Origin of the sequence: Luteimonas huabeiensis HB2 (assembly GCF_000559025.1) — a bacterium.
GTDB classification, from domain to species: Bacteria; Pseudomonadota; Gammaproteobacteria; order Xanthomonadales; family Xanthomonadaceae; genus Luteimonas; species Luteimonas huabeiensis.
The window spans coordinates 110,606-164,465 of record NZ_JAAN01000014.1; the positions used below are offsets into that span (position 1 = coordinate 110,606).

Annotated in this window: 59 protein-coding genes (2 of these 59 cut by a window edge); 18 read left to right on the forward strand and 41 right to left on the reverse strand. The window is 66.0% G+C overall.

Translation table 11 applies throughout. The annotated features are described in order from the left end of the window. Positions 1 to 976, forward strand: the 3' portion of a protein-coding gene (locus Z164_RS0104535) for a tyrosine-type recombinase/integrase (RefSeq protein WP_024889553.1). Its footprint begins 950 nt before the window's first position; 976 of the gene's 1,926 nt are visible here — the last part of the coding sequence; its start codon lies beyond the left edge, outside the window; its stop codon occupies positions 974 to 976. Positions 977 to 1,003: 27 nt separating this feature from the next. Here the strand turns inward: Z164_RS0104535 and Z164_RS0104540 are convergent, their stop codons facing one another. After that, positions 1,004 to 1,627, reverse strand: a complete 624-nt coding sequence (locus Z164_RS0104540) for a LysR family substrate-binding domain-containing protein (RefSeq protein WP_024889554.1) — start codon at positions 1,625 to 1,627, stop codon at positions 1,004 to 1,006. Between the two features lie 104 nt (positions 1,628 to 1,731). Here Z164_RS0104540 and Z164_RS0104545 point away from each other — a divergent pair, with 104 nt between their 5' ends. Then, a complete protein-coding gene (locus tag Z164_RS0104545; protein WP_024889555.1) occupies positions 1,732 to 2,031 on the forward strand; it encodes a helix-turn-helix domain-containing protein in 300 nt (99 codons plus the stop codon). A gap of 66 nt (positions 2,032 to 2,097) precedes the next feature. Here the strand turns inward: Z164_RS0104545 and glyA are convergent, their stop codons facing one another. The 3 genes from glyA to Z164_RS0104560 are packed head-to-tail and all read right to left on the reverse strand — an operon-like array spanning position 2,098 to position 5,951. Next, positions 2,098 to 3,369, reverse strand: a complete 1,272-nt coding sequence (gene glyA, locus Z164_RS0104550; protein WP_024889556.1) for a serine hydroxymethyltransferase — start codon at positions 3,367 to 3,369, stop codon at positions 2,098 to 2,100. A gap of 42 nt (positions 3,370 to 3,411) precedes the next feature. Further along, the gene (locus tag Z164_RS0104555; protein WP_201769566.1) at positions 3,412 to 4,710 is read right to left on the reverse strand and encodes an aspartate aminotransferase family protein; all 1,299 of its coding nucleotides are present in this window, start codon (positions 4,708 to 4,710) and stop codon (positions 3,412 to 3,414) included. Further along, positions 4,710 to 5,951 (reverse strand): benzoate/H(+) symporter BenE family transporter, encoded by a 1,242-nt coding sequence (locus Z164_RS0104560; RefSeq protein WP_024889558.1) that lies wholly within the window; start codon positions 5,949 to 5,951, stop codon positions 4,710 to 4,712. Before Z164_RS0104560 ends, Z164_RS0104555 begins: the two co-directional genes overlap by 1 nt. 102 nt (positions 5,952 to 6,053) lie before the next feature. On the opposite strand from Z164_RS0104560, the gene pdxR reads away from it, so the two are divergent. Continuing rightward, complete coding sequence (gene pdxR / locus Z164_RS0104565) at positions 6,054 to 7,577, forward strand: MocR-like pyridoxine biosynthesis transcription factor PdxR (RefSeq protein ID WP_024889559.1); 1,524 nt, start codon at positions 6,054 to 6,056, stop codon at positions 7,575 to 7,577. Between the two features lie 24 nt (positions 7,578 to 7,601). Here the strand turns inward: pdxR and mobH are convergent, their stop codons facing one another. Further along, on the reverse strand, positions 7,602 to 9,395 hold the full coding sequence (gene mobH / locus Z164_RS0104570; RefSeq protein WP_024889560.1) for a MobH family relaxase: 1,794 nt from the start codon (positions 9,393 to 9,395) through the stop codon (positions 7,602 to 7,604). Between the two features lie 331 nt (positions 9,396 to 9,726). Here mobH and Z164_RS0104575 point away from each other — a divergent pair, with 331 nt between their 5' ends. From Z164_RS0104575 to Z164_RS0104585, 3 genes are read left to right on the forward strand one after another with little or no spacing between them, the layout of a single operon-like run. Then, positions 9,727 to 9,945, forward strand: coding sequence for an AbrB/MazE/SpoVT family DNA-binding domain-containing protein (locus Z164_RS0104575; protein ID WP_021205410.1), 219 nt, complete (start codon positions 9,727 to 9,729; stop codon positions 9,943 to 9,945). Further along, a complete protein-coding gene (locus Z164_RS0104580; RefSeq protein ID WP_020649368.1) occupies positions 9,945 to 10,358 on the forward strand; it encodes a putative toxin-antitoxin system toxin component, PIN family in 414 nt (137 codons plus the stop codon). The genes Z164_RS0104575 and Z164_RS0104580 overlap by 1 nt, the downstream gene beginning before the upstream one ends. A gap of 56 nt (positions 10,359 to 10,414) precedes the next feature. Next, positions 10,415 to 10,786 carry a DUF3742 family protein gene (locus Z164_RS0104585; RefSeq protein ID WP_024889561.1) on the forward strand — a complete coding sequence of 124 codons (372 nt, stop codon included), beginning with the start codon at positions 10,415 to 10,417 and terminating at the stop codon, positions 10,784 to 10,786. A 14-nt stretch (positions 10,787 to 10,800) separates the two neighbouring features. Here Z164_RS0104585 and Z164_RS0104590 read toward each other — a convergent pair whose 3' ends face one another. From Z164_RS0104590 to Z164_RS0104645, 12 genes are all read right to left on the reverse strand, one after another. Further along, a complete protein-coding gene (locus Z164_RS0104590) occupies positions 10,801 to 12,324 on the reverse strand; it encodes a conjugal transfer protein TraG N-terminal domain-containing protein (RefSeq protein ID WP_024889562.1) in 1,524 nt (507 codons plus the stop codon). A gap of 13 nt (positions 12,325 to 12,337) precedes the next feature. Next, a complete protein-coding gene (locus Z164_RS0104595; RefSeq protein ID WP_009618109.1) occupies positions 12,338 to 12,688 on the reverse strand; it encodes a hypothetical protein in 351 nt (116 codons plus the stop codon). Beyond that, a complete protein-coding gene (locus Z164_RS0104600) occupies positions 12,685 to 14,082 on the reverse strand; it encodes an integrating conjugative element protein (protein ID WP_009618111.1) in 1,398 nt (465 codons plus the stop codon). Before Z164_RS0104600 ends, Z164_RS0104595 begins: the two co-directional genes overlap by 4 nt. Positions 14,083 to 14,093: 11 nt before the next feature. Beyond that, positions 14,094 to 15,044 (reverse strand): TIGR03756 family integrating conjugative element protein, encoded by a 951-nt coding sequence (locus Z164_RS0104605; protein ID WP_024889563.1) that lies wholly within the window; start codon positions 15,042 to 15,044, stop codon positions 14,094 to 14,096. After that, on the reverse strand, positions 15,041 to 15,478 hold the full coding sequence (locus tag Z164_RS0104610; protein WP_024889564.1) for a TIGR03757 family integrating conjugative element protein: 438 nt from the start codon (positions 15,476 to 15,478) through the stop codon (positions 15,041 to 15,043). Before Z164_RS0104610 ends, Z164_RS0104605 begins: the two co-directional genes overlap by 4 nt. 204 nt (positions 15,479 to 15,682) lie before the next feature. Then, positions 15,683 to 16,276 (reverse strand): AAA family ATPase, encoded by a 594-nt coding sequence (locus Z164_RS0104615; protein ID WP_236621746.1) that lies wholly within the window; start codon positions 16,274 to 16,276, stop codon positions 15,683 to 15,685. Continuing rightward, positions 16,263 to 17,483: an MFS transporter gene (locus Z164_RS0104620; RefSeq protein WP_081770068.1), complete on the reverse strand. Its 1,221-nt coding sequence runs from the start codon at positions 17,481 to 17,483 to the stop codon at positions 16,263 to 16,265. Before Z164_RS0104620 ends, Z164_RS0104615 begins: the two co-directional genes overlap by 14 nt. A gap of 44 nt (positions 17,484 to 17,527) precedes the next feature. Then, positions 17,528 to 18,904, reverse strand: coding sequence for a CoA transferase (locus tag Z164_RS0104625; RefSeq protein WP_024889567.1), 1,377 nt, complete (start codon positions 18,902 to 18,904; stop codon positions 17,528 to 17,530). Between the two features lie 214 nt (positions 18,905 to 19,118). Then, a complete protein-coding gene (locus Z164_RS0104630) occupies positions 19,119 to 19,877 on the reverse strand; it encodes a sulfite exporter TauE/SafE family protein (RefSeq protein WP_024889568.1) in 759 nt (252 codons plus the stop codon). Positions 19,878 to 19,889: 12 nt separating this feature from the next. Then, on the reverse strand, positions 19,890 to 20,525 hold the full coding sequence (locus Z164_RS0104635) for a LysE family translocator (RefSeq protein ID WP_024889569.1): 636 nt from the start codon (positions 20,523 to 20,525) through the stop codon (positions 19,890 to 19,892). Positions 20,526 to 20,538: 13 nt separating this feature from the next. Further along, positions 20,539 to 20,751 carry a DUF1737 domain-containing protein gene (locus tag Z164_RS0104640; RefSeq protein ID WP_221886791.1) on the reverse strand — a complete coding sequence of 71 codons (213 nt, stop codon included), beginning with the start codon at positions 20,749 to 20,751 and terminating at the stop codon, positions 20,539 to 20,541. Then, the gene (locus tag Z164_RS0104645; protein ID WP_024889571.1) at positions 20,748 to 21,359 is read right to left on the reverse strand and encodes an RBBP9/YdeN family alpha/beta hydrolase; all 612 of its coding nucleotides are present in this window, start codon (positions 21,357 to 21,359) and stop codon (positions 20,748 to 20,750) included. Before Z164_RS0104645 ends, Z164_RS0104640 begins: the two co-directional genes overlap by 4 nt. A 185-nt stretch (positions 21,360 to 21,544) precedes the next feature. Here Z164_RS0104645 and Z164_RS0104650 point away from each other — a divergent pair, with 185 nt between their 5' ends. Then, the gene (locus Z164_RS0104650; protein WP_024889572.1) at positions 21,545 to 22,204 is read left to right on the forward strand and encodes a LysE family translocator; all 660 of its coding nucleotides are present in this window, start codon (positions 21,545 to 21,547) and stop codon (positions 22,202 to 22,204) included. Positions 22,205 to 22,265: 61 nt separating this feature from the next. Continuing rightward, positions 22,266 to 23,153: a PhzF family phenazine biosynthesis protein gene (locus Z164_RS0104655; RefSeq protein ID WP_024889573.1), complete on the forward strand. Its 888-nt coding sequence runs from the start codon at positions 22,266 to 22,268 to the stop codon at positions 23,151 to 23,153. A 103-nt stretch (positions 23,154 to 23,256) separates the two neighbouring features. On the opposite strand, the gene Z164_RS0104660 is transcribed toward Z164_RS0104655, so the two are convergent. The 5 genes from Z164_RS0104660 to Z164_RS0104680 are packed head-to-tail and all read right to left on the reverse strand — an operon-like array spanning position 23,257 to position 26,830. After that, positions 23,257 to 24,165 (reverse strand): LysR family transcriptional regulator, encoded by a 909-nt coding sequence (locus tag Z164_RS0104660; protein ID WP_024889574.1) that lies wholly within the window; start codon positions 24,163 to 24,165, stop codon positions 23,257 to 23,259. A 37-nt stretch (positions 24,166 to 24,202) separates the two neighbouring features. Next, entirely contained in the window at positions 24,203 to 24,478 is a 276-nt protein-coding gene (locus Z164_RS0104665) for a hypothetical protein (RefSeq protein WP_024889575.1), read from the reverse strand. Then, complete coding sequence (locus tag Z164_RS0104670; protein ID WP_024889576.1) at positions 24,475 to 25,317, reverse strand: PfkB family carbohydrate kinase; 843 nt, start codon at positions 25,315 to 25,317, stop codon at positions 24,475 to 24,477. Before Z164_RS0104670 ends, Z164_RS0104665 begins: the two co-directional genes overlap by 4 nt. Further along, on the reverse strand, positions 25,314 to 26,030 hold the full coding sequence (locus tag Z164_RS0104675) for a glutamine amidotransferase (protein ID WP_024889577.1): 717 nt from the start codon (positions 26,028 to 26,030) through the stop codon (positions 25,314 to 25,316). Before Z164_RS0104675 ends, Z164_RS0104670 begins: the two co-directional genes overlap by 4 nt. Continuing rightward, on the reverse strand, positions 26,027 to 26,830 hold the full coding sequence (locus tag Z164_RS0104680; protein WP_021205431.1) for a YggS family pyridoxal phosphate-dependent enzyme: 804 nt from the start codon (positions 26,828 to 26,830) through the stop codon (positions 26,027 to 26,029). The genes Z164_RS0104675 and Z164_RS0104680 overlap by 4 nt, the downstream gene beginning before the upstream one ends. Positions 26,831 to 26,900: 70 nt before the next feature. Between Z164_RS0104680 and ptsJ the strand changes: the two genes are divergently transcribed. After that, the gene (ptsJ, locus tag Z164_RS0104685; protein WP_024889579.1) at positions 26,901 to 28,202 is read left to right on the forward strand and encodes a MocR-like B6 salvage transcription factor PtsJ; all 1,302 of its coding nucleotides are present in this window, start codon (positions 26,901 to 26,903) and stop codon (positions 28,200 to 28,202) included. Between the two features lie 65 nt (positions 28,203 to 28,267). On the opposite strand, the gene ilvE is transcribed toward ptsJ, so the two are convergent. Beyond that, positions 28,268 to 29,245: a branched-chain-amino-acid transaminase gene (ilvE, locus tag Z164_RS0104690; protein ID WP_009463302.1), complete on the reverse strand. Its 978-nt coding sequence runs from the start codon at positions 29,243 to 29,245 to the stop codon at positions 28,268 to 28,270. Positions 29,246 to 29,426: 181 nt separating this feature from the next. On the opposite strand from ilvE, the gene Z164_RS0104695 reads away from it, so the two are divergent. The 4 genes from Z164_RS0104695 to Z164_RS21745 are packed head-to-tail and all read left to right on the forward strand — an operon-like array spanning position 29,427 to position 32,144. Beyond that, on the forward strand, positions 29,427 to 30,341 hold the full coding sequence (locus Z164_RS0104695; RefSeq protein ID WP_024889580.1) for a LysR substrate-binding domain-containing protein: 915 nt from the start codon (positions 29,427 to 29,429) through the stop codon (positions 30,339 to 30,341). A gap of 6 nt (positions 30,342 to 30,347) precedes the next feature. Further along, complete coding sequence (locus Z164_RS0104700) at positions 30,348 to 30,851, forward strand: GNAT family N-acetyltransferase (RefSeq protein ID WP_052151668.1); 504 nt, start codon at positions 30,348 to 30,350, stop codon at positions 30,849 to 30,851. Between the two features lie 4 nt (positions 30,852 to 30,855). Then, a complete protein-coding gene (locus Z164_RS0104705; RefSeq protein WP_024889582.1) occupies positions 30,856 to 31,440 on the forward strand; it encodes a peroxiredoxin in 585 nt (194 codons plus the stop codon). Beyond that, positions 31,437 to 32,144, forward strand: coding sequence for an AraC family transcriptional regulator (locus Z164_RS21745; protein WP_023008466.1), 708 nt, complete (start codon positions 31,437 to 31,439; stop codon positions 32,142 to 32,144). Before Z164_RS0104705 ends, Z164_RS21745 begins: the two co-directional genes overlap by 4 nt. Here the strand turns inward: Z164_RS21745 and Z164_RS0104710 are convergent. From Z164_RS0104710 to Z164_RS0104735, 6 genes are all read right to left on the reverse strand, one after another. Then, positions 32,096 to 32,491 carry a VOC family protein gene (locus Z164_RS0104710; protein WP_024889583.1) on the reverse strand — a complete coding sequence of 132 codons (396 nt, stop codon included), beginning with the start codon at positions 32,489 to 32,491 and terminating at the stop codon, positions 32,096 to 32,098. The two genes, Z164_RS21745 and Z164_RS0104710, sit on opposite strands and share 49 nt — an antisense overlap. Positions 32,492 to 32,682: 191 nt before the next feature. After that, positions 32,683 to 33,645, reverse strand: a complete 963-nt coding sequence (locus Z164_RS0104715; RefSeq protein WP_024889584.1) for an alpha/beta hydrolase family protein — start codon at positions 33,643 to 33,645, stop codon at positions 32,683 to 32,685. Next, positions 33,638 to 33,937, reverse strand: a complete 300-nt coding sequence (locus Z164_RS0104720) for a DUF1330 domain-containing protein (RefSeq protein WP_024889585.1) — start codon at positions 33,935 to 33,937, stop codon at positions 33,638 to 33,640. Before Z164_RS0104720 ends, Z164_RS0104715 begins: the two co-directional genes overlap by 8 nt. Beyond that, positions 33,934 to 34,335: a cupin domain-containing protein gene (locus Z164_RS0104725; RefSeq protein WP_043689299.1), complete on the reverse strand. Its 402-nt coding sequence runs from the start codon at positions 34,333 to 34,335 to the stop codon at positions 33,934 to 33,936. The genes Z164_RS0104720 and Z164_RS0104725 overlap by 4 nt, the downstream gene beginning before the upstream one ends. Further along, a complete protein-coding gene (locus Z164_RS0104730; RefSeq protein WP_024889587.1) occupies positions 34,332 to 34,724 on the reverse strand; it encodes a nuclear transport factor 2 family protein in 393 nt (130 codons plus the stop codon). The genes Z164_RS0104725 and Z164_RS0104730 overlap by 4 nt, the downstream gene beginning before the upstream one ends. Before the next feature lie 4 nt (positions 34,725 to 34,728). Next, entirely contained in the window at positions 34,729 to 35,322 is a 594-nt protein-coding gene (locus Z164_RS0104735) for a LysE family translocator (protein ID WP_024889588.1), read from the reverse strand. Between the two features lie 129 nt (positions 35,323 to 35,451). On the opposite strand from Z164_RS0104735, the gene Z164_RS0104740 reads away from it, so the two are divergent. The 5 genes from Z164_RS0104740 to Z164_RS0104760 all read left to right on the forward strand — a co-directional run bounded on the left by Z164_RS0104740 (position 35,452) and on the right by Z164_RS0104760 (position 38,717). Further along, positions 35,452 to 36,348, forward strand: coding sequence for an enoyl-CoA hydratase/isomerase family protein (locus Z164_RS0104740; RefSeq protein ID WP_201769568.1), 897 nt, complete (start codon positions 35,452 to 35,454; stop codon positions 36,346 to 36,348). A 4-nt stretch (positions 36,349 to 36,352) separates the two neighbouring features. After that, positions 36,353 to 36,811, forward strand: coding sequence for a PaaI family thioesterase (locus Z164_RS0104745; RefSeq protein ID WP_024889590.1), 459 nt, complete (start codon positions 36,353 to 36,355; stop codon positions 36,809 to 36,811). Between the two features lie 64 nt (positions 36,812 to 36,875). Next, complete coding sequence (locus Z164_RS0104750) at positions 36,876 to 37,469, forward strand: biotin transporter BioY (protein WP_024889591.1); 594 nt, start codon at positions 36,876 to 36,878, stop codon at positions 37,467 to 37,469. 31 nt (positions 37,470 to 37,500) lie between these two features. Beyond that, entirely contained in the window at positions 37,501 to 37,923 is a 423-nt protein-coding gene (locus Z164_RS0104755; protein ID WP_024889592.1) for a nuclear transport factor 2 family protein, read from the forward strand. Continuing rightward, positions 37,920 to 38,717 (forward strand): hypothetical protein, encoded by a 798-nt coding sequence (locus Z164_RS0104760; protein ID WP_024889593.1) that lies wholly within the window; start codon positions 37,920 to 37,922, stop codon positions 38,715 to 38,717. The genes Z164_RS0104755 and Z164_RS0104760 overlap by 4 nt, the downstream gene beginning before the upstream one ends. On the opposite strand, the gene Z164_RS0104765 is transcribed toward Z164_RS0104760, so the two are convergent. From Z164_RS0104765 to mads7, 12 genes are all read right to left on the reverse strand, one after another. Further along, complete coding sequence (locus Z164_RS0104765; protein ID WP_024889594.1) at positions 38,693 to 39,487, reverse strand: DsbA family protein; 795 nt, start codon at positions 39,485 to 39,487, stop codon at positions 38,693 to 38,695. The genes Z164_RS0104760 and Z164_RS0104765 overlap by 25 nt on opposite strands. A 12-nt stretch (positions 39,488 to 39,499) precedes the next feature. Continuing rightward, positions 39,500 to 42,379: a conjugative transfer ATPase gene (locus Z164_RS0104770; protein ID WP_024889595.1), complete on the reverse strand. Its 2,880-nt coding sequence runs from the start codon at positions 42,377 to 42,379 to the stop codon at positions 39,500 to 39,502. Beyond that, positions 42,379 to 42,810 carry a TIGR03751 family conjugal transfer lipoprotein gene (locus Z164_RS0104775; RefSeq protein WP_024889596.1) on the reverse strand — a complete coding sequence of 144 codons (432 nt, stop codon included), beginning with the start codon at positions 42,808 to 42,810 and terminating at the stop codon, positions 42,379 to 42,381. Before Z164_RS0104775 ends, Z164_RS0104770 begins: the two co-directional genes overlap by 1 nt. Then, the gene (locus Z164_RS0104780) at positions 42,791 to 44,209 is read right to left on the reverse strand and encodes a TIGR03752 family integrating conjugative element protein (protein ID WP_024889597.1); all 1,419 of its coding nucleotides are present in this window, start codon (positions 44,207 to 44,209) and stop codon (positions 42,791 to 42,793) included. Before Z164_RS0104780 ends, Z164_RS0104775 begins: the two co-directional genes overlap by 20 nt. Further along, positions 44,199 to 45,086, reverse strand: a complete 888-nt coding sequence (locus Z164_RS0104785) for a TIGR03749 family integrating conjugative element protein (protein WP_024889598.1) — start codon at positions 45,084 to 45,086, stop codon at positions 44,199 to 44,201. Before Z164_RS0104785 ends, Z164_RS0104780 begins: the two co-directional genes overlap by 11 nt. After that, positions 45,083 to 45,772: a PFL_4703 family integrating conjugative element protein gene (locus Z164_RS0104790; RefSeq protein ID WP_024889599.1), complete on the reverse strand. Its 690-nt coding sequence runs from the start codon at positions 45,770 to 45,772 to the stop codon at positions 45,083 to 45,085. The genes Z164_RS0104785 and Z164_RS0104790 overlap by 4 nt, the downstream gene beginning before the upstream one ends. Then, on the reverse strand, positions 45,769 to 46,179 hold the full coding sequence (locus tag Z164_RS0104795) for a TIGR03750 family conjugal transfer protein (RefSeq protein WP_024889600.1): 411 nt from the start codon (positions 46,177 to 46,179) through the stop codon (positions 45,769 to 45,771). The genes Z164_RS0104790 and Z164_RS0104795 overlap by 4 nt, the downstream gene beginning before the upstream one ends. Before the next feature lie 6 nt (positions 46,180 to 46,185). After that, positions 46,186 to 46,545 carry a TIGR03745 family integrating conjugative element membrane protein gene (locus Z164_RS0104800; RefSeq protein WP_024889601.1) on the reverse strand — a complete coding sequence of 120 codons (360 nt, stop codon included), beginning with the start codon at positions 46,543 to 46,545 and terminating at the stop codon, positions 46,186 to 46,188. 23 nt (positions 46,546 to 46,568) lie between these two features. Next, positions 46,569 to 46,802 (reverse strand): TIGR03758 family integrating conjugative element protein, encoded by a 234-nt coding sequence (locus Z164_RS0104805; RefSeq protein WP_009463356.1) that lies wholly within the window; start codon positions 46,800 to 46,802, stop codon positions 46,569 to 46,571. Continuing rightward, positions 46,799 to 47,170 (reverse strand): integrative conjugative element protein, RAQPRD family, encoded by a 372-nt coding sequence (locus tag Z164_RS0104810; protein WP_024889602.1) that lies wholly within the window; start codon positions 47,168 to 47,170, stop codon positions 46,799 to 46,801. Before Z164_RS0104810 ends, Z164_RS0104805 begins: the two co-directional genes overlap by 4 nt. 266 nt (positions 47,171 to 47,436) lie before the next feature. Continuing rightward, a complete protein-coding gene (mads8, locus tag Z164_RS0104815) occupies positions 47,437 to 52,896 on the reverse strand; it encodes a methylation-associated defense system ATP-binding protein MAD8 (protein WP_024889603.1) in 5,460 nt (1,819 codons plus the stop codon). Next, positions 52,893 to 53,860 carry the 3' portion of a methylation-associated defense system protein MAD7 gene (gene mads7 / locus Z164_RS0104820; RefSeq protein WP_201769569.1) on the reverse strand. 721 nt of this gene lie beyond the right edge of the window, so only the last 968 of its 1,689 coding nucleotides appear in the window; its start codon lies beyond the right edge, outside the window; it ends in the stop codon at positions 52,893 to 52,895. The genes mads8 and mads7 overlap by 4 nt, the downstream gene beginning before the upstream one ends.

Genomic DNA, 53,860 nt, shown 5'->3' on the forward strand with positions numbered 1-53,860 from the left:
CATCCCAGGCGACTGGTGCCTGAAGAACCCGATCAGCGAGAACACGCTCAACGCCGCGCTCAAGCGCATGGGCTACGAGGACCAGCTCACGGGGCATGGCATCCGGGCGACGATCTCGACGGCGCTGAACGAACTCGGCTACCCGAAGAAATGGGTGGATGCCCAGCTATCGCATGCCGATCCAGACAAGATCAGCGCGACCTACAACCATGCCGAATACGTCGAGCAACGCCGCGTCATGATGCAGGACTGGGCTGATCGCCTGGACCTGTTCGAGCAGAACCAGGTCGAGGTTGCCAGCCGGCATCTGACCATCACGCTCCAGGGCCTGCCGACCATCGCCGGCCAGGCGGCCGTGCAGCCGCCGGTGGTCGACCTCACCGCGCCGCAGCTGATCGTGACCGCGCCGACGTCCAACCAACCCGAAGCGCCGGCATCGGTGCAGCGGCTGTCGGCCGTGCGCATGCCCGAGTACGCGCGGCCGCGCCTGTCGGAGGTGCAGCGCGGACGCCTGCAGGTGCTGGAGACCTTCGAGGCGCCGCACAACCTCTCGGTGGCGGACTACGCCAAGCTCGCGGGCAAGTCGCGCCGCTGGATCACCTACGAGATCCAGGCCGGCAACCTGCTGTCGATCCACATGGGGCACCGCGGGCAGCGCGTGCCAGACTGGCAGCTCGATCCGCTCAAGCGCAGGCTGGTCCAGTCTGTCCTGAAGCAACTGCCACGGGGCGTCGACACCTGGGACATCTACCACGCACTCCTGCGCTCGTACGAGGCTCTCGGGACACGGCCGGCCATCGAAGCCGTCAACCCAACGAACCTGCACCTTGCCGCGCGGCTGGTGGCCGCACAGTGCATGCAGGCGAGCGAGCCAGTCGTGACGACAGAGTTCCCTGAGCAGGTCCGGCAAAGCGTGCAGCGGCTGGTGCGCGAAGCCGTCGCTGCCGATGCCGCCGAAGTGGCGCCCGGAGACTGATCAAGCCAGGGGCGCGCCGAAGTTCGGTCAGGCGCTTGCCAGGAGCGCTTGGAAGAACGGCTCCAGGCGGGTGCTGTCCGTATTTCGACGGCTCAGGAAGTACGTGGTGAGCGTCAGCGCGCCCTCTTGCAAGGGACGCTGGACAACGCCAAGGGAACGATGACCCTCGATGCGGGCGGCGGGTGCCAGGCAGACGCCGTAGCCGGCGGCCACCAAGGTCATCATCAACCCGAACGACGTGGCCGTCGTGACGGCCGAGGGGACGACGCTGGCTGCCGTCAGCAGTGAGTCGATTTGCCTGCAGTAGCCCACACAGCCACGGCCATCCAGGGCGATCCAAGGGTAGTCGGCCGCCTGATCTAGGGACACTGACGCGAAGGCCAGCAAGGGGTGATGGGCCGACACGGCCAGCGCCAGCGCATCGCGCCAGACGGGGCGGACATCGATGCCTTCAGGGGCTGTGGGCGACTGGCAGAGGCCCGCCTCGAAAGCCCCCGCGAGCAGTCCTCGATGCTGATCCTCCAAGCGCTCTTCGTGAAGACGAATCGGGTTGTCCGGATAGCGCCGACGGTGTACCGCCATCGGTACCGACAACCTGGGATAGGCCAGGCAGTCCGACAGGGCAATGTTCAAAGGATCGGAAGCGATCATCGTGTCACCCGCACAACGCCGACACTGGAAAAAACCGCGTGCCATCGGTCAATGAGATAAGTTTAACGTGGTTTAAATTCGAGTGAAACGTGACGCTTCTGTTGATGCAGAAGCGATCAGTGCAACGCGGGAGACCTGCGGGAACAAGAACCTATGAAAGCGAGCCAGCGCGCGCTTTCGGCGTTGCCGTGCGCGAGGCACGGTCCGCGAAGGCGCTGGCGCAGGAGGTGCTGGCGGAACAGGCGGGTATCGCGCGATCGCACATGGGCAAGATCGAGCGCGGCGAGCACATGCCCACGCTAGTGTTGATCCTGCGGATCGCGAAGGGGCTGGGTTGCTCGGCCGCGGCACTGATGGCTGCGACCGAGGCGCAACTGTCCGAAAAACAGGAAGACGCTGTCTAGGTCGGCGTTGCGTCTCTCACCTACAACGAGGTAGTACGCAGGCGCCGCATTGCCGTCAGTGATTACCTATCGATAGACGGGATGGCGACGGCACAGATCCGCCACCTGCTGTCTTACTCGATCCCGCACGGCAATTAATCCAACACCACCGGTTTCCAATGCATCCAGCACGTCGCACAACCAGCCGGCCAGTTCCTCGCACTCGGCCACGCCGAAGCCGCGCGTGGTCACGGCGGGCGTGCCGATGCGCACGCCAGAGGTCACAAACGGCGAACGCGGGTCGCCCGGCACGCTGTTCTTGTTGGTGGTGATCCAGGCATCGGCCAGCGCCGCGTCCGCATCCTTACCGGTGTAGGGCCTGGCGGACAGGTCGATCAGCATCAGGTGATTGTCGGTACCGCCCGAAACGATTTTGTGGCCGCGCTGCTGGATCACGGCGGCCATGGCGCGAGCGTTCGCCACCACCTGGCGCTGGTAGGCCTTGAATGCAGGTTGCAGCGCCTCCTTGAACGCCACCGCCTTGGCGGCGATAACATGCATCAGCGGCCCGCCCTGGACGCCGGGGAATACGGCGGAGTCGAGCTTTCTGTAAAGGCCCTCGTCCTGCCCTTTCGAGAGAATGATACCGCCACGCGGGCCGCGCAGGGTCTTATGGGTGGTGCTGGTGACCACGTGAGCGTGGGGCAACGGGTCAGGATACTCGCCTGTCGCCACCAGGCCGGCGACATGGGCCATGTCCACCCAGAAGATGGCACCCGCCCTGTCGGCGATGGCGCGCATGCGTGCCCAGTCCTTGTGCCGCGAATAGGCGGAGAAGCCGCCGATCAGCAGTTTCGGCCGTGCCTGCATCGCGATGCGCTCCATCTCGTCGTAGTCAATCAGCCCGGTTAGGGGGTCGAGTCCATAAGGCACGATCTTGTAATGGCGGCCGGAGAAGTTGGATGGGTTACCGTGGGTCAGGTGGCCACCCTGAGCCAAGTTCATGCCCATCACGGTATCGCCGGGGTTGGCCAGCGCCAGAAACACGGCTGCGTTGGCCTGGGCGCCGGCATGGGGCTGGACGTTGGCCCAATCACAGTCGAATAGCACCTTGAGCCGCTCGATGGCTAAGCGTTCGGCCACGTCCACATGCTCGCAGCCGCTGTAGTAGCGCTTGCCTGGGTAACCCTCGGCGTACTTGTTGGTGAACACCGAATTCTGGATGGCCATCACCAAAGGGCTCGCGTAGTTCTCGGAGGCGATCAGTTCGACATGATCCTCCTGACGGCGCGCTTCGTGGTGGACTGCCAGGGCAAGTTCCGGGTCGAAATCGGCGAGGGCAACAGAAGTGTCATACATGGTGTGCGTCCTGGTCGGGCGGATAGCGGTTGGGGTTGGACGTCATACGGTGATGTCCATCGGCTGAGCCGGAACAGACCAAACCTCGCAATCAACCAGGTCCGATGAAAGCAGGCGCGTTACACGCACCACGATGTCGTCAATCTGACGCTCGTCGCAAACGAATGGTGGCAATAGCCTGATCACGGTGTCTCGGGTCACGGTGATGAGCAGGCGCTGCTCAGCCAGCGCGCGCCCAACTAGTTCCTTGCAGGGCCGGTCCAGTTCGATACCCACCATCAGTCCCAGGCCGCGAATGGCGAGGACGTGCGGGTGACCTGCCAGCGCCTTGCGCAGGCCCACCAGCAAGCGAGCGCCCAGCACCATGGCGCGCTCGGGCATCCTGTCACGGGCCATGATGTCGAGGACGGTGCAGGCCACCCGGCAAGCCAGCGGATTGCCGCCGAAGGTCGAGCCGTGCTGGCCCGGCGAGAACAGGTCTGCCGCAATACCGCGCGCCAGGCACGCGCCGATGGGAAAGCCATTGCCCAGCGCTTTCGCCAGGGTCACCACATCCGGTGAGATGCCCGCGTGCGCGTATCCGAACCACGCGCCGGTGCGCCCCATGCCGGCCTGGATCTCGTCGAGCATCAGCAACCAGTCCCTCTGGTCGCATAAAGCGCGCAGTTCGCGCAAGTATTCGGCACTGGCCACCCGAATGCCGCCCTCGCCCTGTACAGATTCGATCAACACCGCCACGATGTCCGGGGATTGTTCTGCCGCCTGGCGTACCGCGCTGATATCACCGTAGGGAGCACGCAGAAAGCCAGGCAGCAACGGCCCGAAACCCTGCTGGTTGGCCGCGTTGTCTGTGGCGGCGAGCGTGGCCAGCGTGCGGCCATGGAAGGCGTTGCCCATGACTAGGATCTGCGGTCGTGCCACCTGCCTGCGATGGGCATGCAGCCTGGCCAACTTGAGGGCGGTTTCGTTGGCTTCCGCACCCGAGTTGCAGAAGAAGGCGCTTTCCATCCCGGTCAGCGCACACAGGCGTTCCCCCAACTGCTCCTGCCAGTCGATGCGGAACACGTTGGAAGTGTGCAGCAGCGCCCCGGCCTGTTCGGCGATGACGGCCGCGATTTCCGGGTGGGCATGACCCAGGCTGGTAACCGCGACACCGGCAATGGCATCTAGGTACTCCACACCCTGATCGTCCCAGAGCCGCGCGCCGTTACCGCGCACGAAAGAGACAGGTTGGCGGGCGTAGGCGCGCATCAGGTGAGGGCCGGTCGTCTGCATGGGAGATTCCTCGAATTCGGCACGGTTGGCGCAACCGTCAGTCCGTGTGTTGAAAGCCTCGGTCATCACTTCACCCTCTCGTTTGCAGGCGTAGGCGTAATGACCGATGTACGTACCCGCAGCAGCACCCGCCCGTTGAGCACAGCATGCGCCGCCAGCCCTAGCACCAACCCCCAGAACGCCCCGCCAATGCCCAGCAGGGTGATGTTGGCGGCGGCCGCCAGAAACGTGATCAGTGAGGCTTCCCGGGTCCTGGCATCGGACATGGCGGTGGCTAGGCTGCCGCCGATCGTCCCCAGCAGGGCCAGGCCCGCCAGCGTGGTGATGAAGGTCGCCGGGAAGGCCATGAAGACCGCGGCCAACGTCACCCCGAACACGCCGATCAGAACGTAGAACACCCCAGCGGCCATCCCCGCGATCCAACGCCTGGACGGGTCTTCGTGTGCCTCCCGGCCCGTGCAGATGGCGGCGGTGATCGCCGCGATGTTGAAGGCGTGCGAACCGAACGGCGCCATCAGCAGCGAACCCAGGCCCGTGATGGTCACGATGGGGTTGGCGCTGGTCTTGAAGCCGTCATTGCGCAATACCAGCATGCCCGGCATGTACTGCCCGGTCAGGGTAATGAGGAACAGCGGCAACGCCACGCTCAACAAGGCGTTGAGCGAGAACGCGGGCATGGTGAACACCGGCGCGGCCAGTTTCAGGCTCAGTCCCGACAGATCGACGCGGCCCTGCGCCAGCAGGAATACCAATCCCAGCACCAGGATGCCCACCACCGCATAGCGCGCGGAAAAGCGCTTGAACACCAGATAGGCGGCGATCAGCAGTCCCGCCAGCAGCGGATCGACGCTCAAGCCGCCGAAGGCGCCAGTGCCGAATTGCAGCAGGATGCCGGCCAGCAGCCCGGCAGCCACGCCTGGCGGTATCAAACGGATAACGCGCTCGAACCAACCCGACAGGCCCAGCAGCACAAAGGCGGCAGCCGAGATCAGGTATGCCCCGACGGCCTCGGCATAAGGTGTGGTTGCCAGTGCTGTGACCAGAAACGCCGCTGCCGGCGTGGACCAGGCGGTGATGATCGGTTCGCGGGATACCCAGCTCAAAATGATGCCTGTCACGCCCACGCCAATGGAAATCGACCACACCCACGAGGCCGTCAGCTCCGGGCTCAGGCCCGCGACCTTGGCTGCCTGGAACACCAGGATGAAAGTGCCGCCATAGTTGACGATGACCGAAATCAGTCCGGCCACGACGGGATGGGTGAGATCGTTCCAACGAACGGGCGAAGCTGAAGGATCCGACGGCATGATCTGAATTGGGCTCCTGGCATGGGGATGAAATGACCATGAGACGATAGACTTGTAATGGCATGATGTTCCCTACCAATTTCCAGATGAAGTACCTACCAATTGTTCAAGCATGCCCAACTTGAATCCGTCAAAGCCTGGCTCGGCGACCCCGCGCACGGCGCCTTGCCCCTGCATGCACGGGTACAGCGGGCCATTCGCCAGTTGATCCTGGATGGCGCGCTCGATGTAGGCCGCCCCCTGCCCGCGTCGCGCGCGTTGGCGAAGTCGCTGGGGGTGTCCCGCGACACGGTGGAGTCGGCCTATGGCCAGTTGCACGCCGAAGGTTTCATTGAGCGGCGGGTCGGCAGTGGCAGCTTCGTGTCCGAGCAGGCCCGGTGGCTGCCCGGGCGCGGCAGACCACGGCGCACGAGCGTGGATCGCAACGCACCCCTGCGCCTGAGCCGGCGCGGCGATGCCATGCTCCAGGGCGGCGGCGTGCGCGACTTCCTGATGTCGCGCCCCTTCGCGCCCGGCGTGCCGGAGACGCGCAGCTTTCCGCTGCCAACCTGGGAGCGCTTGCAGCGGCAGGTGTTGAAGGAGTACGGCACCCTGGCGCTGCTGCACAGCCCACCGCAGGGCATGGAGCCGTTGCGACGCGCCATTGCCGCCTACGTCAACCTCGAACGAGGCGCGCAGGCCACACCCGAGCGCGTGCTGGTGCTGACCAGTTCCCAACAGGCCATGACCCTGTGCGCCACCGTGCTGCTCGATGCTGGCGAGCGCATCTTCATCGAAGACCCCGTGTACCACGGGGCGCGCAAGGCATTTGACGCCGCCGGGTTGGATTGCGTGCCCGTGCCGATGGATGACCAAGGCATGCAGATAGCGCACCTGCTGGCAAAGGCGCAGACCCCTTGCAATGCCGCCCGGGTGGTGTTCCTGACGCCCTCGCACCAGTTCCCAACCGGGGCTACGCTGGCGTTGGACCGGCGCCTGGCCGTCATCGAATGGGCCCGCCAGCACCAGGCTTGGATCATCGAGGACGACTACGACAGCGAATTCCACTACGAAGGCAAGCCCACCGCATGCGTACAGGGGCTCGACCCCCACGGCCGCACGATCTACATCGGCACCTTCACCAAGTCGCTGTTCCCCGGCCTGCGCATCGGCTACATGGTGCTGCCGGAGGCTCTGGTGTCGCCCATGACCGTGGCCCGCACCCTGCTGGATGGGCACAGCGCACCGATCCCGCAGCTCACCCTGGCTCGCTTCATCGAGGGTGGGCATTTCGGAGCCCATGTGCGAACCATGCGGGCCGTCTATGCGGAACGCCGCGATGTGCTGGCGCAGCTGGTGCGCCAGCACCTGGCCGACTTCGTGGAGCCCAGGGTGCCCGCTGGCGGGATGCAGATGCCTTGCGTGTTCATCCGCGACATTCCCGAGCGCGAGGCGGTGGAATCGGCACGGCGGGTCGGCATCGACCTGCTGGGGCTGACCGCGCTGCATGCATCGCGCCGCCATGCATCGGGCAGGGATGGGGCCGGTTTCCTCATGGGATTTGCTGCCCATGCACCCCATGAACTGGAGATCGCTGTCAAGAAGCTGGCAAGCGTGCTGCGTGCGCTGTGTCGCCGATCACCATGAGGCGCGCTGGCGCCTTTCGTGCTGCTAGCTCCGCGTCAGGGACAGGTAGGGGTTGTCCGGCGGGACTTCCGCGAACAATGTCGAAGGCGTCGCCAACAGATAGCCGTGCAACCGCCGCGACTTGCGCGGCCCGGTGACTTCGCAGGTCCAGATGTTCAGGCCGCTGTCCTGTTTGCGGTGCAGTCCCAGCTTCTCGAAGCGCTTCTGCACCCATTGCCAGTCGTGCAGATTGTCCTGCCGGGCCAGCACCTGGATCTCCGGATGTTCCTGCACGTAGCGCTGGAAAACGCCGGGGCTGACCAGGTACGCCGTGCCATCGACGGTATGCACCAGTGCGTTCGCATCGTTGATGATGAGCTTGCGCGATTCGATGCCTTGCTTGAGCCAGGCAATGAAGTCTTCCCCGGACGGCGTGGCCTTGGTGGGAGCCGGCATGGTGGCAGGACTGGTCGGCGACAAATGAGTCACCGCAGTTGCGGCGGCGGATGGTGATGGCGGTTCCGCGCTGGCGGACGATGCACTGGTGGTGGCTGCGTCGGACGCATCAAGCATCGACAGCAGATCGGAGACCGGGTCCGCGATCCCGGCCGGGGAATCCGCCACCCCAGGGGACGGTGAGGTGGCCGGGATGCCGGCGGAGGCCGGCGCTGCCTCATCGCCAGGGAGGGCCTCTTCCGTCGTGACCGTGCCGGCGAACGGTGCGGGACGCTCGCCGGACTCCCAGATCAAGGCCGGCGACAGGCGCAGGAAGGTAAAGCTGTGCGACCAGCCGGTGCCGCTCGTGACGGTGGCCCGCCAGATCGCCTTCCCATCCGGGGCGGGCTGCACGATCCCATGGTCCTGGAGCACCGTGAAGACGGCGGTGTTGTTCGATGGAATGCCTTCGATGCCCTGCGACAGGAGGTGCGCGCGCAGCTTGTCGCTGACCGTCTTGCTGACGAGCCAGAGTGCCTCCGGGGTCAGCCATCCATCCGACGGGCCGCCGGGCTGGTTCAGCTTGAATTCCTCGCGCAGCAGGTAGCGCAGGCCATCCAGCAGCTTGCGCTGCAACGCATGCTTCGGCGCCGCCATCGCCCTGGCCGGATCACCGCCGAGCGCCAGGGCCACCGATGCCTGGTCAGCCTTGACGACCAGCTCTCCAAGCGTGCCGGCATGCTCGTACTGGCCCGCCAGCACGTACAGCAGCGCCGACCACAGGTCCTGGTAGTCGCTCAGCCAGTCGAGGATGCCGGCATCGAGCACACGGGTGTAGAGCAGTCCCGTGGCGGCGCCATGCAGCCGGTACTCGCGATCCGTCCGGTAACGAAAGCGGTACGGCTGCCGCAGCGGCCCGTGCCAGGGGTGCCAGACCAGGCCATCGGCCTGCTCGACGTGCAGGTCGACCGCGATCTTGCCAATGTCGTGCAGCAACGCGGCGTAGGCGGTCCCGGCGGTCCAGGCCTCGGCTTGCGCGGCCTGGGCCTCGGGCGAGGCGCCGGCCGGAAGCAAGTGGGACTGCCTCAGTTTGAGCGCGTAGGCCACGATCTCCAGGCCGTGGTCCAGCATGCCGCCCGGCCATGCATGGTGATACGCCTCCGAGGCCGGGAACTGCTGGACCAGCTCGGCGTAGCGCTCCAGCGGCGCGAGGTACAGCGAGCGGAACTGCCGACGCGACAGCGAGGTGCGCTGCCAGATGTGTTCCAGCAGCCGCTGCCGGCGCGGCTCCGCCAGCAGCGCTGCGGCCGACTGCGGTGGCGTCAGCCCTTTGGCAGGCTCGGCAGGAGGTGGCGCGGCGGCGGTGGCCAGCGGCACCCGTTTGCGCTGGAACAGCGAAAGCATGGCGACATCCTGGTGATGGGCTGGCCGGAGGAGCCTTTTGGCCTTTTCGGGTAGGGCCTTTCCCCTTGAGGCCACTCCCTTGCTCCATCCCCAGCCCTTTGGCCTTCGACAAGCCCTTTGATATAGGGGCAGTCGGCTTCGTGTGCCGCAATCAATGCGGAGCCGGTGCGCTCCAGGATCGAGCGGAACAGGCACTGTGTTTTCACCAGATCAGTCCGTTTCAACCGGCGCTGAAAGCGCAGCAGGCCCTGAAACCCCTGCGCCCGAAGGCATGCTTGTCGAGAATGAAGTAAGGAAGTAAGATTTCCTTTGAAACTTATGGAGGCCTCCCATGCTTGCCAAGCTCACATCGAAAAATCAGATCACGCTGCCCAAGGCGGCCGTGTCCGGCGTGGATGCGGCGGAGTACTTCGACGTCACCGTCGAGGGCGGTCGGATCGTCCTGACCCCCGTGCGCGTCCAGAAGGCACAGGCTGTGCGCGAGAAGCTGGAGCAACTCGGGATCACCGAGCAGGACGTTGAGGATGCCGTGGCCTGGGCACGGCAGTGATGCGCAGGGTCGTCCTCGACACCAACATCGTGCTGTCGGCGCTGATCTTCAGTGCCGGACGCCTGGCCTGGATACGCCACGCCTGGCAGCACCAGCAGTTGCAGCCGCTGGTCTGCCGGGAGACGGCCAGTGAACTCCTGCGCGTCCTGGCCTATCCCAAGTTCAAGCTGTCGACCTCGGAACAGCAGGAGTTGCTGGCGGACTTTCTGCCCTACGCCGATGTGGTGGAACTGCCTGCGCCATGGCCAGACCTGCCGGTCTGCCGCGACAAGAAGGACCAGGTGTTCCTGGTGCTCGCGCATGTCGGCAAGGCGGATGCGTTGATCACGGGGGATGCGGACATTCTCGCCATGCGAGAGGACTTTCCCGGCTTGATCATGACCGCCGAAGCATTCGCGGCGCGGCAGGCATGAAGGAAACCGGCACGGCCTTGCCCAACGACCGTGGAACGACCATGAGGTAGCCAACCATGAAGCACACCGCACGCATGACCACCGCAGCGCGACTCGGCCGCTGGCTGGGCGGTGTATGGGGCGGTTGCCTGCGCGCGGAGCGTCGGGTGCATCAATGGCTGATGGCGCAAGGACTGCCGGCGGGCGGTGCAGCGGTGCTGATCTGGGGGGTCAAGCTGGCGACCCTCGGCGTGTTGCTGTATGTCTCGGTCTGGGCGGCGCTGTTGCTGGTCGCTCTCGCTGTGGCAGCCAGGATGGCGGAGCAAGCGCCGCAAGGTGACGATGATTTCCTCGGACGCAAGGCCGAAGAGCTGGATCATCGCGAAAGCCTTGCCTACGACCCCATCAACTACAGCGATGACCCAGATCCACGATTCGAAGACGATTGAACCGGCGGTTGGAGCTATTTCTGCTTGGCCGCACCGATCATCAAGCCGCCGCCCCTGCCACCGGCTTGTCCGGCATCCCGCGTGCCAGTACTCAATCCTTGAAGCACGTTGCCTGCACGGATACCAGCCCAGGCCAATGCCGCCACCCAGAACGTGGGCAAGATCAAAAACATCGTGGCCATCACGAAGTTCAGCAGCATGTCTCCGAAGGTGTTGTTGAGGCCCACCAGCGGATCGAAGTTCGTGTGCGGCCGGTTCCAGCCCCACCCCCAGCCGTAGAGTGCATCGAGGATCGTCGAGTCGATCCAGCGGGCGAGCTGAAACCAGAATTCGGTGAAGAACAGCGCGAACTGCACCACGCTCACCGTGACCACGGTCTTGAGGTCATAGGTGCCGGTCAGCATCACCAGCGGGATGCAGATGACCAGCGCCATCTTGAGCAGGGACAGCACCATCGGCAGCGCCTGCCGCACCACGTCCATCGCCGGGAAATAGCCCAGTGATCCGACGGTCAGCCCCACGTCGCTGGCGGCGCGGGTGACGATATTGGGCAGCGTCATGTCGATCTGGCCACCGTAGTCCGTGTAGACCGCCCCCTGGTTGAGCTTCTGCTGGCGAGGGCTTGCGACGGCGCGGATCACCGAGTCGTTGACCTCGGACTGGCTCAGGAAGCCCGCCCAGCCGACCAGTCGCGTCAGCAGGCTGGGATCGACCTGGGCCAGCAGTCGTGCCCGCAGGCCGTGGTCGCCGTCGGACCACCACTGCCGGCAGGTCGGGTAGCCGCCCCCGCCGGGCACCTGGGCTAGGCCGGCGTCGCGCGTGGCGTCGAACGGCCAGGCATCGCGCGGAGTCCTGGAGCGGTAGCTGTCGTAGAAGCCGGCGGTGCCGACGAAGTAGCTGGAGCCGATCCAGGTGACGTCGTGCATCTGCTCCTCGCTCAGGCTGGGCCGGGTCATGAACAGCTTGGCGCGGGCGGGGCCGTAGCAGTCGCGGGTGAAGTCGCTGATCTCCTGGGCCAGCACCGGGTCGTCGATGCGGGTCGCGTCGATGTCCATGCGGATCTGCCGCAGGTCGGTGCCGCAAGGAATGGCCGCGACCGAAGCGCCGGTGATCGCGCGCGAGATCGCGTGCATGGCGAACCACCACACCGGCACCTTGGCCGACTGGTTGTTGATCGTGCTAAACGATTGCGACCAGCCCGTATCGGTCGGCTCTGGGACATTTACTTGGCATTGGGTCGAACGCGAACGGTCGTACTTGATGGTGTTGAAATCGACGTCGATGAAGGGAATGCCCGCGAACATGATCACCACGATGGCGACGAAGACGCGGTTCTCGATGCGAGCCGAGGACAGCACGCCCTTGTTGCCTTCGTCCGCGCCTTCCGCGCGGGCCTTCAACCATTCCTGGATGACGATCGCCAGGAACGGGACGGCGAACACGCCGCTGGCGACCAGCACCGACCAGATGCCGTTGTGGACCACCCAGGACACCAGCGTCAGGTAGTACTCCAGGTAGTCGGTGGTGTACAGCGTCATGGCGAACCTCGCGCTACCGTGCCTGCATCAGCAGGCTGGCTTCCAGCACGATCACGGCGACGATGGCCGCAACCTCCGCGCGCAGCAGCCGTTGCCCGGCAGCGCGCTCCGGTTCCCGCGCGCGCAGGCGACGTCGCATCCAGAGCCAACCCCAGGCGGTGGCGGCGTAGAGCAACAACCGCCAGGCCAGGAAGGCCCCGGATTGCGCCGCCATCCAGCGCTGCCAGCCCTCGATGCCGCCCGCGATGCGGATGCCGACCACATTGACGGCGGTCGCGGCGATCAGCAGCGACACCGCCCACACCAGCACCAGGATGGCACGCCGGCTGGACAGCCAGCGCAGGCACCGCCCCACGGTATTCATGGATGGCTTCCGCCAGACGGCGGCCGCTGCAGTTCATCGACCCGATTGCGCACTGGGTCACCCTCGTAGATGCCACGCGCACCGGCGGCGCGGGTGCTGTGGCGCTGGATGATCGCCATCGGCGAATTGCTGGCCAGTTCGCGGCGCAGCTCCAGCTCTGCTTTCAGGTTGTGAATCTCGCGATCGAGGATGTCGCTTTCGTGGGTGACGGCCTTCTGGGCCAGTTCGTTGGCGGCCACGTTGGGCTCCTTGCGCCCGGTCAGCAGCGTGCGTTGCAGCAGCAGCGCCTTCTCCAGCACGCTGGCCAGCGCAACCTCCGAGGCCAGGCGCCGAGCCAGGATGTCCTGGTCCGTCTCGTCGCGCAGCGCCTCGATCACGCCACGGGTGATGGGCAGCGACGCGCTACTCGCAGCCTGCAGGTTCTGCGCCGTGGTCGGACGGCTGCCGGCGACCAGCTCCTGCAGGGCCTGCAGCTTGTCCTCGTATTCCTCCTGAATCAGCGGGGTCAGGCCAACGCCCGGCGTGGTGACGGTCTTGGTGCATGCATCGCAGGTGCGCTGCTCCTGCTCGCCCAGCACGCGAATGGCCCAGGCTGCGGCGGCATCGGGCGAACTCCAGGTCTGGCATGCCAGGTTGCCGCTGCAACTGGCTTGCGGAATCGAACTGGCATCGCCGACGCCACGGCCATTGAGCAGGTTGTAGCCGGCGCGGGTCACGTCGCCGACCACACGCACCGGACGTTGGCCCGCGCCGCCAGCGTTGTCTCCGCCGACCCACGGCACGCCATTGTTGCCACGGTTCGCCTCGGCGTCGTCGATCGCTGAGACCGCATCGGTGCTCGCGACGGCCTGCTTCAGCGCCATACCTTCGGCGAGCTGGTCCCAGCCGAGCTGCCCACCCGCCATGTCGGCCATGCGATTGGCGATGGCACGGCAGGTCAGCTTGCTGCGATCGAAATCCAGCCTGGCTTGCAGCACCCCATTGGTCAACAGGTTGTACAGCCCTGGATCGGCGCGCTGGATGATCAAGGCGGGCAGCGACGCCACGGCAGCGGTGGCGTTCTGGATCACCGAGGACATGATGGCCTGGAAGCCATTGGTGATGCCGTTCAACTGGTTCTGCAGCGTGGTGGTGATGCTCATGTCGCCACAGATCAGGTTGCTGTTCCAGCCGACGCCAACGCCGATGGAGTGCATGTTGGCCGCACCGCTCATGGACACCGCGCGGCCGCCCCCAATGCTGTAGAGCACGTCGTCGCCTATCACGCTGCCTTGATGCTGGACGCCGTACTCGTTGACGCTGGTCTGCGCCCCGGCGCTGGAGTAGCACAACGCTGCGACAACGGCCAATGCGACGTACAGAAATCGACGGGCGCTCGGAAATGAAGTCGTCATGGCATCGGGTCTCACAGGAAATCGACGCTGCCGAGGAACACCTGGCCGCGGCGCTGGCAGCAGCTATAAGGACGCCACAATGCCCAGGCGTAGTCGCCTTGCCGGGCCTGCACCTTGGCATTGCCGTGGGGGAATACCGCGCAACTGCTGGACAGCGTGGGGGTCAGCTCCTGCCACTTGCCCGTGGCGGCATCGGTTTCCATCAGGGCGCCGGCCGGCCAATAGCCATCGCGCGAACTGGCGAGCAGCGGTTGGTAGACGTGGATCTGGTTGCGGCGCGTCACGATGTCACCCGCGCGCTGGGCGACCACGGCTGCGGCCTTGTGGTCATCCACCTGGTGCAGGAAGCCGCCACGCGGATAGACGTTGCCCCAGAGATTCATGGCCGTGCGCGTGCCGATCTCGCGCCGGCCGGGAATCAGTGCTTCCGGATACAGCGCCTCGGGGATGTTGTAGCGCCATGCCAGCGTGTCGAGCGTGCTCAGCAGATAGGGCATGAAGGCGGTGCCTGCGCCCTCGCAGGTGTAGCCGGACGCGCTGGCGAACTGGCTGAACACATGGCCACCGGGATGGCCGATGACGTCGGCGTTCTTGAACTTCGCCAGGTTGTTCTCGTGATCCTCGTTGGTGGTGCCGTCGCCGCCGGCCTTCGCGGTCGGGTTCGGCAGGCTCATCGCCCGCACCTCGACCCAAGGGTTCTCGCCGGTGTTCGAGTAGCTCGACACCACGGCATCCGGGATGTAGTGGCGCACCTTGACCGAGGTGCGCACGGTGCATCCCGTCCAGGTGCAATAGAGCCAGTAGCAGATGCCGGTGACGCGGTACTCCAGGCAATCCGGCGACAGGGTGGAGGTCACGATGGTGGCGGTGTTCAGTGCAAAGGACGATGCGGAACACCCCAGCAACAGCGCTGCGATGGCCAACCGCTGGCGCCGGGATGGTGCGAACGGACGCCTCGTCATGGCTGCGTCCTCCGGTATTGGTCGATGCGGGAAACCGCACGGGCCACGTCCGTCTCGCCATAGACCACGTATCGGCGATCCACCACGATGGCCGGAACCTTGGCGACGCCAAGGCTCCAGGCATCGGCAACGCCCTGGTAGGCGGTGCCGATCCTTCGCTGCAGGTCTGTACCGCCCAGCTTCAGGCGTTGCTGGACGATGGCGCTGGCGCGCTCAGGATCGGTGGGCAGGTTGTCGGCCAGCTCCGCTTCGAGCACCGCGGCCGCGTCCAAGATGAGGTGTCGGTCAGCCTGGCCAAGGACCGGATGATGCGAGTCGGTAACGACCCATACTTCCGCTGCGGCGGCGCGGGTGGCCAACGTCAGGATGGCAATGCCCGGAGCAAGCCATGCTGGGCGGGTGCGAGTGGCATGAGGAATAGCGCAAGAGTCCATGAGACAACACCGGAGGGAAGCCAATCCGGTGACAGTCGAACCGAAATCCGGCTTCGACACGACAAACAATCCGGAGACCGCCTCATCCCGTTTTCGCCATCCCTGTCATCGCGTGATCACCCCAAACGGTGCCTGCGAGTGCGCCTGCGACAAGGCCGCGTTCGGATCGACAGCCAAGGCGGCCGCCACAAGTCGGTCTCGCCTTCAGCGGCGATGAATCGCCTGGAGAACGAAGTCGGCCCGTTCGGCCACACTGGCGCGCGGAAGCAACCTGACTTCGTAGCCGAGTGCCCGGTAGGTTGCATCCAGGTGGGCGTATTCCGCCTCAGCCTCGGGAAAGCCGTGCCGCCGCGCCTCGTCGGCGCAATAGATGTCCGGCCAGGGCGGAGCGAGGAACACGAGCCGCCCATAGGGGCGGGATTCGCCCAGGCTTTCCGACAGAGGTACACCGAACAGTCGCTGAAGCGCTGCGGCTGCGTCGATTAGCCCTCGGTCGAAGAAAACCGGACCAGCGTCCCGTGCCGCGCCTTCGAGATCCATGGCGGCGACGCTCAGCGCCTCGCGCAGAAAGGCCGCCATGTCGGTCCATGGCAGGGCGTTGCCGCCCTGTCGAATCTGCTCGGCGATGATCCTCCGCCCGGGTTCGGCGACGGTCGCATGACCACGCCGCCGCAGTTCCCCGAGCAGGGTCGACTTGCCGCCGCCGGAGCACCCCGATATGACCACCTGAGGTGGCATCGGCGTCATGTCAGGGTTTTCTTCGACCAGCAGACGGTTTGTCAATTCACTTGTCATCATTGGTTAGCCGAAGAGACAGGCCCCACGCAATGGTGGTGCTGAGCATGCCAAAGGCGCAGACCCCGGCCCATCCATGGGCAGTGAAGGCCCACCCGCATGCAGCAGCGCCGAAGGCCCCGCCGAGCAGCATCGTGCCCATGAACACGGTGTTCAGCCGGCTGCGCGCACCCGCATCCAATGCATAGACCATGGTCTGGTTCGCCACCTGGGCCGACTGCACGGCCACGTCGAGCAAGAAGATGCCGAGGACGAGTGCGGGGATCGATGAGCCACCCAGGTACAGCACGGCAAATGCCGTTGCGGTTCCCACCGCGCCTGCACGAACGACTGCGTCATGTCCGCGTCGGTCGGCAAACCGGCCAGCCGCCGGTGCAGCCAACGCGCCGCACACGCCGACCAGCGCGAACAGGCCGGCGGATACCGCGCCGAGCTGCAGTGGCGGCCGCTCCAGCCAGAGCGCGAACGTTGCCCAGAAGCCGATCATGCTGGCAAACAGCAGGAACTGGACGGCCACAGCCTGGCGCAAGGAAGCGTGCTTGCGCACCAAATGCCACATCGACAGCAGCAATCGTCCATAGCCGAGATCGGAGGACGGTGGTACCACCGGCAGCGTCCATGCCAGCCGAAAGCCCAGTACCAGCATCAGTGCCGCAGAAAAGCCGAAGACGGACCGCCAGCCCCAAAGCTCGGTCATCCAGCCGCTCACCACACGGGCCGCCAGGATGCCGATCAGGATGCCGCCCGTCACCACGCCGAGCACCTGCCCCTTGCGGTGGGAGGGTGCCAGGTGGATGGCCAAGGGAACCAGTTGTTGCGCCACGGTGGCGCACAAACCCACGGCGAGGCTCGCCAGTGCCAATTGAACGAAGCCGGAGGACGCGGCTGCCAGCACCAGGGAGAGCACCAGCGCCGCCAGCGTTCGCAGGATGAGCGACTTGCGCTCCAGGCGGTCACCCAGTGGTGCCAGGAACAGCACGCCCAGGGCATTGCCCGCCTGGGTGAGCACGGGCAGCCAGGTCACGGTCCCCGCAGAGAGCGCGAACTCCCGGCTCAATTCGCCGAGAAGCGGCTGGTTGTAGTAGCTGTTGGCCACGGATGCGCCCGCCGCCAGGGCAATGGTCCACAGCAGATGGGAGGGCAAGGCTGACGTGGCAGGCATCGGTGCGGCACGCGATGCATCGCCGGGGTGACCTGGGATATTGCTCATTCAAGGGGTCCGGCCGTATCAACTCTCGGCTTGCGGACAAGCTCTCACCAGTTCGGGCGATCCGTTCCCGGCGGCACTGACGGTCGCGCATAGCCGGCCGGTGTTCGCGCCATTTGCGCGCTGGGGCGCACGGCGCGCAGCAGGCCGAAGCCGGAGACTTCGTCGGCGAGCCAGGGGCTGAGGTCCGGCCTGCCGGCCCGCAGACCCTCTTCGATGCGCCCCAGCCCGCGCAGCCAGTGCCCGGTCTGCGCCAGCGACACCTGCACGTGCCAGCTTCCCCCTTCGCGCGACTGTCGCCACAGCGCGGCGGCGGCGCCGAAAGCCATCAGGAAGCCGCTGGCCTGGTCGAGGATCTGCATCGGCAGCGCGCGCGGCTTGCCGTCGCCCGCCGCCTCGCCCTCGGCGTGGTTGAAGCCCATTGCCGTCTGCACCAGCGAATCGAAACCGCGCCGGTCGGCCCAGGGCCCTTGCGTGCCGTAGGCGGTCAGCGACACGGCGACGATGCCGGGCCGGCGCGCGGCCAGGGCCTCGGGCGAGAAGCCGAGCGCGGCCAGGCCGCCGGGCCGGTACCCCTGCGAGAACACGTGGGCGTCTTCCAGGAGCTGCCACAGCGCTTCGCGCCCGGCATCGCTGCGCAGGTCGATGTGCGCCGAGCGCTTGCCGCGGCTGGTTTCGGCAATAGCGGCGATGTTGGGCAGGTTCGGTGAGTTGACCAGCATCACGTCCGCGCCGAACGACGCCATCGCCCGCCCACCGACGGGGCCGGCCAGGATGCGCGTGAGGTCGAGCACGCGCAGGCCGGCGAGCGGCCGCTCATCGGCCGCCAGGGGCGGCAGTGCGCGCGGTGGCGCATCGGCGATTCGGGTGATGGTCATCAAGGGTTGCGAGGCCACCGCCTGACCCTGGGGCGTGGCATCCCACTCGGCGAAGCTGCGCAACGCCGTGGCCACCAGCGCGTGGTCGGCCGCGGCCTGCTCGAAGTCCAGCGCCTTCCAACCCCGCAGGGCCTGCTCTGCGTCGGCGCGTGTGGCAGTTGCGGGGTCCAGGCCCAGCAGGCGCAGCGCGCCATCGCGGTGGTGCGGGAAGTTGGTGTGTACACGCACGTAGCCATCGGCGCAGCGGTACAGGCCGGCGAACGGGTCCCACAGCTCGGGCTCCTGGCCGTCGAGCGTGAACCAGCCGGTGCATTCGGCGGCGGCGTGAGCCATGTCCACGGCGACACGCTGGCGCGGAGCACCCCGCTCATGGCCGAGTTCGCAGGCGGCGAGCGCAGCCGCGGCAATGCTGGTCTGCGCGGCGGTGCCGACGGCGAAGGACGAGGGGAACACCGGGTCGCTGCCCGTCAGCGCGATCCCGGCCAGCGCCTGCGGCGGCAGCCCGCCCAGCGACCAGAGCGCAGTCAGTGCATCGAGTGGATTCATCGAATGGACTCCTCACAGAAAGTTCGCCAACTAAATCGACACGCTACCCCGTCGGCCGAGTCGGGTTGGCAGATCCAGGCGGGAGGCAGGGTCGGCGCCGCGTTGTCCGCAAACGCAGCGGACCGCGGAAAGCAGCATCGCGCGCCATTGGCGATGCCGGGGAGCGCCGTATTCGCACAGGCGTGGGCGTCGCGCGCCCGCTGCAAGCGATCCATCATGCGCCCGCCTTCAGCCCGAAGTACGCAGAGAGCGCCAGGCCGGTCGCCACGATCGTCCAACGCAGCGCCAGCGGCGGAATCCAGCGCGCCAACCGCGCGCCGGTATAGCCCCCCACGATCGCGCCCAGCAGGACCGCACTGCCTTGCGTCCAGGCGATGGACCCGGTGGCGACGAAGAGCATCACCGCGGCACTGGTCACGACGGTAGCCATCGCATTTTTGACGGCGTTGGCCTCCTGGACATCGCGCACACCCAGCAAGGTCAGGATCGCCATCAGGATGATGCCCAGGCCGGCGCCGAAGTAGCCGCCATAGAGTGCGGTCAGGAACTCCGCCCCCGCCGCCACCAGGTGCGGCACCTGACCGCGAGCATGCCGCTCGATGGCCTGGCGCAGCCAGGGCCCCAGGGCGAACAGAACGTTCGCGACGAGGATCAGCCACGGCACCAGACGGCTGAACTGTGCATCTCCGGTGAACACCAACAGTGCGGCGCCCACCAGCGAACCGGCACCGACCACGGGCAGGCTGCGCCGCAACGCGGCGCGGTGGCGCCCGAGTTCGCTGCGATAGCCGAGCAGACTGCTCGCATGCCCCGGCCAGATCGACACCGCGCTGGTGGCGTTGGCCGCCACGGGTGGTACGCCGGCAGCCAGCAGCGCGGGAAAGGTGAAGAATGTGCCGCCGCCGGCCACCGCATTGCAGATGCCGCCGATCATGCCGGCACCGGCCAGCAGCAGGAAGGTTCCGATGTCCATGCCGCTCGCACCTCAGCTCGTCGGCCTGGACAGGGCCAGACGCAGGCCAAACCCCATCAGTGCCAGGCCGGTGAGCGCATCGAGCGAGCGCATCACCGTGGGCCGGCGCAGCCAGCGTGCCAGGGGCCGCGTGGCCAGCACCAGTGCGGCGAACCAGAGCAGTCCCATCGCGGCGTGGATGCCGGCCAACAGCACGCTGAACGCGACCACCGGCACATCGGCGGGAACGAACTGTGGCAGGAGGCTCACGTAGAACACCCCGACCTTGGGATTGAGCAGATTCGTCAGCAGACCGCGCAGGAACCAGCGCTCGCCACGCACGAGCGGCGGATCGTCTGCGGGCAGCGTCGGCCGGCTCTTGAGCGCGCCAGAGATCAGCTTCCAGCCGAGCCAGAGCAGATAGGCCGCGCCCGCGATCTGCAGCAGGGTGTAGGCGAGTCGGGAGACCGCGAGCACCGCGCCGAGCCCGAGGGCCGCGATCAGCCCCCAGATCAGCACGCCGGTCACGATGCCGCCGCCCGCCCTCATCGCCTTGCGCCCCCCTTCCACAGCGGCCGTGCGAAGTACCAGCGCCGTGTCCAGGCCGGGGGTCAAGGTGAGCAGCAGCGCCGTCAGCGTGAAGCCCAGGATCGCAGTCGATGCATCCATTGGGGGATCTCCGTCAGAGCACAGACAAGTCCAGTGACTCGCTGTACGTCGTCGATTCGATGGTCTTGACGATGGCCTGGCCGCAGATCACTGCGCCACGCGCCGCGTCGTAGGTCAGGCTCGGCGCGCCATACAGCTCCCAGCCGCTGTTCAGGGCCGCGGTGACGCGGTGGCAGAACGCCGCGTCGTCGATGCCGGTCAGGTAGCGGTACGCGCGCATGCTCATGCTCCCGGTCGATTCGATGCCGGCATCTGGACGCGCAGCCCCGCTCCGAATGCCTGCAGCAGATGCCAGCCGGTGTCCCAGTCGCCCACGCCGCTGGCGGCATTGATATGCCCGAGGGCGCCGACTTCCAAGCATCCCGCTGCCCAACCCATGGCCATGCGCCGGGCGTGCTCCGGCGAGCCATAGGGGTCGTCGCTGCTGGCGACCACCAGTGCGGGAAACGGCAGGGGTTCGGTCGGTGGCGGGCCGAACTCGCTCGCCTCGCCTGGAAACGCCGGTGCGCCGGGGTCAGGGACGGCAACCAGGAAGGCGCCCCGGACCTGGGCGATCCGATGCTGGATGTCTTCTCCGATTCCCGGCCGCGATGCCCAGTGCGCGACGAGCAGGCACGAAAGGCTGTGTGCGACCAAGACGACGGGCGCACCGCACTCGTCGATAGCCGCATCGAGTGCCTGCAGCCAGTCGGCCAGGTCCGGCCTGTCCCAGTCGGCAGGCTGGAATCGCCGGCCATGCTCCTGGCGCGACGCCCAGCGCGTCTGCCAATGCTCCGGCCCGGAATTGCCGATACCGGGAAGCATCAAGAGGCGAACGGTCTGAAGGTGGCTCATGGTGGCGTGCGCGGAAATCCGGGGTGAGGTTGTCTGGCTGGAAACCTTAGGACCGATGCGTCGAATTGCCGAGTGAGAAGGTCTCAGCAAGCGTCGAGAAAAGCTCAATGGTCAGCTCGAATGGCCTTGGCTATCGTCGAAGTGCCCTTCCTTCACAACCGACGAGGACGCTCCCCGAGTTCGCCATGTTCGATATCCCGCTCCTGATTTCCTACGTCCTGGCGGCCTGGCTGTCCATCCTTACGCCCGGCCCGGCCATCCTGCTGGCGATGCGCAATGGCGCTCGCCAGGGCGTGGTCGCGAGCCTGTGGTCGACGCTGGGCAACATGTTGGGGTTGCTCGTGGTTTCCGCGGCGGCCGCGTGGGGCGTCGGCCTGTTCCTGCTTGCCTCCGCCCACGCGATGACCGCACTGCGGCTGGCCGGCGCCGCCTATCTGGCGTACCTCGGTCTTTGCCTGCTTGTGCAGGGCAGACACACACGGCCGCCGGACCCCGGTGCCCATGACGCAGGGCCGGTGCAGGCCTTCGCGCTGGCGAAGGAGGGATTCCTGGTGGCGACATCCAATCCGAAGTCGATCCTCTTCTTCACCGCCTTCTTCCCCCAGTTCATCCGGGCCGACCAGGCGCTCATCCCTCAGTTCATGGGCCTGACCGCGATCTTCGTGATCCTCAGCGGCGCCACCTTGACCGGCTATGCCGCCATTGCAAGCCGGGTGCGGGGAGCATTGGGCACCTCCGTCTGGCGCCAGCGCTGCACGCGCCTGGCGGGGATCGGTTTCCTCGGATTCGCCGCATGGATTCTTTTGTGGAGACCGTCGAGCGGCGCCAAGGCATTGGCCGCGTGATTCGTCCCCGGCCACGCGCACGCAACCGAGCACAGGCGGTGCGACCGAACCTGGAGAAGCGATGAACAAATCCTTCCTGCAAGTCGATGTGTTCACGAGCCAGCCGCTCAGGGGCAACCCGGCTGCCGTCGTGTTCGATGCCGACGACCTCGATGCGCGAACCATGCAGCGGATCGCGCGCGAGATGAACCTGTCCGAGACGGTCTTCGTGCTGGCCCCGGAATCGCCCGACACCGACTATCGGGTGCGCATCTTCACGCCCTCCAGCGAGTTGCCGTTCGCGGGGCACCCCACCATCGCCACTGCGAGCGCGGTGCGTGCGCACCGTGGCGACCTGGCCGATGCAAGTCTGCTGCGGCAGGCCTGCGGCATCGGCATCGTGCCTGTCGAAGTCGTTCCGACCGAGGGCTCGCCGATCTACTGGATGACCCAGGCCAGCCCGCAGTTCCGCGACACGGCCATCGATCCGGGAGAAATGTCGGCCCTGCTGGGCTGCGATGCGAACATGCTGGCCGCGATGCCTGTGGACGTCGTCTCCACTGGCATCCCGTGGCTGATCGCCGAACTGCGCAGCGTCGCCGCCCTGGCGTCGCTGCGTCCCGACCTGCCTCGCATCGCCGAACGCTGCCGCGCATCGGGTGCCGTCGGCGTGACCGTCTTTGCCGAGCACGAGGCCGAGGCGCCGGTACGCTTGCGCCTGCGCACGTTCGCGCCAGGCGAAGGCGTGGCCGAGGATCCCGTCTGCGGGTCTGGAAACGGGTGTGTCGCGGCATTCCTGGCAAGGCACCGGCACGCATCGGCTCTCCAGGGTGGCTACCTTGCGGAGCAAGGCATCGAGATGGGACGCGACGGCCTGATCCATGTCGAATGGACCCGAAACGGCGACGAACTGACGGTGCGCGTCGGAGGCCAGGCCGTGACCGTCGCCAGCGGCACCCTGCATCTGTAGACGCGGCGGCACGTTCAGCCGCTCGGTCGCCCATGGCTTACCATGGCGCCTGCGCGGCGTCCCCGACGAAGGCCTGTGCTGCGACGAAGGCGGTTGCGCAGGGCTAGATCGGATCGACGGAGGGACTGTCGTCGCGCGAGAGCATGGCGCGTTCGATGAAGTGCTGCAGCGGTTCCGAGGGCTCGCTGTCCGGCCGCAACAGGTAGGTGGTCATGCATGCCGACGGGTCCGACAGGGGCCGCGCAATGATCTCGGGATGGCGGCAGACCGAAATCTGCGCCGCCGTGGCGAGACCCAGTCCGTAGCCCGCAGCCACCAGCGTCAACATCAATTCCAGTGTCGCGACCCGCTCGGCAATCCGGGGCTGGATGGCGGCCGTGCGGAGCAGCCGTTTGATCTGCCGGTACGCGCCCTCGCAAGCTTCCGGGTGGCACTTGATCAGGGGATAGCGCAGCAGTTCATCCAGAGGGACCTGCCTGAAGGCCAGCAAAGGATGGCGCGTCGGAATGGCCACCAGGATGGGATCGGACCAGATCGCCTCGCACAGAATGCCCTCTCCAGCTTCGTCGGACTGCGCGAACCCGGCATCGAAAGTGTCGTCGCGCAACCCGCGCACTTGCGATGCGAGCGGCGTCTCGAACAGGCGGATCTCCACATCGGGCTCCTCTTCCCGGCACAGGGCCAGGAGTGCCGCGAGGCGTGTCTGCGCGATACCGTCCGACAGCGCGATGCGCAGCATGCCGCGATAGCCCGTGGCGGCGGCCCGGACGTTGGTTCGTGCCTGTTCCAGCACCGCGAACACGCGGCGGGCATCCTCCAGCAGCACCTGGCCCGCCCAGGTGAGCTGGGTGCCGCGCCGATTGCGTTCGAACAGCGTGGCGCCGAGGTCGGACTCCAGTTCCCGGATGGTGCGCGACAGCGGAGACTGCTCGATATGGAGCCGCACCGCCGCACGCGTGAAGTGCAGTTCCTCGGCCACTGCCACGAAACAGCGCAGGTGTCGCAGCTCCATCGCGCCACCTACGCGTACATGAGGCCGGGAGCTTGATTCACGCGAGCGGCTCCTCGGGCGCCGTGCCAGACAGCAGCGCCGTGATCGGCAAGGGTTGGAACAAGAGCTCGCGGCCGAGGACCTTCAGGCCGCCAGGACCGCTTTCGAGCAATCGGCGCTCTTCGCGCGCGACGAACAGTTCGGTGCGATAGCCATCGCATTCGGGAAGTCGCTGTAGCAGGTCGCGGATCGCGTCGCCCGCCCAGGGCGTTTCGCTGTCGAACTGACCCAGCAGCCGGCTATGCCGGGAAATCACGAGGCGGTAGGCATTCATGGCCGGACGCTCCCGGCCATAGCGTGGATGGCCATTTCCTCCCAGCCCAGGCGCCGGGTGCGGGTCAGTTGCTCGGCGGTTTCGCCGCAGGCGCGCTCGACGGCCTGAGGCATCTCTATGCCAAGCAGGCAATGGCCGGTCAGGCGCGCGGCGAAGTAGTCGCCGGCCCCTTTCACCACGCAGGGCACGCGGGGATGCTCGAAGAGGCGCGATACCCCCTCTCGCGTCTCCAGCAGCGTCTGGACGACGGCGCTTTCAGGATCATCCTGGACACTGGTCACCACCACCCATTGGGTGGGGCCGCGCAACAGCGCACGGGCAGCCTCGCGGCAATCCGCCAGACCCTGCAGCGTTCTGCCGGTGACCTGTTCCAGCTCGAACCGATTGGGGACGAGGCCGTGGGCTTCTGGAATCAGCAGCGTGCGCCAGGCCTCGGCCATGCCAGCCGCCGCATACACGCCTTGGTCGTAGTCGCCAATGACCGGATCCAGGTGCAGGCGCAGTTGCGGGTGGCGCTCGCGCATCGTCGACCACCAGGATGCGAGGATCCGTGCCTGCGACGGCGCGCCGAGGAAGCCGACCTGCACAACGCGAGCGCACGCGGGGATGCCGCGCGCCTCCAGGTCATCCAACCAGCCAGCGAACCACGCGTCGGGCACGGCACCGCCATGGACCGAGGGATAGTGCGGGGTGTTGCTGAGCAGCGCGGTCGGCACCGCGGTCGTAAGCAGCCCGCAGGCTTCCAACGCGGGAATCGCCGCGTTGTTGCCGACCCGCCCGTAGACCACCTGGGACTGGATGCTGATGACATCGATGGGCACAGGTTGGGTCACCGTCATTCAGGACGCCCCCCCGTGTCCTGCTGCCGGTCCAGCCACGCGCCGATCGTGCGGTGGGCCGCAGCCTTCAGCGTTGCCCCATGCCGCTCGGCATCCGCGCGCAGCGTGCGCGGATCGACGCCGGCCTGGCCCAGCTCGCAGCAATGGCCGACCAGCCAGCGTTCGATTCGGCTGGCATCGGCTTCCAGGTGGAACTGCAGACCCAGCACCCGGTTGCCGACCGCGTAGGCCTGCTGCACGCAGCTTTCGGTGCTCGCCAGCAGTTCACTGCCCTCAGGCAGCTCGAAGCGGTCGCCGTGCCAATGCAGCACCGGCACGCCGGCCAGCGGTGCCAGCACCGAGCGGCGGCCCGCATCCGTCAGCGTCAGCGCGCCGAAGCCGATCTCCTTGAAGCCCATGGGGGCGACGGCGGCGCCGAGCAGGCGCGCGATCAATTGCGCGCCCAAACAAATGCCGAGCAGCGGCCGGCCGCTGGCCAAGCGCCGTTCGAGCAGACGCAGTTCGTCGGCAAGAAAGGGATAGGCCCGCTCGTCGAAGGCGCCGATCGGCCCACCCAGTGCAATGAGAAGATCGCTTGCCGCGGCCTCCTCACCGGCCAGGTCGTCCGTCGCGGGGTCGAGGTAGCGCACGTCGAATCCACGCTCGCGCAGCAGCGGTTCGAGCGTGCCGAGGTCTTCGAAATGGATGTGGCGCAGGGCCAGGGCGGTCTTCATGCGGTCTGCTCCGATGCGGTCGATGTCGCAGCCCGATCGTCGTCGGGCCAGTAATGGCTGTCCGGCGTCGCGCGAGCGCCAAAGATGGCCTGGCCGACGCGCACGACGGTGGCGCCTTCCTCGATGGCCAGCTCGAAGTCGCCGGACATCCCCATCGACAGTTCGTCCATGCCGATGCCCGCCGGCGCCTCCTGGCGCAGCCGATCACGCAGTTCGCGCAACAGCACGAAGCAGGGACGGACCCGCGCCGGATCGGCCGACAGCAGCGCCAGTGTCATCAGGCCTCGCACGCGCAGGGTGGAGAAGCCCGGCAGCGCCCGGACGAAGCCGGCCACCTCGGAAGGCGGCAAGCCGAACTTGCTGGCCTCGCCCGAGGTGTTGACCTGCACGAACACATCCAGTGCGCGCCCTTCGGCTTGCAGGCGACGGTCCAGCGCCTCCGCCACACGCAGGCTGTCCAGGGCCTGGAACTCGCTGGCGAAGCGTGCCACGACCTTGGCCTTGTTGGTCTGCAGGTGGCCGATGACCGACCAGCGCAGGTCGGCGAGATCCACCATCGCTTCGGCCTTGCGCTGCGCCTCCTGCACCTTGTTCTCACCCAGGTCGCGGCAGCCGGCGGCGTAAGCCAGACGGATGCGCTCCTCCGGCACGGTCTTGCTGACCGGCAGCAGGCGCACATCGGACGGATCGCGTCCCGCGCGGGAGCAGGCATCGGCGATGCGCCGATGCACCGCCGCCAGATTGCGCCGAAAGTCCTCGACGCTGTGTGCGGTGGGCCAGGGATGCGTCTGCGCGTTCATGGACAAGGGGTTCTCCGTGCTGCTAACATTGTCATAGGACAAAATATACATTGTCACGGGACAAACGGGAATGGCAGAAAAGACCGCATCGGACATCTTCGAGCGCATTCGCCGCGAAGCACATGCGGGCCGGCTTGCCGCGGGCCAGACCCTGCCGTCCGTGCGCGAGATGGCCGATCAACTGGGCGTCAACCGCAACACGGTCGCCGCCGCGTACCGGAAGCTGGTGGCCGCAGGCATTGCCGAGACGCTGGGGCGCAACGGGACGGTGATCCGGCCAGCGGCGCGTCTCGGTGAGCAGGAGGGCCTGCAGCCCGGCTCGGCGCTGGCGGATGTGGCCAGCGGCAATCCGGACCCGGCCTGGCTGCCCGATCCATTGCAGGCGCTGGCAGCCAGCGGCTACCGGCCCGCGCTGTATGGCCAGCCTGTACTCGACCCAGCACTCGAACGGCTGGCGCGGCAGTGGTTCGGAGCGGATCTCCGGGAGGGTGACGGTCTGGTGCTGGCGCATGGTGCGGTCGATGCGATCGAGCGTCTGTTGGCTGCCTACCTCGTCGCCGGCGACAAGGTGGCGGTGGAGGACCCGTGCTTCCTCGGCAGCCTCAACATCCTGCACAGCACGGGCCTGGCAGCGGTGCCCGTGGCCATGGATGCGCACGGCATGCGCCCGCAGGCGCTGGAAGCGGCGCTGGCCAATGGCGCCCAGGCGGTGCTGTGCACACCAAGGGCGCAAAACCCCACCGGCTGCGGCCTGAGCGAGCAGCGCGCCCGCGAACTGCGCCGCGTGCTCGCCCGCCATCCGCACGTGCTGGTGATCGAGGACGACCACTTCGCCTTGCTGGCCGAGACGCCGTACTTCTCTATCGCGCCCGCGGCCACCACGCGGCGGGCGCTGGTGCGCTCCGTGTCCAAGGGCTTCGGCCCGGACCTGCGGCTGGCCTTCATCGCTACCGATGCGGGGACCGCCGCAAGGCTCGGCATGCGACTGGCTCCCGGCACGACCTGGGTCAGCCACCTGCTGCAGGCGGCCGTGCGCGGCCTGCTCGGATCCGACGCGGCCACGGCGCGCCTGCATGCGGCCAAGACCGCCTACGCCATGCGTCGCAAGGCCCTGATCGATGCACTCGGCGCCGTGGGCATCGCCGCCAGGCAGCCCTGCGACGGGTTCAATGTGTGGATTCCGTTGCCGGAAGACCGTGACGTTCACCGCACCGCGCAAAGCCTCGCACGCTGCGGCTGGGCCGTGCGAACCGGCGATGCCTTCGCGATCGCGCCCGCGGCCCCCGCGCTGCGAGTCACGGTCTCGACGCTCGAACCCGGGGACGCGGCGCGCTTTGCCGCGCAACTGCGCGACTGTCTGGGGCGTGTATGAAGCCAGTCTGCATGGCATCGTGCCTGTCCTCTCGCGGGTCCGTCTGCGTACCGGTCCATGGCGCGCTACGGCGCCTGCAAGGCGGAGGCGACGCGAGCGGGCCACGGGCGCCGTTCCAACAAGCCGGTCTCCCGTTCCCGCAGCGTCCGGCCGACCTGGCTCGCCTCGGTCACGGACGCGCGAAAGTCCCGGATCAGTTGTCGCGTCACCGGCCCCACGGGCCATTCGGTGGTCGCCGCATCCTCGACCAGCGCCACCACCGGCTGCAGTTCGACCGAGGTGCCGGCGGTGAATACCTCGGAGGCGGCGCGCAGTTCGTCCAGCGTCACGGTCCGCTCCTCGACCCGCAGCCCGCGCTGGCGCGCCAGTCCCATCACGTGCCGCTTGGTGATGCCGTCGAGGAAGCAGGTCGGCAATGGGGTCACCAGCACCCCGTCATGGACCATCAACAGGTTGGTTGCCGTGGTCTCGGCGACCCGGCCTTCGCTGTCGAGCAGCAGTGCGTCGTCGCAGCCCGCCGCTGCGGCGGCATGGCGCGCAAGGGTACCGATCATGTACAGCCCCGAGCACTTGGCCGCGGTGGGTGCGGTGTCAGGACGGGGACGCCGCCAACTCGCCAGCTGCAGCCGGATGCCTTCCTCGGCGCGGCCCTGGGACGCCGCCGTGGGCCAGTCCCAGGCCGCGATCGCCACGTGGATGCGGGCGCGCGGCGAAGCGATGGAAACACTCTCCGCGCCGCGCCAGGCCACCGGGCGGATGTAGGCGTCGTCGAGCTGGTTGGCCCACAGCACCGCCTCGATGGCCTGTGTCAGTTCGCCTTGCGACCACGGCAGGTGGTAGTCCAGCAGCGCGGCGGACTGCTGGAAGCGTTCCAGGTGAGGCGCATTGAGGAAGACATGACCGCCATAGGCGCGCATGCCCTCGAAGACGGCCCCGCCCATATGCAGCGCATGCGTGAGCACGTGCAGGCGTGCTTCGCGCCAGGGCAGCAGCTCGCCATCGAGCCAGATCAGGCCATCGCGATCGTCAAGGGAATTGAGCATGGTGCGCACCGCTGTACAGGTTGTCGATGGCGTCAGTGTGCGGCCGGTTCGCCGTCGGCACGAGTGAGCAAATCTCAGACGATGCTGAGTTTTGGTCCTCGTGTCGGCGAGCGTGGAGACGACGATTTCCGGTTTAATGAGTCCATGAACGACCAATGACTTCCAGGAGGGTGAATCCCCCATGCGCATCCCTGTCCCGTTGAATGCCTTGCGCGCCTTCGAGGCTGCGGCGCGCCATCTCTCGATCAAGGACGCGGCCCTGGAACTGGCGGTCACCCCCTCGGCGGTCAGCCACCAGTTGCGCACGCTGGAGGACATGCTCGGCGTCGAACTGCTGCGCCGCATCGGTACGCGGCTGGAATTGACCAGCGCCGGCCGCCGGCTGGCACCTAGCCTCAACGAGGGTTTCGCCCTGATCGCCGAGGGCGTGAGCAGCTTGCGCGAGGAGCGGCGCGACGGGCCCCTGCGCGTGAACATGCTGCCTACCTTCGCGACCAACTGGCTGTCGCCCCGCCTGAGCCTGTATCCGTTCGAGCGGCGCGGCTTCTCGCTGGACATCTCCACCACGCAGGACGACGTGGATCTGGCCGCCGGCGTGGCCGATGCCGGCATCTGGTATGGCGACGGCCAGTGGGCCGGCCTGCAGGCCGACCTGTTGTTCGAGGCCACCATCGATCTGTACGCGCGCCCGGGCTTTGCCACCGGCTCGCGCCGGGAACGCCTCAAGCAGGTCGCGCGCGCCAACCTGTTCGTTTCGCGGCATTGCCTCACTTGGCAGCGCTGGATGGACAGCCTGCCCGGCGGGCCGTTCGAGCCGGCTGTCGTGACCCGCGTGGATTCGGGCGGCCTGACGATGCAGGCGGCCGCCGATGGGGCTGGCGTGTCGATCGCCGTCTGCGAACTGGCCGAGAGTGCCGTCCGGCTCGGACGCCTGGCCTCGGTCTTCGACCACCCCGTGAGCGCGGGTGTCGGCTTTTGGCTCGTCTATCCCGAGGCGCTATCCGAGGATCGACGGCTGGAGAACCTGCGCGGCTGGCTGCGCGAGCAATGTCAGTCGGAAAGCGGAACTCGGAACCCAGAAGCGCGGACAGCATAGACACGTATGAATACCGCATATCCGAAAGACCAGAAAGCACCGCCGGATGACGATGTGACGCTTCGACGGCTCGTTGCCCATGAAGCCGTTGCGCTTGCCTCCCTGCTGGCCGCCTATGGCGACGAGATGCGCCACGGGCAAGGCGCCGGGGCGAATGCACTGGCTCATGCCAATGCCTTGATCGCCGATCCGATCGCGGAAGTGCTGGGTGGCTTTCTCGGCGACGAACTCGTCGCCTTCGCAGTGTTCTTCGATCTGCCCGAGGCGATCTCCGGAGGGCGGTCGGGCCAGCTCGACGACCTGTACGTCCTGCCCGCCGCGCGCGGAAAACGACTCGCTCAGCGGCTCATCGCGGCCATCGCCGATACCGGTCGATCACGCGCCTGGATCCATCTGCGCTGGCTGGTCCCCGAGGACAACCCCGATGCCATCCGGGCCTACGCGCGCTTCGCCGAACCCGCCGGCTGGAAGAGCTACGTGCTTTGGCTGGCCGGTAGCGAGCGGTGGTGAAGCCATGAATAACCTGCAGCAGGTCGATTGGTCGCGTCTTCCGCAGCCGGAGGATGATGGCGGCGCCCGCCACCTCGCGGGCATGCGCCTGCCCACGCTTGAACTGGCATCGACGGATGGTGGCCGTGTCGACCCTTCGCGCCTGCGCGGACGCACGGTGCTTTATCTCTTCCCGATGACGGGCCGGCCGGATATCGCACTGCCTCCAGGCTGGGACGAGATTCCAGGAGCACGGGGCTGCACCCCGCAATCCTGTGCCTTCAGGGATCATTTCGCCGAACTGAAGTCCTTGGGCGTCGCCCAATTGTTCGGCGTGTCGACGCAGGACACCGCGTACCAATGCGAGGCGGTGGCGCGCCTCCACCTGCCTTTCCCGTTGCTGTCCGACAACCGCCTTTCATTCGCAACCGCGCTCGGTCTGCCGGTCTTCGAGGTGCAAGGCCTGACGCTGCTCAAGCGGCTGACCCTGATTGCGCACGATGGCGTGATCGAGCATGTGTTCTATCCGGTGTTCCCGCCGGACCGGAATGCCGACGATGTCATCGAGTGGCTCAAAGGCCATCATGCCAATCAATCCGGCAAACCATGAATATCGGATCGTTCGGCGGTTCCTGGAGTGAATTTCCCGACATGCAAGACATTGCCAGCTTCCACCGCTGGGTTCACCCGGTGAACAGGGCCGAGCGCTATCTGGTGCTGCCCGACGGATGCCGAGACGTACTGTGCATCCGCCATGCGGATGGCTTGGTTCAGATCGTGTCAACCGGGTTTGATGTTCGGCCTCGGCTGGTCGATCTGCTCCCCGGCACCACGATCACAGGCTATAGGTTGCGCCCGGGCGCGGGCGTGAGCGCGCCTGCCATGCAGGCGATTGCCGCAGACCATGATCGAATCGGGGAAATTCTCGACGAGCAGTGCGAAGCCTGGACGCATCTGGACGAGGCCATCCTGGCGCTCAGTTTTCCGGGTGCAACGGTTGGCGCCGCCTGCCGCAGCATTGGCATTTCCATCCGAACGATGCAAAGAGTCTTTCTGGGCAGAAGACTCCCACCGCCGGACTACTGGCGGCTCTTGGGACGAGCGCGCCGGGCAACCGGACTGCTTTCGTCGGGTGAACCTCTTGCCGAAATAGCCAGCATATGTGGCTTCAGTGACCAAGCCCACATGACCCGCGAACTTGTCCGCTGGTTCGGCCATTCTCCGGCGCAGTTGCGCAGGCAAGCCGACGTCCTTGAGCGCCTGCGTCAACCCGGGCTGGGCAACTGGGCGGGCGAACAAATCTCCACCAGATAACCGTTGATATCGGTGACGTAACACGTCGTCTGCCCCCAAGGTTCACTTCTAACCTCCTGCACAGCTTGTGCGCCGGCGGCTACGGCACGCGTATAGGCCGCATATACGTCTTCCGTTTCAAAGGCGATCTCGAATACCGGGGTTTCGGGTGCGGGCTTGCCGGGTGTCTTGCCCAGAGTTCGCATCAATTTGACGGAAGAAAAAGCCAGCTTGGTTGCCCCCGTGACGAGTTCACCATAGTCCCCCGACTCGTGCAGAAAACCCCGCTCCATGGCAAAAGCACGTTCGTAAAAGGCCAGCGAGGCGGCCACGTCTTCGACGTAGAGAATCGTGTATCTGAAAATCATCTCAGCTCTCCAAGTTAGATGGAGAAATGGATTCTGGGCCAGGCTTCATCCCCTGTATTGAATGATCGCGACAGGTGCATGTCAGTGAGCACCCCACGATCACGTTCAGTCAAGCCGCAGAATCGCTACTGATGTGATCTTGATCGGCCAGCGCTTCCGCTTCAGTCGTGGTGAATGGGCCTCATCCACAGTCATGCCGTACCTCTCGCTGCCCGAGGATCGTCCGCAGGTCGATGCTTCAGTGCGCCGAGTGGGTGGGTTGGTGGCTCGCCGGTACGCAACCAGTCCAGCGCCAGGGGCCACAGCGCCTCGCGGAAGCGCTCGTGGAAGAAGGCGAAATGGCCGATTTCGGCCTGCTCGATGGCCGCGGGAGCCAAGCGCAGGTGATGGCGCTCGCTGCCGGTGTAGTAATCCAGCAGGCGGTCCAGCGCCGGTACCGTGCCGAATGGATCGTCCTCGATGCCCAGCGCCAGGATCGGTGCGCGCACCTGGCCGAAGCGCCGTGCCAGCATTTCGGCTTCGGGCTCACCTTCCAGTGTCTCCCGGCCTCGGCGCACCGTGCCCTCGAAGCGGGGACCCATGCGTGCCCAGTCCAGTGCCACGCCCTTGGGCGTGTCCTCCATCCATCCCAGGCGCTTGGCTGGCACGTAGCCAAGCACCCGCGCCAGCAGCGGCATGGCCACGTGCCAGCGCAGGAACATGGCGCGGCGTGCGGCGGGCGCATAGTCGCGCCAGTAGGCGTACTGCGCCCCCATGGTGAAGATGCGCCGCACGCGGTGTGCGGACGCGGCCAGCCCGATCACGAAGCCCCCAGCGGAGTGGCCGACCACGTCGATCGGCTGGCCGGGGAATCGCCAGGCGAGGTACTGCAGCACACCCTCGAAATCGTGCTGCCCCCAGTCGATCCAGTCGGCCTGCAGCCGACGCAGCCCACGGTGTCGCGATTCGCCGATGCCGCGGTAGTCGTAGGTCACCACGTCCCATCCGTGGCTGTGGAGCCAGTCGGCAAAGCGCCCGTAGTACCGGCAGCGCACCGAGGTGGCAGCGTTGATGACCGCGACCGGATGCGGGCGTCGTGGATCGCAGGGGCGGCGCCAGGCGAATCCACCCAGTGCATAGCCGTCGGCGGCGCGAATGTCGATGGGCTCAGTCATTCACAGCGAGACCCTGGACCAGCAGCACCACGGCCTGCGCGCCGGCCATGCGATCCTGGGCAATGCGTTGGTACTCGTCCGATTCCGCCCAGTCATGGAAGGCGGCTTCGTCGGGAAAGGACATGAGCACGAGCTTCTGGTGCGGCCAGGTGCCTTCGATGGTGCGAGGCTGCTCGTCCGCGGCCAGCAGACGTCCCCGGTGGTGGCGGAACACCTCCATGAAGCGGGCCTGGTAGCGGTCGTAGGCGGTCCGGTCGTGGATGGTGAGTTGAGCAATGGCGAAAACGGTCATGACGCAGGCTCCTCGTCGCGACGGCGATCCGGTTTGGCGGCCGAGGCCGATTCGATGCGGTCGCCCTGTGTGCTGGGGCTGGAGAACACCAGAAAATTCACGTCCTCGTCGCCACCATTGGCGGCAATGTGGCGAGTGCCGGCCGGGACATGTACGCCTTGACCGGCTTCCAGCAACACGTCCTGGTCGGGCGTGCTCAGGCGCAGGTGGCCACCGAGCACGTAGAAGAACTGGTGAGCCCTGGCGTGCCAGTGGGGTGCCTCGGCGCCGCCTGCGGGCATCCATTCCTGCCGCACCTGCATGTGTTGCAGTTCCAGCAGTCGCCAGCCCAGGCAGACCCCACCCCAGTCATAGCGGTTGCCGTCGTCGGGCCGGACGGCGCGCAGCAGCGCCGTCATGACGTGCCCTCCTCGGCGGGGACGCCGTGCAGGGCCTCGCCTTGGACCTGCCGTCCATTCTCGAAACGCATGATCTCGCACATGCGCGTGCGCTTGCCGCCAGCCTGCGCCACGTAATGGACGACGACGGTCTGCGCCTCGACGTCGCAGATGGCCGAGATGAGTTCGAACCGCAGGTCCGGCCTGTCGGCGAGCGCGGCCAGCCAGTAGCGGCGCAGCGCGTCCTTGCCTTGTACCCGCGTGCCACCGGTATAGGGCTGGGCCAGCGCGCTCACGAACAGTGCGTCGTCGGCGTAGGCGACCAACACCGCCGGCACGTCGCGCCGGTTCCAGTCATCGATCCAGGCCAGCGCATGGGCCCGGAGTTGATCATGAGAGAGTGTCGTCATGGCATCACATCCAGAAGAGAAGAACGGTCAGGGCAGCCAGGGTCGCCATGGCACGATTGACCACGCGAGCGACGGTGCGGTCGCGCAGCCAGGGCCGCAGGCCGGCGCCGAAGGCGGCCCAGACCAGCATGCAGGGCAGTCCGATGGCGGCGAACACCAGGCTGACCACCAGCAGGCGCAGTGCGTAGCCTTCGCCCGGCGGCAGGAAGGTGGACACCACCGTCACCGAGATCAGCCAGGCCTTCGGATTGACGAACTGGAAGGCCAGCGCCTGCATGAAGCCGATGGGCCGGCCGGCCTCGGTCTCCTCCAGTTCGGCCGCGCGCCACAGTCGCGCGGCCAGCCAGAGCAGGTAGAGGCTGCCCACGACCTTCAATGCGACCTGCAGGCGCGGTTCGAGGGCGAACACCGCGCCGAGGCCGGCGCCGGTGATCCCGAGCTGCACCATCACGCCCGCAGGGATGCCCAGCAGGTGCGGCCAGGTTCGGCCCAGGCCGAAGAGCAGGCCCGAGGACATCAGCATCACGTTGTTGGGGCCGGGCGTGATCGACATGACGAAGGCGTAGACGATCAGCGCCACGAGGGCGGTATGTTCCATGGGAGTTCGCTGGGACGGGGAGTACCGGGGCGTTGAGGGAAAGACGAGGCCCGTCCGCGAATTGATTCTGGGCCGGGCATGGCGTCGGCTCCAGCGAGAAATTTTCAGTCCCACCTGAGATATTCGCGCTTGGCCGCAAGCGTCATCGCGCAGCAGACTTCGCAGGTACTGCCCGGCGCTGCCGAATCGATGACGGCCCGGCACTTCGGGCGGTTCCTCGCAGGAGAACCCATGTCTTCCGATTTCATTCGATGCGCGTCGCACCCAGACGGCTATGCCGAGTTGGTCATCGACCGGCCGGCAGCCCGCAACGCCCTGTGCCGCTCACTGACCGATGCGATGGCCGCGCACCTCGACAGGCTGGCGGCCGACGCCGCCGTGCGGGTGGTCCTGCTGCGTGCCGAAGGCGAACACTTCGCGGCCGGTGCCGATCTCAAGGAAATGCTGGGCATCAGCGCGGAGCAGGCGCGGGCCACTGACTTCGCCGGTTGCTGCGCGCCGCTGGGCACGTTCCCCAAGCCCGTGGTGGCGCTGGTGCAGGGCTTCGCGCTCGGCGGCGGCTGCGAACTGGTCGAGATGTGCGACATCGTGCTGGCGGCCGAGAACGCCGTGTTCGGCCACCCGGAGGTTCGCGTCGGCACCATGCCCGGTGCGGGCGGCACGCAGCGCCTGCCGCGCCTGCTCGGCATGGCCAAGGCGATGGACCTGCTGCTGACCGGGCGCCGCATGGACGCCCGCGAGGCCGAACGCAGCGGGCTGGTCTCGCGCATCGTGCCCCCCGATCACCTGCTCGAAGAGGGCCGCCGGCTCGCCGCCGACATGGCGTCGCTGTCGGGCGAGGTGCTGGTCCTGATCAAGCAGGCCGCGCGTGCCAGCGCCAGCCTGCCCATGGACGAAGGACTGCGCCGCGAGCGGGCCGCCTTCCACCACACCCTTTCGCTGCCCGACCACGAGGAAGGCATGCGTGCATTCCTGGAGAAGCGGCCACCTCGATTCAACCCCCTCTCCACTGCAAAGGAACCTTAGAACGATGACCCAAGCCGCCCCATCCTTGCCGCTCGATCCCCAGGTCGAGCGAATCGTCCGCGACAGCTTCGCCCGCCAGGGCCTGATGCACCACCTGGGCGCCGAACTGCACGAGGTTGCGCGCGGGCGGGTCAGCATCCGGTTGCCGTTCCGCGAAACCCTCACCCAGCAGCATGGCTACTTCCATGCCGGCGGCACCAGCGCCATCGCCGACTCGGCCGGTGGCTACGCGGGCTTCACGCTGTTTCCACCGGACAGCTCCGTGCTGACCGTCGAGTTCAAGATCAACCTGCTCGCCCCCGCGCAGGGCGACTACCTCGAAGCGGTCGGCACGGTGGTGCGCTCCGGACGCACCCTGACCATCTGCCAACTCGAAGTCTTCGGCGTCACCGAGCAGGGACGGGCCCAGGTGGCGCTCGGCCAGCAAACCCTGATCTGCCTGCAGGGCAAGCAGGATCGATGACGTTTCCGGTGTCCGCGCAAGGATGCGCTCGGCGGCCAGTGCCGCCATTCATGAAGGAGAACCCATGACCCCAACCTCGACCCAAACCCTCGGGACCCTCGACACAACCCGCTGGCTGCGCGGACAGTCCAACGCGACCAAGGTGCTGGCGGTGCTGTTCGGCACCCTCGTGCTCACCGCGTCGTCCCACGTCAGCGTGCCTATGGTGCCGGTGCCAATGACCATGCAGACGCTGGCCGTCACGCTGGTCGGCGCACTGTACGGCTGGCGCCTGGGTGGCCTGACGATCCTCGTCTGGCTGGCCCAGGGCGCGCTCGGCTTGCCGGTGTTCGCCGGCGGCACGGGAGGTCTGGCGCGCTTCCTGGGACCGACGGGTGGCTACCTGCTGGCTTTTCCCGTGGCCGGCGCGCTGACCGGCTGGCTGGTCGAACGCGGCTGGCATGGCGGGCGCGTCGTGTTGGCCTTCGCGGCGATGCTGATCGGCAACGCCCTGTGCCTGCTGCTCGGCGGCGCCTGGCTGGCCGCGATGGTTGGCGTGCAGAAAGCGATCGCCGTGGGCGTGGCCCCCTTCGTCCTCGGCGGCGCGCTCAAGTCGGTGCTTGGTGCAGCGCTGCTCAAGGCCATCGACAGCGGTACCCGCAAAGCGGCGCACCGATGACGCGCGTTCCGGGTCGGCCCGGTACATCACGATGAACGCCCTCGATGCGGAGCAGGCGCGGCGCTTTGCGCTGGCGTGGCTGCCCGCCTGGACCGGCAACGATCCTCAGCGGCTGGCTGCCTTCTATTCCGAGGATGCCTTCTATCTCGACCCTGCCGTACCCCAAGGGCTGCGGGGAAAGCCCGCGTTGCTGGGCTATTTCGAGCGCCTATTGGCGCGCAATCCGGCGTGGGTCTGGACGCAGGTCGAGGGCATCCCCATGCAGGATGGCTTCCTCAACAAATGGTGTGCCGACATCCCGGTCGGTGGCGAGGTGTTGACCGTGGTCGGCGTATGCCTGGTACAACTGGACCATGCGGGCAAGATTCGCCGCAACGAAGTGTATTTCGACTGCAGCGAGTGGATGACCAGGATGGGAGCGGCATCGAAGCGGGATCGGGACGGAGGGCCATGAGCGAGCAGCAGGCAGGGAGCGTTTGGTGGACAAGGATCTACGTCTTCGTGGTGGAGCCGGTGCTCCTGGTGTCGGGCCTGACGCTGGTGCTTGCGTTGCTGTCGTCCCTGCGCGCGGACCCTGGCCCCGCCAGACTGGCTGCCGCCGTCTTCCTCGTCACCTCCGTCATGGGGCTCATGGTCCTGGTCCGACAGTATGGACGCCGCCTGCGCTGGCGAGGTAGGCACATGCCCTTGCCCCGCTTCCCGGCGACGCTGCGCATTCCCATCGCGCGCGCCGCGTGGTGGGAAGTGCTGTTCATGGGCATGGGGATCGTGTTCCCTCTGCTGGTCGTCGTGCTGCGGCCCCTCGTCAAGGACATCCACGAGACGGACCCTGTCGTGCTCGCTCTTGCGCTGGGCGGCGTCATCCTGGCCGTGGCGCTCACACGGGCGATCGTGCGAACACTCGTGCGGCGGTTGCGTCGCCTCGACCCACCCGCCGACCTCGTGGCCGATGCCCTCGGCCTCACGCGCGAAGGCCCCCAGCGGGTCTTCGTTCCCTGGCAGGCAATACAGTCCATCGAACATGCGAAGTTCCGAATCTGGAACTCGCACCTGCACCTACTGGCGCTGAAAGTCGATGATCCGCATCGATATGGCCTGAACACCGGCCGCTTCCAACGGCTGATGCTCAGGGGCACCACCGACGAACGCGGCATGAACGTCGGGCTCGTCAACCTGAGCGGCTACATGCCTTCGCCATCGGACAGCGTGCGCGCGCTCCGCGACTACTGGGCCTCGGCGAGGCCATGACGGCGGCCACGGACCGCCGTGCCGGCGGCGTCGGCGGCCCCCACTGAACGAGCGTCCGGCCTGTCCGGCGACGCCACCAGATCGAGCGCCGACAGCAGCGCATCGCCCTCGACCGGACCGTGCAGCAGCAGCGATTTCCCCGTCAGGCCGTCGTCAAGCCGCACGGTGGGCGTGGCGTTGATGCCGCTACGCACAGCCTCGTGGGCCTGCGCGCGAACGATGGCTGTGGGGCGGTCGCTGTCCAGGCAGGTCCGCATGGCGGTCGTCAGACCCGGCCAGGCCTGATCGGTCGGCAGCCCCTGGCCATCGCCGCGGGTGTTCTGGTAGAGCCAGGCGATGGCACTGAAGAAGGCCTCGTGGCCTTGCGCTTCGCCTGCGCACTCGGCCACGCCGGCCAGCCGACTCGCCTCGGGATCGTGCATCGCCAGCGGCAGGTGATGCCACCGCAGGCTGGCCTCGGGGTGGGCATCGATCCAGGCCATCAGAGTCGGGTAGTAGGCCTTGCAGAACGGACACTCCAGGTCGGCGTACAGCGTCAGCGTGAAGCGCGCATCGGCGGGGCCGTGGCGCCAGGGTGGGCCGGCCGGATGCGCCTGCGCGACCTCAGGCCCCGTGCGCGGTGTCGGCGCACCGGGAGTGCGGTACAGGAGCCAGCCCAGCAGGCCGGCTACAAGGATGCCAGCGACCACCCAGGACAGCCGTGGGAGGCGCCCGGCGCGCTTGCGAATGGCCTGGGATCGGCTCGGCAAGGTGGTTCGCTTCGAGGACATCACGCGCTCCGGTTATTTCGGCAGGAACAGCGGAGGCGATGCGATGCCACGCGCCTGGTCGATCTTTTCGGCCACCTTGAAGGCGGCATCCAGTTCGCCGATGCCGTACTGGCGCATGAGCTGGTAGCGTTCGGCCTTCTCTTCCGGTTCGGTCTGCGCAAGGGCCAGATAGAGGCTGGGCGGCACGGCGCGGAACAGCACTTCCATCGACTTGGACAGGATGACGCCCTCGCTGAACTTGCCCGCCTCCTTGCGCGCGGACAGCATCAGCGCCTTCTGCGCGGGTGAAAGTTCGCGGAACCGGGCGATCTTCTCCACCTCGTCGGGCGGCATCGACAGGCAGATCCACCACTCGATCATGTTGAGCATGGGCTCGGCGGCCTTGGGCAGGTCGTCGATGTTCTGCGTCGCCAGCCAGTACCACGCACCGAGCTTGCGCCACATCTTGGTGATCTTGACCACGTAGGGCGCGAGCAGCGGGTTCTTGGTGATGATGTGGCCTTCGTCGGTGACGTTGATGATCGGCCGGCCCAGGAACTGGTCGCGCTCGGCGATGTTGTTCACAGTGTTGATCAGCGAGATGTAGGCAATGGAGAGCTGCGCGTTGTAGCCCTCGCGCGCGAAGGTGGCCAGGTCCACGATGGTGATGTCCGCCTCGGGCCAGGGCGTGCCCGGACGGTCGAACATCTCGCCGTCTGCGCCCTGGCAGAGCATGTCCATCGCATCGGCCATCTCCAGCAGCCGCGCGCGCCGGGCATCCGGCAGGTTGGCGTCGCGGGCGCGTTCGCGCAGCGCGTCGCGCACGTCGCGGGTCAGCACCGTGCGCGCCTGTGCCACGCAGCGCTGGGCGGCGCCCAGGATGCACTGGCGAATCAGGCTGCGGTCGGCGCGCGTCATGCGCGCTTCCTCCTTGTCCTCGCCGCCGGTGATCATCAGCCGGGCGGTGATTTCGAGTTCGCCGAGCACGTCCCGCTGGTCATCCCCGTCGTCGGCCTGATGGGTGTCGCCGTCCTCGTCCAGAGCGTCGGCATCCAGCGTCTGCACCTGGCCCGGTGTATCGACCAGTCGCCAGGCATCGGCGAATGGCGCCAGGCTCACGCCCGCGCCGGGTGCCAGCTTCACGCGATGCACGCTCAGGCCCAGCCGAGCGGCGAAGTCACCGAACAGGCCAAAGCTGTTGCCGGCCTCGACGATGAACAACCTGGGCCGGTAGATCGCCGTGACCTGGTTGAGGATGTTGTTCAGCGTGGCGCTCTTGCCGGAACCGGTGGGACCGAAGAGGAACAGGTGGGCGTTCATCTGCCGGTCGAGCCGGTTCAGTGGGTCGAAGGTGATCGTGCCGCCGCCCCGGTTGAAGAAGGTAATGCCCGGATGGCCGGTGCCCTGGCTGCGCCCCCACACCGGCGCCAGATTGGCCGCGTGCTGCGCGAACATCAGTTGCGTGTACCACTGCCGCTTGTCCGCCGCCGGGTCGAACAGACAAGGCAGCCAGCGGAGGTAGGTGTTGAGCGGCGCCACCTCATCCTCTTCGCGCACCGGCTGCAAGCCCGCATTGAGCATGACGTTGACCAGTTGCAGGCCGCGGGCGTCGAGCTGCGCCATGTCGCGGCCGCGCAGGTAGAACGCCAGCGTACCCCGGTACAGCTTGTGCGCACTGCCGATGAGGCCGCGGGCCTGCTGCACGTCTTGGCGCGCCTGCTCGCTGGCGAGCGTCTCGCCGACCGCCTTGCGGGCCAGGTGGTTGAGGTGCGCCTCCAGCACGTCCTGCGGCGTGGCGACCAGGGTCAGGCACATCACCGTGTCCTCGGGCATCTGGTCGAACAGCGCGTTCATCGCATCGCCGCCCTTGCGCGTCTCGCCGGTCACGTGTCCGGTCGCGGGCGGCGAGCGCAGACGATCCATGACGATGGCCCGGTGCGGCATGCCGTCGAAGAACCACAGGCCGCGGGCGACATCCGAGCGCGGCTGGCCGAAGAACAGGCGTTGCGCGAAGTCGCCGCTGGCCAGTTCGATCTCGCCCTCTTCCTGTTCCTCCGGGTAGCGGGCGAGCGCGTAGAAGCGTTCCCGGTCTTCGGCCGTGCTGCCCAGCGCGCCGGGATTCGGGTTGAACCAGCGCAGCAGCCAGTCGTGAATGTCCGCCGCGCCAAGGCGCCGGGCCTTGACACCGGCATTCGCCAGGCCGCCGACCAGGCGGTCGCAAATCGTCGCCAGGGCCTGCTCGGGCGATTGCCCCCGCCGGGCCGATGCTGCGTCCGGGGTGCGCCGATAAACCACCATGCGCACGCGCCGGGTCTGGCCGCGCCACGGCAGGCGAGTGACCGTGGTGTCCTCGAACAGGCCGCCCGGCTTGGCGATCGCGCGCAGGTGGTGACCGAAGAAGCGCAGATAGAACTCACTGAACGCGCTGCCCTGCGCGCGTGGATGCAGGTACGCCCCCAGCGTGCGCAGGTAGTGGTCCCAATAGGCTTCGTCCTGCGCATAGAGCTGCACCACCCACGGGTTCTCGTCCAGTTCGTCGAAGGAGTCCTGCAGCGCGTTCTCCAGGGCATCGCGGGCCTGCCACAGCCAGGCGGTCTCGCGCCCTTCGGTACCGATCGGCTGCAACTCGAAGAACGCCGCCACCGATTGGCCATCTTCGAGCAGCATGCACCTCGTGGCTGGCAGGTACTCGACCCAGGGCAGCAGGTCGGCGAAGGACGGCGCCACGTCGTAGAGCGCCGCGTGGTCGGCCTGCGTCGCGGGTCGCCGATGATGCCGCCCAGGGGCGGCTCCAGGTGCCTCAATGCCGTGCGCGGCAAGGCGGGCGACATGTCGCGTCCAGGCGTCCGGCTCGGTGTCGGCCTGGCCTGGCCTGGGGGCCGGACGACGCGGCCACGGCAGTCGCCAGCCCATCAGTAGTCCTCCAGCCGCTCGCCGGGCATCGCGTACTGCACGCGCTGGTAGAGCGGGAAGACGGTGCTGTAGCCGGGCACCGGTACCGGGTCGGTACCGGCCAGGTGCGGAAAGACGTACATGACCAGATCGGGGTTTGGCAGTCGATGGAACTGTCGCTGGATCTCGTTCGCTGCGGTGCGGGTGTAGGCCGCGTTCCGGGCGGGCGCCGCGAGGGTGTCAGCGTCGGTCAGCGGACGGCGCAGGTCCTGGCGTGCGTCGAGCAGCAGGCGGCCGGCCTGGCCGCCGCTATAGCCGCCAGTCTCGTGCTGCCAGATGTCCAGCATGGTGTGCTCGCCCCGGGGCAGCAGCTTTTCCGAGCTGGTGGCACAACCCGCGAGAACGGCGGCGGCGAGCAGGACAAGGGGACGGTCAATCCAGGTCCGACGCATGTGCTTCTCCCATGAGGTGATTCACCCGGCGCCCCTTGGCGTCGTGGTCGATGGCGATCGGCTGCTCCAGGTGCACGGCCACCCTGGCGCCGGGCTGCACGTAGACCGCAGCGAAGGCCTGGCCGTAGAGCTTGTTGACCCAGTCGGCCATGTCGCGCACGCCACCGGCCAGGATGCGGCCCATGGCCTCGTTGCCCGAAATGCCGACCGTGCCCAGCGAACCGTTGTTGTTGGCGACCACGGCCACGCTGCCGTTGTCGGACTTGATGAGCGAGGCGGCGCCCGCGCCGGCCGCGGTGATCAACGCCTGCGATCCCAGGTACTGCTGGGCATTGCTGCGGCGCTCGCCCGAGACGCACGGGATGCCGTAGGGATCGCTGATCCAGCCCAGGCCATCCAGCAGACTGGTGCTGTTCTGGCTTCGACTGCGCTTGCCGTCGTCTTCCGGCACCGTGCGGATGGTGCCGTCGCTGAACACGAAGGTGATGGAACGGACCTGCCCACGCACGCACGAGAGCGTCCAGTCGCCCGAGGCCGTACCGCTCACCACCGCACCGGCCACGTCGGGAATCTCGATGCCGTTGGCCGCCAGGTTGTCGGCCCCGATCAGCACCTTGAAGGGAAACGGGTCGTTGACGGTGCCGTCGATGGGAATGCGACCGATCAGCGCGGTCATGGCGACCGAGCCCATCAGCGTGGCATTGGCGGGCACCGTATAGACCGCCTGGGCGGTGCCGCCAACGGCTTGCGCAGTCCTGTCGCTGACGGCCTCCGCCGCAGCCGACAGCTCCGGCGAGGCCGGGCCGAAGCTGGAGGGAAAGGCGGGCAAGCGCAGGCTGCTCGAACCGCCCTTCGGATCGGGCCGGGCGTCAGCCGGTTCGATCCAGCGCATGCTGCCATCCTTGAGCGGTCCGCCGTCATGCCCGTCCAGCCCAAGGCCGATCGGCAGGTCGGCGACATCGCCCTTGCCGGACAGTCCGTCCAGGCGGCGCTGCAATTCCTGCATCAGCCCTTGCGTGTGCTGCCGGTCGCTGGCGGCCTGGGTTCGCTCCTGTTCCAGGCGGCGACGTTCGCTGTCGAGGGCGTTCTGGATGCGCTGGTCGATCGCACCCTCGCGGGTACGCAGGCGCTCGTTCTCGGCCTTGTGCTGGCGGTTGTCGCTCAGCGCGGTCTGCAGCTCGGTGCGGAGCTGCTTGACCTGCGCGACCAGGGTGGCGACGGTATCGCGCGGGGTGTCGCCCGCGATGCCGAGCGCCTTCATTTCCTCGGGAGTGAGCTGCCCCGGGACATCCTGCTTGCCAGGTGCAGCGTCACTGCCTGAGAACAGCCTGGCACCGACGAACACCAGCAACAATGCCATCGGAATCAGCAGCCACTTCAACAGGGGATTACTCCTCATCTGACGTCCTCCCCGCAGCGGCGGCCGGCGGCAAGTTCGTGCCGGCATCGATGGGGCCGAGCACCGGCATCAGGGACTCGGCCAGGCCACGGCCGCGCGTGACCAGATAGACCACCGTGGTGTCGGTCGAAGCGCCCGCAGGCCCCAGGTCGGGATGCTGGAAGGTCGCGGCCACGAAGTCGCCTTGCAGCGCCCTTGGGTCGAGATCGATACGGTGAGGCGAGGTGTTGGTCAGGCGCACGGCGGTGACCCACTGGTCTTCGAGTCGCCAGGCCGCCAGTGCCCGCGCCTTGAGCGGCAGCGTTGGCAGCAGTGTGTCCAGCGCGAGCGGGCGCCGCAGCGGCACGCGCCCGATGCCGGCCACGGGCTCGACGGTGCGCAGCGGTGCGTAAAGGTTCTGCGCCGCGTAGCGCGTCAGGACAACGGTTATCGGCGTCTGCCGACGCCTGCCGGGTTGCGCTGCTTGGGTCGGACCGGCGGCAGTGTCACCGCTGGCATCCTCGGCGGCGTCCTGCAGGACGATGCGTACAGGCTCCAGCGGCGGCTCGCCTTCCCCGGCGTCCGTGGCTGCGATGTCGACCAGCACGATGGCGCCGGATTCCACGTCCTGCAGCTGCAGCCGCGTCGGCGCGATGGCCTCGCTGGCGCGCAGGTAGATGGCGCCGCCCGCGCTCTGCACGCGCAGCCGCTCGCCCAGGCTCGGGGGCAGGCCGACGCGCACGTTGCGGTCGATGAAGACCACGCGTTCCTGCCCGACGACCAGCGGGACGGCCAGCGGCAACCGCTGCCAGCGCAGGATCTCGATGGCATGGCTGTCCGGCACCAAGCCGAAGCCAAGGGCCAGGCTCGCCACGATGGTGAAGACGTGGTGTTTCATGGGTTGCTTCCCTGCGAAAGGCCGCCGTCGGGCGTGCCGGACGGAGGCACTGCCGGCGACGGTGCCTCAATCCGCTGCGGCGCGCCGTCATAGCAGTCCAGCGCAAGGCCGAAGGGGTTGTGCTGGGGATCGACGTCCAGCCGCACCACCTTCAGCGGATAGCGCACCAGGGCCCGCTTGACCTGCTCGGCGCCGTAGTACTCGTCAGCGCTGACGTCGAGCGTGACGATCCAGTCGCGGCTTGAAACCGTCTTCACCCGCATCGTGGGGTTGTCGCCGAAGCCGCGCCCCGGAATCTCGTAGATGCCACGCACCCGCTGGCGCAGTTCACCACTGCTGCGCCGGTGCTCGTAGTCCTGGCGCAGGAAGGCCTGGCAGGCCGGTGTGAAATAGGCCGACAGCGCGTGGAGGTTGCGCGGGTAGTCCTGTTCGCCATCCGTCGGCCAGCGCTGGACCTGCTGCCAGACGTAGAAGGCGAACGCATAGACATTCTCGGGCGGCACATCCCACCAGGCGCGGGTGCTGCCCGAGCGCAGATCGGGGGGCACGTGGATCGTCAGTTGCCTCGGCGCACTCCACCAGCCGAAACCGAGCAGCAGCGCCACCACGAACAACGCACCGGCGCCCAGGCGCAGCGTGCGCACATGGGCCTGCAGGTGATGGACTTCGTTCCTGAAACGGCTCATGAGGCGGCTGCTCCGCGTGAGCGCCGGGTGGTCCAGTAACCCGACCGCGTGATGAGACGGTGCCCACCGAGCCAGGACGCTGCCAGCGGATGGCGCAGCGCCAGGCGCCACTGCAGTTGCCGGTACAGCCAGGTGTCCGGGCGGCCGCGCTTCTGCCGGCGCAGGAATCCGCCACCCCCGAACACGCCAGCCGCCACGCCGGCCACGACCAGGGTCGGCACCATGGCGACGCTGTGCGTGGCCCAGGCCAGCGGCACGCCGGCGATGAACCCCGCCACCGCGGACAGGCCGGCGCAGATCCAGAGTTCGTCGGCGGTCAGGCCCCTCACCACCACGGGCTGCCGGTTCAGCCTGTGCGGCAGGAAGGTGACCAGCCCGTCGCGCGCGATATCGTTCAAGGCAGCCATCGCCGCTCAGAGCACGCCGGTGGCCTTGGTCAGCAGCCAGATGCCGACCACCAGCAGGATCGCACCCACGGCCACGGTGAGACCGAACTGGCCCCAGGTGGCGCGGCCGGTATGGATCTCCGAGTAGCGCGTGTAGGCGTGGTAGCACACACCGACGAACATCGAGGCGACCACCAGCAGCGCGACCAGCAGCACGATGTCGTAGCCGTAGTTCTGCAGCGTCTGCATGATGCCGCTGCCCTGGCCGCGCGAGGGGTCCTCGATGGTCGGCAGGCCCTGCGCCCGGGCCGCCAATGGCAAGCCCATCAGCATCAATGGCGCGAGGATGGTGGTGGCAATGCGATGGGGAATCGGATGGGTCTTCATGGCGGTCGGGCCTTTCGTGGTGGTCAGGACAGGAGGAAATAGGTCAGCACCAGGTACATCGCGACGAAGCGCACGACGACACCCAGGAACTGACGCTGGGACAGGCGCTGCTCGGCCCAGCCGGTGTAGGCGGTACGCATGGCCCACACGCCCCACAGGAGCAGGACGGCGAACACCAGACCGAGCACCACCGTGGCCACGGCGGCGGGGGCGAAGCCGCCGTTGGCCTGGAAGGCGCTGACCTGGGCGGCGTTCATTGGGGTGCCTCCTGGTCGGAGGGCGGGCTGGACTGGCGGTAGTCACCGGACAGCTCGACCGAATCGCGCGGCTGGGCGCGCGGCGGCGTCAGGTAGTCCTGGATACCGGCCCGAACGCGCTGGAGGTCCTCGCGCAGGCGGGCATGGTCGAAGTGGTAGCGGGCGCGCTCCTGCGGAGCGGTATGGGCGGCGTGCTCGGCGAGGCGGTCGATCAGATCGAGCTGGCGCGCGAGGGTCGCCAACTGCGCATGCTCTGGGGAGGCATCGCCCGCTGACGCGGGCGTGGCATTGGTCAGCGCGACGGCTAGGACTAGGGCCAATGCCGGCGCGCCGCGGCAGTCGGTCGTTGGTTTGCCTGTGGTCGTCATCACGCCATTCCGCAGTCGTCTGGATGGCGGAATGCTGCGGTGGTCGGCTGGAACCTGCCGCAAACAATCGGAATCGGCAGGGTGCCGGATTTACGTTCGTGGTTGGCGTGGCGCGGTTGGGGTGCGGGAGCAGGAGAGCCGCACCCCGTCCTTAAATGGGTTCCAGGAGGGGGCTAAAGTGCCTAACTCACTCCCACAGGAAGGGAGTTCTCATTTGGTGGAGGTCGCCTTCGTTTTGTTCAGATTGGTGAGGCCTGCTCGCATTGCTATTGCTGGTTAGCAACTGCCGTCTTTGTGCTGCCGCCATGCTGGGTGATGCGTGGACGGCATTTGATTCTCACTGCGCCGCGGGTGAACGAGTCATCTGAGGCCTTGCTTGACCAAACATAGGCTTCGCCTGCACCGAGGTGACTCATTTTCTCGGAAGTCAACTCTCCGAGGGCGGCATTGGCCTTCTGGATATGCTTAAGCCAGGCTGGTGAGTTGAACTTGTGCATGATGATCTGTGAGGACAGCTCAATTAGAGAAACGGGAACCGATGGCGGGTCTTGGGACGCGACCATGATGCTGGTGCCTTTATGTCGCATTTCCCGAACCACTTCAACCAATCCGGAAACTAGATCATCGTTCTCTATGTACTTGTGGGCTTCGTCAAATACCACGAGCTTGTTAAAGGCGCCTCCTTGGTAAGTGGCTTCCGAGAAAATCTGCAACATCACCACGAACAGACCGAGCGCTTCATCCTTTTCAATGTACTCGTCACGCAGATCCACAATGATCAAGCGGCCCGGACGAATCAGGTCTTGAAGCCGTTGGTTATCGTTGATGTATTCACTGGCGAACAGCAGGCGCGTCTGGGCCAGCTCCTTCAGGTGATCGGACAGGCCAGAGTTATCAATGCCTGCTCGTAGGGCGTCCAAGGTCAGGTTGTCGCGCAGCCCCCTCATTATGAGATTGATTTGGCGCATGTACATGCTCTGGCTGCCAATCGCACCCATCAGGAATTTCCAGTGGGTGGCCTTAAGCTCGGAGGCAGAGAAAGCAATCGGCTTAACCTCGATATCCGGGTATTCGGCCCGGCGATCATCCACCTTGTTCGCAGGGGTAAGAATCAGCACATCTTTCAGCGCTTCTGGGTTGGCCTTGTAACGTTCGCGAAGGACGCGAATCTCCTCATCCACCGAGTTCGAATTGATCATCGAGGTAAACTCCGGCGCATAATCCTGCGTCGGGCTGTAATGGAAGATGACCGTGGCAAGCGGGCTTGGCAGCACGTTGATATGCTGGAACGGCATGGAGGCCATCTCGATCACCGTTCCAAGTGTGTAGCTCTTGCCGCCGCCTTGAACCCCAAAGAGACTGATCGTGTGGGTGTGGTTGAGATCTAGCGCGACCTTTCTACCGGAGACCTCTCCGAGTAATCCGTACTGAGGCGAGTCGCCATTGACGCCGAGCATGATGTCATAGCAGGCCTCTGCTTGAGGCACAGGCTCGGACGCCGGGTGCCCTCCATGCTCTGGTTCAGCATGCGCTTCCGGTACGGCAGCCACGGCAGGTTGTTCGTCATCCTTTTCGACTTCCGAAGCGATAGAAGACGGAGGGGTTGGCTCGACAGGGCTCGCCTGTTCTTCTGCCTCTTGGTGAGTAGGCGCAGGTGCTCCCTCTGCGGCCGGGGGTGCTGGCGCGGTGATTGGTACCTCCGGATCATCGTCCCAGAGCTCATCCACCGTCCAGGACGTTGACCGCGCTCTCTTGGGTGCGATAAAGGCCGCTGTCTCAAGTTTTGGCACGTTCGGTATGAACTGCTCGCTAAGAAGGTGTGTGGTCGGTTCTTCCTCAATCTCGACGGAAACAGGCTTGCGGCAGTTCTCCAGTAAGGCGCGAATGAGATCCTTACCGATGCGGTGGAATTCAATGCCAACCTCGTTGTCGGGGGCCTCGGTTCCGGTCTTGTCGAAGTCGAAGATCAGGGCGCAGCGTCTGAACTGAAGCGAGTAGCCCTGCTCGATGGATTCAAGTAGCCCTCGTGCTTCCTGCGCAGCAGTCGCATCAAAGATCCCGTAACGTAGTGAGCGCTCTAGATAGAAACGAAGGATCTGAGCCAACTCCCGGCTCTTGAGCAACCTATCCGGCCGGTCGGGCTTCTTCAAGGCCGGGTCAAAGTGGCGCTGGAGGATGCGCTCGCTCTGATTGATCTGGGCGGAAATCCGCTCCTTCAGTTGGTTGAAGGCCGCAAAGTCGCCCACTTGCGAATAGCATTTCACCTCGACCAGGTTGCAAGTGATCGTTCTGGTGTTCAAATCCAAGTCGAACAATCCCAAGTCGGTGCGTTGCAGACTGATTGCATCATTGACATCGTCTGACTCACCGCTTGAGCGGTAAAGGTCCGTGTGCGCATCCAACGGCACAATGACCTGATTGCTCAATGCGCCCTGATATTCGAGGTAGAGCCGAGCCAAAGCCAGACCAAGTGCCTCCGCCTGTTGTGTGCGAGCAGAAATCAGCTTGAGCGCTAGTTGACCGGACAGCGACCGCAGATTTGCCAGGATCTGAACCGACTGCTCGCCGTCGGCGGACAAGCCATGCTCAAGCAGCACCGGCTTCAGCATCGCCTCCAGTTCATCGTTCGAGCGCGACGAGATGATCAGGTTGTGTGTCGCCTGGGAGCTGGCTCCCGGCACATAGTCAATCAGATAGTCCGGTCTGTTCTTCCGGCCGCCGTGGTCGAAGAACTCAATCCCCATATTTCGGTCGATGGTGAACACCCAATCGCTGATCTGGTGAACCTCGTAGATCAGTTCTCGTTGGGCCACATCGAGGCCAAGGGTCACCACAGGCACAGCTTTGAAGCTGGCACCAGAAGCAGCAACCGCTGAGGTAGCAAAGCAGAGGTGTCGGCTCAGGGACGACAGCAAATCGAAGCACGCCGCATGGTTGTCCGCGCCGAGGGAGCGCCCGACAATCGGCCGCTTGTTCCAGAAGGTTCCCGAATCGTCATCAACGAATTCAGTGTCAAAGTCCTGTATCAGCCCATGCAGTGGGGTCACGCCCATCGGCTTCTCTGCAATGGAAAGCTCCTCGGCGGGAAACACATCCAGAAGAACACTGATGTGGGCCGGGAACTCCTTGGAATTTGCATGGAATTCATTCAGGGGGTGCTTGGCCAAGTTCAGTTTGGAGAACAGATGGCTGCCCGTTGAGGTCGCAAATGCGTCGGCGGCCTCGTTTACCGTGGCTCCGGGACGGACCATCGACTCAAGAGCCTCGCCCAAAACAGGTGAGTCGGGATCGGTGGTAAAGAGCCGCACGTCATAGCGCAAATCGGCATGCTCGCGCTTCTGCTGGAGCGATAGCAGAGCCTCCGCAATCACCGATCCGGCACCAGGGTTGAAGATGTTCAGTGATAACTCTCGAACATAGGGATGCTGAGAGAGATAGCGCTCGATCTTGTCCGCAATGACTTGTCCGGAAATATCTGATCCCGCCGCAGAGGGCTCGGCCAAGCCGAGCGCTGAACAGATTTCCGCCATCAGACCACGGGAATTTTCCTCGGTCGTCGGGGCGTAGAGCGCCCAGAAAGCATTCAGGTTGTCCACCGGAGTGAAGATGCGGCCATCCTCGACGGGAATACCGACCGGATAGGCAGAGGGCACAAGGCCATCCAACAGCGCGGAACGGACGTGAGGAATGTGATCCTTTCCGCCTGACTTGATCTTCTCAATCCAATCCTTACCCAGGGCGACCCAACTGCTCAGCCACAAGGCACGAAGCGGATGGGTTGGGGAGACCAAAACAGCCTCCCGGTGCCTTCCACCGAAGTCGGTCAAGATGACATGAATGGAATCGACGGCCAGCACATTTTTGAGCGCTTGCAAGTGTTGCTGACGCTCGGCACCAGAAGTCGTCTCGGCCTGACGGATGAGGTTCCTGACCAAGTCAAGGTAGCTTTCAGCATACGCGAGGCATTCCCTTTCCGAGTCGCGGAACGAAAGCCCCTGCATGATCAGCTCGGCAGTGTCTTTGCGCACTGCTGCAAAAAACTCTTCGCGGGCAGCCAAGAAGGAAGCCATCGCGGCGGAAGATGGCAGCGTGAGTCCAACCTCGGAAGGCGGCTCAGCGGTATCCAGATTGATCTGCATTCGCCAGCCTGACGGGTGCTTAGGCTCCGCCAAGACGCGCTGCTCGATGGTTTTGAGCATACGCGAAAGCGGAATCTGAACCGCGCCCTCACGACCGAATTTTGCGTGTAGGGTTTCCTGGCGAGAGGTCTTCTTGGAACGACCGCCCTCGGCCCAGGCGACACCACTGATGGCGATATCATCGGGATCGCGTTCATCGCCCAGGGCAGTCAGTTGCAGCCGGAAACGCGCATGCTCCAGGCTCTGCTCAATGGGTATGGCGCGTTGGGGTGGTTCTTCCTCGATGTTGCCACCGGGCAGGACGTAGAAAGGTTCGCTCTCGTAGGAACGTCTTGCGCCCTCGGAGGCGGAATCCGCTTCCAGCGGAATCGGATCGCCATCGGCCGTCCAAGGCATTACACGGATGAAATGCCATCCTTCCTCGAATTCGATCTTATTGAGCTTGGCCAAGTTGGTCGTGCACTGCAGGCGGTTCGGCGTCCAGGCCTTGACTTTTTTAGATTTTCCTACCGGGCCGTCGTTCTGCGAAATGATCTGAACCGTAAAATGATCAAGCCCGCTGACCTTGCCGGGGTGAGGGCTAACCTCGAACACCACGTTCATTTTGCGGCGGTCGTTCGGCACCAGAACCTGTTGCCCGATGAGGCCGGAGAGTTGGTCGTCGGTCTCATCCTCCTGAACGACCGGCAAGTCGGTCTCCAGCACTGTCAGCAGGACCTTGTCCAGCGAAAGCTCTTCCTGGAACGTCCATTTGTCGAAAGAAATGCTCCACCAGCTCTTGTCGGTCGCGATGGGCGGCGTCCAGGATTCGGGCTCCTGGACATCGTACTTTTCAAAGTAGGTGAATAGTCGCGACTCCAATGCCTTGTCGCTGAGTCCCAGATCGGCGATACGACCACGAACCGACTTGTGCGAGGCCATCAGACTGCGGACGCTGCCGAGGTTACGGCGAATCTTGCCATTGACCATGCCGGGATCAGCAAAGAGCTTGAAGTCTGGAATCAACGTCAATTCATACAGGCTGGCCCCGAGGGTTTCTCCATCAATCCCGTTTTCGAGCGCAGTGAGGAGGTACCGCACGCGGGAAACATGGTCGGCAAACAGCCACTCCTCCTCGGTGAGGATGCCCAGAAGATCGCGAGCATGGCCAACCAGTGTTGTCGGGAGCCGATCAAGCAGCGAGTCGATAAGGTCCTCGTAGATACCGGCGAAGGTCAGCTCCTCGAAGGTCGCCACACCGAAAGAGTCCTCGGCGCTGGTGCGAAGCGAAGTCGGTATGAAGACCAGCAACGGCTGACGCAGCTCGCCGTTCGCGTCCGGGTTGCGCAACTCCACCAGTTTGGTGGAAGTGACTCGGAAGGGCTGGCCCTCCTGATCATGGCTGCCGAGGATAAAGATGTTTCCGTCGGGCCGGGTCCGACGTAGTTCCTTGCAGACCGACTCCATTACCTCGTCATCGAGATCGGTGACCCGCATGCAGTGGCCTGGGCCACGGTCACCCAGGATCGCTTCGATACGGGGGCACAGCAGACAAGCGACCGCCGCGTTCAACTTATCCTGGGAAAGCTTGGTGAACGCATTACTCATGCGTGCCTCCCGTTTTTATCTGTTCCGTCATTTCTCTCAATCGCATAGCGGGGCGATACCTTCTGGGTCACGTAGGCATCCGACAGGTCCTCGTAGAACCCGATTTCACGCAGGCGACGCTTGAAGGCTTCGAGGTTGAGGCGCAGGGCGCGTCTGTCGAGGATGCTGCTGTTGGCCTGTGCTCCTTCCGGCAGCCGGTCGATGTGAAGGCCGTAGCGGCTTCTCAAAAAGGCCAGCAACTCCTCGATGCGAACCTCGCGGGTCACGAAACGCCCGTCATCCTGAGTGAGCACAGCCACCTGAAGGAGCACTTCAAGAAGCTTGCTTCCCAGCACAAACCGCCGAGGACTTCCCTTGGTTCGGGATTGGGCCAGCAGGCCGTTCTCCTTGTTCTTCAGCAGCAGTGAGTCCAGGCACTCAGTGATGTACTGGCGGTGATACTTGCCGCGATATGCCATAAGGATTTCGATGAAGGATTCGAACTCACCAAGGCCCATGGCGGTGACTTCCCGGATCTCCGGATCGATGTCCTCGTTTCCAGAGGTCGATTCCTCGATCAGGCTGGCCAGGCGGAACTTGAAGTAGGCTTGGAGCTCGGCGTCGTGCTCGGGCTTCAGTAGAGAAACCAGATCGCCGACGGTGAACACGCCGCCCCCTGGAGTAGCCAGCTTGCCCGTCTTCTTGCTCAGGTATTCCGCCATCTCATCGAGCTTCTTGACGACGAAATTGGCCTGCACAAAGGCAGGAATTTGGCGATAGAGCCGGTCAGTGGACTTGCGAGCCAGCTCGACCATATGCGGATTGTTGACGTCCCCCATATCCACGACCAGCGCCACGGGATCAGGTGAACTCTCCAGCGCATTGTCCGAGCGCTGCTTCACCAGCTTGGGCAGTATCTGCAACAACTTGAGGTGGTAGAGCGCCAGATGGAATGCCATCAGGGTCTTGAGGTAATCCACCAGCA

Coding starts and splice junctions, on each gene's coding strand:
- Z164_RS0104540 (WP_024889554.1), bottom strand. CDS start 1,627: ATGATCGCTTCCGATCCTTTGAACATTGCCCTGTCGGACTGCCTGGCC.
- Z164_RS0104545 (WP_024889555.1), top strand. CDS start 1,732: ATGCAGAAGCGATCAGTGCAACGCGGGAGACCTGCGGGAACAAGAACC.
- glyA (WP_024889556.1), bottom strand. CDS start 3,369: ATGTATGACACTTCTGTTGCCCTCGCCGATTTCGACCCGGAACTTGCC.
- Z164_RS0104555 (WP_201769566.1), bottom strand. CDS start 4,710: ATGACCGAGGCTTTCAACACACGGACTGACGGTTGCGCCAACCGTGCC.
- Z164_RS0104560 (WP_024889558.1), bottom strand. CDS start 5,951: ATGCCGTCGGATCCTTCAGCTTCGCCCGTTCGTTGGAACGATCTCACC.
- mobH (WP_024889560.1), bottom strand. CDS start 9,395: ATGCTTTCGCTGTTCCAGCGCAAACGGGTGCCGCTGGCCACCGCCGCC.
- Z164_RS0104575 (WP_021205410.1), top strand. CDS start 9,727: ATGCTTGCCAAGCTCACATCGAAAAATCAGATCACGCTGCCCAAGGCG.
- Z164_RS0104580 (WP_020649368.1), top strand. CDS start 9,945: ATGCGCAGGGTCGTCCTCGACACCAACATCGTGCTGTCGGCGCTGATC.
- Z164_RS0104585 (WP_024889561.1), top strand. CDS start 10,415: ATGAAGCACACCGCACGCATGACCACCGCAGCGCGACTCGGCCGCTGG.
- Z164_RS0104590 (WP_024889562.1), bottom strand. CDS start 12,324: ATGACGCTGTACACCACCGACTACCTGGAGTACTACCTGACGCTGGTG.
- Z164_RS0104595 (WP_009618109.1), bottom strand. CDS start 12,688: ATGAATACCGTGGGGCGGTGCCTGCGCTGGCTGTCCAGCCGGCGTGCC.
- Z164_RS0104600 (WP_009618111.1), bottom strand. CDS start 14,082: ATGACGACTTCATTTCCGAGCGCCCGTCGATTTCTGTACGTCGCATTG.
- Z164_RS0104605 (WP_024889563.1), bottom strand. CDS start 15,044: ATGACGAGGCGTCCGTTCGCACCATCCCGGCGCCAGCGGTTGGCCATC.
- Z164_RS0104610 (WP_024889564.1), bottom strand. CDS start 15,478: ATGGACTCTTGCGCTATTCCTCATGCCACTCGCACCCGCCCAGCATGG.
- Z164_RS0104615 (WP_236621746.1), bottom strand. CDS start 16,276: ATGATGACAAGTGAATTGACAAACCGTCTGCTGGTCGAAGAAAACCCT.
- Z164_RS0104620 (WP_081770068.1), bottom strand. CDS start 17,483: ATGAGCAATATCCCAGGTCACCCCGGCGATGCATCGCGTGCCGCACCG.
- Z164_RS0104625 (WP_024889567.1), bottom strand. CDS start 18,904: ATGAATCCACTCGATGCACTGACTGCGCTCTGGTCGCTGGGCGGGCTG.
- Z164_RS0104630 (WP_024889568.1), bottom strand. CDS start 19,877: ATGGACATCGGAACCTTCCTGCTGCTGGCCGGTGCCGGCATGATCGGC.
- Z164_RS0104635 (WP_024889569.1), bottom strand. CDS start 20,525: ATGGATGCATCGACTGCGATCCTGGGCTTCACGCTGACGGCGCTGCTG.
- Z164_RS0104640 (WP_221886791.1), bottom strand. CDS start 20,751: ATGAGCATGCGCGCGTACCGCTACCTGACCGGCATCGACGACGCGGCG.
- Z164_RS0104645 (WP_024889571.1), bottom strand. CDS start 21,359: ATGAGCCACCTTCAGACCGTTCGCCTCTTGATGCTTCCCGGTATCGGC.
- Z164_RS0104650 (WP_024889572.1), top strand. CDS start 21,545: ATGTTCGATATCCCGCTCCTGATTTCCTACGTCCTGGCGGCCTGGCTG.
- Z164_RS0104655 (WP_024889573.1), top strand. CDS start 22,266: ATGAACAAATCCTTCCTGCAAGTCGATGTGTTCACGAGCCAGCCGCTC.
- Z164_RS0104660 (WP_024889574.1), bottom strand. CDS start 24,165: ATGGAGCTGCGACACCTGCGCTGTTTCGTGGCAGTGGCCGAGGAACTG.
- Z164_RS0104665 (WP_024889575.1), bottom strand. CDS start 24,478: ATGAATGCCTACCGCCTCGTGATTTCCCGGCATAGCCGGCTGCTGGGT.
- Z164_RS0104670 (WP_024889576.1), bottom strand. CDS start 25,317: ATGACGGTGACCCAACCTGTGCCCATCGATGTCATCAGCATCCAGTCC.
- Z164_RS0104675 (WP_024889577.1), bottom strand. CDS start 26,030: ATGAAGACCGCCCTGGCCCTGCGCCACATCCATTTCGAAGACCTCGGC.
- Z164_RS0104680 (WP_021205431.1), bottom strand. CDS start 26,830: ATGAACGCGCAGACGCATCCCTGGCCCACCGCACACAGCGTCGAGGAC.
- ptsJ (WP_024889579.1), top strand. CDS start 26,901: ATGGCAGAAAAGACCGCATCGGACATCTTCGAGCGCATTCGCCGCGAA.
- ilvE (WP_009463302.1), bottom strand. CDS start 29,245: ATGCTCAATTCCCTTGACGATCGCGATGGCCTGATCTGGCTCGATGGC.
- Z164_RS0104695 (WP_024889580.1), top strand. CDS start 29,427: ATGCGCATCCCTGTCCCGTTGAATGCCTTGCGCGCCTTCGAGGCTGCG.
- Z164_RS0104700 (WP_052151668.1), top strand. CDS start 30,348: ATGAATACCGCATATCCGAAAGACCAGAAAGCACCGCCGGATGACGAT.
- Z164_RS0104705 (WP_024889582.1), top strand. CDS start 30,856: ATGAATAACCTGCAGCAGGTCGATTGGTCGCGTCTTCCGCAGCCGGAG.
- Z164_RS21745 (WP_023008466.1), top strand. CDS start 31,437: ATGAATATCGGATCGTTCGGCGGTTCCTGGAGTGAATTTCCCGACATG.
- Z164_RS0104710 (WP_024889583.1), bottom strand. CDS start 32,491: ATGATTTTCAGATACACGATTCTCTACGTCGAAGACGTGGCCGCCTCG.
- Z164_RS0104715 (WP_024889584.1), bottom strand. CDS start 33,645: ATGACTGAGCCCATCGACATTCGCGCCGCCGACGGCTATGCACTGGGT.
- Z164_RS0104720 (WP_024889585.1), bottom strand. CDS start 33,937: ATGACCGTTTTCGCCATTGCTCAACTCACCATCCACGACCGGACCGCC.
- Z164_RS0104725 (WP_043689299.1), bottom strand. CDS start 34,335: ATGACGGCGCTGCTGCGCGCCGTCCGGCCCGACGACGGCAACCGCTAT.
- Z164_RS0104730 (WP_024889587.1), bottom strand. CDS start 34,724: ATGACGACACTCTCTCATGATCAACTCCGGGCCCATGCGCTGGCCTGG.
- Z164_RS0104735 (WP_024889588.1), bottom strand. CDS start 35,322: ATGGAACATACCGCCCTCGTGGCGCTGATCGTCTACGCCTTCGTCATG.
- Z164_RS0104745 (WP_024889590.1), top strand. CDS start 36,353: ATGACCCAAGCCGCCCCATCCTTGCCGCTCGATCCCCAGGTCGAGCGA.
- Z164_RS0104750 (WP_024889591.1), top strand. CDS start 36,876: ATGACCCCAACCTCGACCCAAACCCTCGGGACCCTCGACACAACCCGC.
- Z164_RS0104755 (WP_024889592.1), top strand. CDS start 37,501: ATGAACGCCCTCGATGCGGAGCAGGCGCGGCGCTTTGCGCTGGCGTGG.
- Z164_RS0104760 (WP_024889593.1), top strand. CDS start 37,920: ATGAGCGAGCAGCAGGCAGGGAGCGTTTGGTGGACAAGGATCTACGTC.
- Z164_RS0104765 (WP_024889594.1), bottom strand. CDS start 39,487: ATGTCCTCGAAGCGAACCACCTTGCCGAGCCGATCCCAGGCCATTCGC.
- Z164_RS0104770 (WP_024889595.1), bottom strand. CDS start 42,379: ATGGGCTGGCGACTGCCGTGGCCGCGTCGTCCGGCCCCCAGGCCAGGC.
- Z164_RS0104775 (WP_024889596.1), bottom strand. CDS start 42,810: ATGCGTCGGACCTGGATTGACCGTCCCCTTGTCCTGCTCGCCGCCGCC.
- Z164_RS0104780 (WP_024889597.1), bottom strand. CDS start 44,209: ATGAGGAGTAATCCCCTGTTGAAGTGGCTGCTGATTCCGATGGCATTG.
- Z164_RS0104785 (WP_024889598.1), bottom strand. CDS start 45,086: ATGAAACACCACGTCTTCACCATCGTGGCGAGCCTGGCCCTTGGCTTC.
- Z164_RS0104790 (WP_024889599.1), bottom strand. CDS start 45,772: ATGAGCCGTTTCAGGAACGAAGTCCATCACCTGCAGGCCCATGTGCGC.
- Z164_RS0104795 (WP_024889600.1), bottom strand. CDS start 46,179: ATGGCTGCCTTGAACGATATCGCGCGCGACGGGCTGGTCACCTTCCTG.
- Z164_RS0104800 (WP_024889601.1), bottom strand. CDS start 46,545: ATGAAGACCCATCCGATTCCCCATCGCATTGCCACCACCATCCTCGCG.
- Z164_RS0104805 (WP_009463356.1), bottom strand. CDS start 46,802: ATGAACGCCGCCCAGGTCAGCGCCTTCCAGGCCAACGGCGGCTTCGCC.
- Z164_RS0104810 (WP_024889602.1), bottom strand. CDS start 47,170: ATGACGACCACAGGCAAACCAACGACCGACTGCCGCGGCGCGCCGGCA.
- mads8 (WP_024889603.1), bottom strand. CDS start 52,896: ATGAGTAATGCGTTCACCAAGCTTTCCCAGGATAAGTTGAACGCGGCG.